Annotated in this window: 52 protein-coding genes and 2 pseudogenes (1 of these 54 running past the window's edge); 27 read left to right on the top strand and 27 right to left on the bottom strand. The window is 66.8% G+C overall.

Features of this window, described 5'->3' with window-relative positions:
• Window positions 1–178 (bottom strand): annotated as a pseudogene (locus tag DEU38_RS29335) (acyl-CoA synthetase); the annotation flags it as partial.
• 250 nt (window positions 179–428) lie between these two features.
• Between DEU38_RS29335 and DEU38_RS19970 the strand changes: the two are divergent.
• From DEU38_RS19970 to DEU38_RS19995, 6 genes are read left to right on the top strand one after another with little or no spacing between them, the layout of a single operon-like run.
• The gene (locus tag DEU38_RS19970; RefSeq protein ID WP_114723149.1) at window positions 429–2,096 is read left to right on the top strand and encodes a class I adenylate-forming enzyme family protein; all 1,668 of its coding nucleotides are present in this window, start codon (window positions 429–431) and stop codon (window positions 2,094–2,096) included.
• Entirely contained in the window at window positions 2,093–2,575 is a 483-nt protein-coding gene (locus DEU38_RS19975; protein ID WP_114723150.1) for a nuclear transport factor 2 family protein, read from the top strand. Before DEU38_RS19970 ends, DEU38_RS19975 begins: the two co-directional genes overlap by 4 nt.
• A 39-nt stretch (window positions 2,576–2,614) precedes the next feature.
• Window positions 2,615–2,956, top strand: a complete 342-nt coding sequence (locus DEU38_RS19980) for an EthD domain-containing protein (protein ID WP_114723151.1) — start codon at window positions 2,615–2,617, stop codon at window positions 2,954–2,956.
• 44 nt (window positions 2,957–3,000) lie between these two features.
• Entirely contained in the window at window positions 3,001–3,921 is a 921-nt protein-coding gene (locus DEU38_RS19985; RefSeq protein ID WP_114723152.1) for a TIGR03619 family F420-dependent LLM class oxidoreductase, read from the top strand.
• Window positions 3,918–4,436 (top strand): nuclear transport factor 2 family protein, encoded by a 519-nt coding sequence (locus DEU38_RS19990; protein ID WP_258558035.1) that lies wholly within the window; start codon window positions 3,918–3,920, stop codon window positions 4,434–4,436. The genes DEU38_RS19985 and DEU38_RS19990 overlap by 4 nt, the downstream gene beginning before the upstream one ends.
• Before the next feature lie 31 nt (window positions 4,437–4,467).
• Window positions 4,468–5,205 (top strand): AraC family transcriptional regulator, encoded by a 738-nt coding sequence (locus DEU38_RS19995; protein ID WP_114723153.1) that lies wholly within the window; start codon window positions 4,468–4,470, stop codon window positions 5,203–5,205.
• On the opposite strand, the gene DEU38_RS20000 is transcribed toward DEU38_RS19995, so the two are convergent.
• Together DEU38_RS20000 and DEU38_RS28130 are read right to left on the bottom strand one after the other, a co-directional pair.
• On the bottom strand, window positions 5,142–5,531 hold the full coding sequence (locus DEU38_RS20000) for a VOC family protein (RefSeq protein WP_114723154.1): 390 nt from the start codon (window positions 5,529–5,531) through the stop codon (window positions 5,142–5,144). The two genes, DEU38_RS19995 and DEU38_RS20000, sit on opposite strands and share 64 nt — an antisense overlap.
• 258 nt (window positions 5,532–5,789) lie before the next feature.
• The gene (locus DEU38_RS28130; protein ID WP_147283550.1) at window positions 5,790–6,860 is read right to left on the bottom strand and encodes a hypothetical protein; all 1,071 of its coding nucleotides are present in this window, start codon (window positions 6,858–6,860) and stop codon (window positions 5,790–5,792) included.
• A 311-nt stretch (window positions 6,861–7,171) separates the two neighbouring features.
• Here DEU38_RS28130 and DEU38_RS20005 point away from each other — a divergent pair, with 311 nt between their 5' ends.
• Both DEU38_RS20005 and DEU38_RS20010 read left to right on the top strand, forming a co-directional pair.
• On the top strand, window positions 7,172–7,432 hold the full coding sequence (locus DEU38_RS20005; protein WP_147283551.1) for a hypothetical protein: 261 nt from the start codon (window positions 7,172–7,174) through the stop codon (window positions 7,430–7,432).
• A 116-nt stretch (window positions 7,433–7,548) separates the two neighbouring features.
• On the top strand, window positions 7,549–7,947 hold the full coding sequence (locus tag DEU38_RS20010; RefSeq protein ID WP_114723156.1) for a hypothetical protein: 399 nt from the start codon (window positions 7,549–7,551) through the stop codon (window positions 7,945–7,947).
• 31 nt (window positions 7,948–7,978) lie between these two features.
• Here DEU38_RS20010 and DEU38_RS20015 read toward each other — a convergent pair whose 3' ends face one another.
• The 7 genes from DEU38_RS20015 to DEU38_RS20045 all read right to left on the bottom strand — a co-directional run bounded on the left by DEU38_RS20015 (window position 7,979) and on the right by DEU38_RS20045 (window position 15,948).
• Window positions 7,979–8,767: an SDR family NAD(P)-dependent oxidoreductase gene (locus tag DEU38_RS20015; RefSeq protein ID WP_114723157.1), complete on the bottom strand. Its 789-nt coding sequence runs from the start codon at window positions 8,765–8,767 to the stop codon at window positions 7,979–7,981.
• A 106-nt stretch (window positions 8,768–8,873) separates the two neighbouring features.
• Entirely contained in the window at window positions 8,874–9,524 is a 651-nt protein-coding gene (locus DEU38_RS20020) for a PaaI family thioesterase (RefSeq protein ID WP_114723158.1), read from the bottom strand.
• Window positions 9,521–10,393, bottom strand: coding sequence for a MaoC/PaaZ C-terminal domain-containing protein (locus DEU38_RS20025; RefSeq protein WP_114723159.1), 873 nt, complete (start codon window positions 10,391–10,393; stop codon window positions 9,521–9,523). The genes DEU38_RS20020 and DEU38_RS20025 overlap by 4 nt, the downstream gene beginning before the upstream one ends.
• Before the next feature lie 4 nt (window positions 10,394–10,397).
• On the bottom strand, window positions 10,398–11,603 hold the full coding sequence (locus DEU38_RS20030) for a lipid-transfer protein (protein WP_114723248.1): 1,206 nt from the start codon (window positions 11,601–11,603) through the stop codon (window positions 10,398–10,400).
• A gap of 10 nt (window positions 11,604–11,613) precedes the next feature.
• Window positions 11,614–13,800, bottom strand: coding sequence for an acyl-CoA dehydrogenase (locus tag DEU38_RS20035; RefSeq protein WP_114723160.1), 2,187 nt, complete (start codon window positions 13,798–13,800; stop codon window positions 11,614–11,616).
• A 41-nt stretch (window positions 13,801–13,841) separates the two neighbouring features.
• Window positions 13,842–15,005 (bottom strand): steroid 3-ketoacyl-CoA thiolase, encoded by a 1,164-nt coding sequence (locus DEU38_RS20040; RefSeq protein WP_114723161.1) that lies wholly within the window; start codon window positions 15,003–15,005, stop codon window positions 13,842–13,844.
• A 313-nt stretch (window positions 15,006–15,318) separates the two neighbouring features.
• Entirely contained in the window at window positions 15,319–15,948 is a 630-nt protein-coding gene (locus tag DEU38_RS20045) for a TetR family transcriptional regulator (RefSeq protein WP_181818868.1), read from the bottom strand.
• A gap of 172 nt (window positions 15,949–16,120) precedes the next feature.
• Here DEU38_RS20045 and DEU38_RS20050 point away from each other — a divergent pair, with 172 nt between their 5' ends.
• On the top strand, window positions 16,121–17,692 hold the full coding sequence (locus DEU38_RS20050) for an FAD-dependent oxidoreductase (protein WP_114723162.1): 1,572 nt from the start codon (window positions 16,121–16,123) through the stop codon (window positions 17,690–17,692).
• A gap of 30 nt (window positions 17,693–17,722) precedes the next feature.
• On the opposite strand, the gene hsaA is transcribed toward DEU38_RS20050, so the two are convergent.
• Entirely contained in the window at window positions 17,723–18,889 is a 1,167-nt protein-coding gene (gene hsaA, locus DEU38_RS20055; protein WP_114723163.1) for a 3-hydroxy-9,10-secoandrosta-1,3,5(10)-triene-9,17-dione monooxygenase oxygenase subunit, read from the bottom strand.
• Between the two features lie 301 nt (window positions 18,890–19,190).
• Between hsaA and DEU38_RS20060 the strand changes: the two genes are divergently transcribed.
• The 5 genes from DEU38_RS20060 (at window position 19,191) to DEU38_RS20080 (ending at window position 23,182) form a co-directional block, all read left to right on the top strand.
• Window positions 19,191–20,351: a Rieske 2Fe-2S domain-containing protein gene (locus DEU38_RS20060; protein WP_114723164.1), complete on the top strand. Its 1,161-nt coding sequence runs from the start codon at window positions 19,191–19,193 to the stop codon at window positions 20,349–20,351.
• Complete coding sequence (locus DEU38_RS20065; RefSeq protein WP_114723165.1) at window positions 20,332–20,595, top strand: hypothetical protein; 264 nt, start codon at window positions 20,332–20,334, stop codon at window positions 20,593–20,595. Before DEU38_RS20060 ends, DEU38_RS20065 begins: the two co-directional genes overlap by 20 nt.
• A gap of 44 nt (window positions 20,596–20,639) precedes the next feature.
• Complete coding sequence (locus DEU38_RS20070) at window positions 20,640–21,431, top strand: SDR family oxidoreductase (RefSeq protein ID WP_114723166.1); 792 nt, start codon at window positions 20,640–20,642, stop codon at window positions 21,429–21,431.
• 89 nt (window positions 21,432–21,520) lie between these two features.
• Window positions 21,521–22,414 carry a nuclear transport factor 2 family protein gene (locus DEU38_RS29700; protein ID WP_114723167.1) on the top strand — a complete coding sequence of 298 codons (894 nt, stop codon included), beginning with the start codon at window positions 21,521–21,523 and terminating at the stop codon, window positions 22,412–22,414.
• A 69-nt stretch (window positions 22,415–22,483) separates the two neighbouring features.
• A complete protein-coding gene (locus DEU38_RS20080) occupies window positions 22,484–23,182 on the top strand; it encodes a hypothetical protein (protein ID WP_114723168.1) in 699 nt (232 codons plus the stop codon).
• Window positions 23,183–23,395: 213 nt separating this feature from the next.
• On the opposite strand, the gene DEU38_RS20085 is transcribed toward DEU38_RS20080, so the two are convergent.
• From DEU38_RS20085 to DEU38_RS20100, 4 genes are all read right to left on the bottom strand, one after another.
• Window positions 23,396–24,712 (bottom strand): MFS transporter, encoded by a 1,317-nt coding sequence (locus tag DEU38_RS20085; protein WP_114723169.1) that lies wholly within the window; start codon window positions 24,710–24,712, stop codon window positions 23,396–23,398.
• A 13-nt stretch (window positions 24,713–24,725) separates the two neighbouring features.
• Window positions 24,726–25,616: an alpha/beta fold hydrolase gene (locus DEU38_RS20090; RefSeq protein WP_114723170.1), complete on the bottom strand. Its 891-nt coding sequence runs from the start codon at window positions 25,614–25,616 to the stop codon at window positions 24,726–24,728.
• Window positions 25,617–25,716: 100 nt separating this feature from the next.
• Complete coding sequence (locus DEU38_RS20095; protein WP_114723171.1) at window positions 25,717–27,270, bottom strand: long-chain fatty acid--CoA ligase; 1,554 nt, start codon at window positions 27,268–27,270, stop codon at window positions 25,717–25,719.
• Window positions 27,271–27,833: 563 nt separating this feature from the next.
• Complete coding sequence (locus DEU38_RS20100; RefSeq protein ID WP_114723172.1) at window positions 27,834–28,829, bottom strand: AraC family transcriptional regulator; 996 nt, start codon at window positions 28,827–28,829, stop codon at window positions 27,834–27,836.
• A 570-nt stretch (window positions 28,830–29,399) separates the two neighbouring features.
• Here DEU38_RS20100 and DEU38_RS20105 point away from each other — a divergent pair.
• Window positions 29,400–30,287, top strand: coding sequence for a TauD/TfdA family dioxygenase (locus tag DEU38_RS20105; RefSeq protein WP_114723173.1), 888 nt, complete (start codon window positions 29,400–29,402; stop codon window positions 30,285–30,287).
• 83 nt (window positions 30,288–30,370) lie between these two features.
• Window positions 30,371–30,961 carry a hypothetical protein gene (locus tag DEU38_RS20110; RefSeq protein WP_114723174.1) on the top strand — a complete coding sequence of 197 codons (591 nt, stop codon included), beginning with the start codon at window positions 30,371–30,373 and terminating at the stop codon, window positions 30,959–30,961.
• A 556-nt stretch (window positions 30,962–31,517) separates the two neighbouring features.
• Here the strand turns inward: DEU38_RS20110 and DEU38_RS29845 are convergent.
• Together DEU38_RS29845 and DEU38_RS20130 are read right to left on the bottom strand one after the other, a co-directional pair.
• Window positions 31,518–32,112, bottom strand: a pseudogene (locus tag DEU38_RS29845) (class I SAM-dependent methyltransferase).
• Between the two features lie 137 nt (window positions 32,113–32,249).
• Window positions 32,250–33,065: a DUF72 domain-containing protein gene (locus DEU38_RS20130; protein ID WP_114723176.1), complete on the bottom strand. Its 816-nt coding sequence runs from the start codon at window positions 33,063–33,065 to the stop codon at window positions 32,250–32,252.
• 123 nt (window positions 33,066–33,188) lie between these two features.
• Between DEU38_RS20130 and DEU38_RS20135 the strand changes: the two genes are divergently transcribed.
• Window positions 33,189–34,415 (top strand): alpha/beta hydrolase family protein, encoded by a 1,227-nt coding sequence (locus DEU38_RS20135; protein WP_114723177.1) that lies wholly within the window; start codon window positions 33,189–33,191, stop codon window positions 34,413–34,415.
• Between the two features lie 77 nt (window positions 34,416–34,492).
• Here DEU38_RS20135 and DEU38_RS20140 read toward each other — a convergent pair whose 3' ends face one another.
• From DEU38_RS20140 to DEU38_RS20160, 5 genes are all read right to left on the bottom strand, one after another.
• Window positions 34,493–35,713, bottom strand: a complete 1,221-nt coding sequence (locus DEU38_RS20140; protein WP_114723250.1) for an IS30 family transposase — start codon at window positions 35,711–35,713, stop codon at window positions 34,493–34,495.
• Window positions 35,714–36,115: 402 nt separating this feature from the next.
• Window positions 36,116–37,021 carry a biphenyl-2,3-diol 1,2-dioxygenase gene (gene bphC, locus DEU38_RS20145; RefSeq protein ID WP_114723178.1) on the bottom strand — a complete coding sequence of 302 codons (906 nt, stop codon included), beginning with the start codon at window positions 37,019–37,021 and terminating at the stop codon, window positions 36,116–36,118.
• Window positions 37,022–37,061: 40 nt separating this feature from the next.
• A complete protein-coding gene (locus DEU38_RS20150; protein WP_114723179.1) occupies window positions 37,062–38,234 on the bottom strand; it encodes a hydroxylase in 1,173 nt (390 codons plus the stop codon).
• A gap of 412 nt (window positions 38,235–38,646) precedes the next feature.
• Window positions 38,647–40,347, bottom strand: coding sequence for an FAD-binding protein (locus DEU38_RS20155; protein ID WP_114723180.1), 1,701 nt, complete (start codon window positions 40,345–40,347; stop codon window positions 38,647–38,649).
• 10 nt (window positions 40,348–40,357) lie between these two features.
• The gene (locus DEU38_RS20160) at window positions 40,358–41,224 is read right to left on the bottom strand and encodes an alpha/beta fold hydrolase (protein ID WP_114723181.1); all 867 of its coding nucleotides are present in this window, start codon (window positions 41,222–41,224) and stop codon (window positions 40,358–40,360) included.
• Window positions 41,225–41,472: 248 nt separating this feature from the next.
• Here DEU38_RS20160 and DEU38_RS20165 point away from each other — a divergent pair, with 248 nt between their 5' ends.
• Window positions 41,473–42,024 (top strand): flavin reductase family protein, encoded by a 552-nt coding sequence (locus DEU38_RS20165; protein ID WP_114723182.1) that lies wholly within the window; start codon window positions 41,473–41,475, stop codon window positions 42,022–42,024.
• A 6-nt stretch (window positions 42,025–42,030) separates the two neighbouring features.
• Here DEU38_RS20165 and DEU38_RS20170 read toward each other — a convergent pair whose 3' ends face one another.
• Window positions 42,031–42,924, bottom strand: coding sequence for an IclR family transcriptional regulator (locus DEU38_RS20170; protein WP_114723251.1), 894 nt, complete (start codon window positions 42,922–42,924; stop codon window positions 42,031–42,033).
• Between the two features lie 284 nt (window positions 42,925–43,208).
• On the opposite strand from DEU38_RS20170, the gene DEU38_RS20175 reads away from it, so the two are divergent.
• Entirely contained in the window at window positions 43,209–44,090 is an 882-nt protein-coding gene (locus DEU38_RS20175; RefSeq protein ID WP_114723183.1) for a TIGR03619 family F420-dependent LLM class oxidoreductase, read from the top strand.
• A gap of 62 nt (window positions 44,091–44,152) precedes the next feature.
• Window positions 44,153–44,638, top strand: coding sequence for a nuclear transport factor 2 family protein (locus tag DEU38_RS20180; RefSeq protein ID WP_114723184.1), 486 nt, complete (start codon window positions 44,153–44,155; stop codon window positions 44,636–44,638).
• 66 nt (window positions 44,639–44,704) lie between these two features.
• Here DEU38_RS20180 and DEU38_RS20185 read toward each other — a convergent pair whose 3' ends face one another.
• On the bottom strand, window positions 44,705–46,327 hold the full coding sequence (locus DEU38_RS20185; protein WP_114723185.1) for an acyl-CoA synthetase: 1,623 nt from the start codon (window positions 46,325–46,327) through the stop codon (window positions 44,705–44,707).
• 284 nt (window positions 46,328–46,611) lie between these two features.
• Here DEU38_RS20185 and DEU38_RS20190 point away from each other — a divergent pair, with 284 nt between their 5' ends.
• From DEU38_RS20190 to DEU38_RS20205, 4 genes are all read left to right on the top strand, one after another.
• Window positions 46,612–47,550 (top strand): 3-oxoacyl-ACP reductase, encoded by a 939-nt coding sequence (locus tag DEU38_RS20190; RefSeq protein ID WP_114723186.1) that lies wholly within the window; start codon window positions 46,612–46,614, stop codon window positions 47,548–47,550.
• A gap of 20 nt (window positions 47,551–47,570) precedes the next feature.
• On the top strand, window positions 47,571–48,323 hold the full coding sequence (locus tag DEU38_RS20195) for an SDR family NAD(P)-dependent oxidoreductase (protein ID WP_114723187.1): 753 nt from the start codon (window positions 47,571–47,573) through the stop codon (window positions 48,321–48,323).
• 144 nt (window positions 48,324–48,467) lie between these two features.
• A complete protein-coding gene (locus DEU38_RS20200) occupies window positions 48,468–50,123 on the top strand; it encodes a GMC family oxidoreductase N-terminal domain-containing protein (RefSeq protein WP_114723188.1) in 1,656 nt (551 codons plus the stop codon).
• Between the two features lie 203 nt (window positions 50,124–50,326).
• Entirely contained in the window at window positions 50,327–51,109 is a 783-nt protein-coding gene (locus DEU38_RS20205) for a VOC family protein (RefSeq protein WP_114723189.1), read from the top strand.
• A gap of 22 nt (window positions 51,110–51,131) precedes the next feature.
• Here DEU38_RS20205 and DEU38_RS20210 read toward each other — a convergent pair whose 3' ends face one another.
• Window positions 51,132–52,022, bottom strand: a complete 891-nt coding sequence (locus tag DEU38_RS20210) for an amidohydrolase family protein (RefSeq protein WP_397484738.1) — start codon at window positions 52,020–52,022, stop codon at window positions 51,132–51,134.
• Window positions 52,023–52,215: 193 nt separating this feature from the next.
• On the opposite strand from DEU38_RS20210, the gene DEU38_RS20215 reads away from it, so the two are divergent.
• Window positions 52,216–53,355, top strand: coding sequence for an NADH:flavin oxidoreductase (locus DEU38_RS20215; RefSeq protein ID WP_114723191.1), 1,140 nt, complete (start codon window positions 52,216–52,218; stop codon window positions 53,353–53,355).
• 627 nt (window positions 53,356–53,982) lie between these two features.
• Here DEU38_RS20215 and DEU38_RS20225 read toward each other — a convergent pair.
• Window positions 53,983–55,260, bottom strand: a complete 1,278-nt coding sequence (locus DEU38_RS20225) for an MFS transporter (protein ID WP_114723192.1) — start codon at window positions 55,258–55,260, stop codon at window positions 53,983–53,985.
• Between the two features lie 122 nt (window positions 55,261–55,382).
• On the opposite strand from DEU38_RS20225, the gene DEU38_RS20230 reads away from it, so the two are divergent.
• The gene (locus DEU38_RS20230; RefSeq protein ID WP_114723193.1) at window positions 55,383–56,315 is read left to right on the top strand and encodes a LysR family transcriptional regulator; all 933 of its coding nucleotides are present in this window, start codon (window positions 55,383–55,385) and stop codon (window positions 56,313–56,315) included.
• Between the two features lie 73 nt (window positions 56,316–56,388).
• Here DEU38_RS20230 and DEU38_RS20235 read toward each other — a convergent pair whose 3' ends face one another.
• On the bottom strand, window positions 56,389–57,129 hold the full coding sequence (locus tag DEU38_RS20235) for a hypothetical protein (RefSeq protein ID WP_258558042.1): 741 nt from the start codon (window positions 57,127–57,129) through the stop codon (window positions 56,389–56,391).
• 110 nt (window positions 57,130–57,239) lie between these two features.
• On the opposite strand from DEU38_RS20235, the gene DEU38_RS20240 reads away from it, so the two are divergent.
• A protein-coding gene (locus DEU38_RS20240; protein ID WP_258558044.1) for a hypothetical protein crosses the window boundary here: on the top strand, window positions 57,240–57,440 show its 5' portion. It continues 435 nt past the right edge of the window; 201 of the gene's 636 nt are visible here — the first part of the coding sequence; it begins with the start codon at window positions 57,240–57,242; its stop codon lies off the right edge, out of view.

A 57,440-nucleotide genomic window follows, 5' to 3' on the forward strand; every position in this document is an offset into this window, starting at 1 on the left:
CGCGGACCACCTCGTCCCACGTCCAGTCCTGCTCACGGGTACGGACACCGAGCTGCTGGTCACCGAGGCGATCGAGGAGCATCTCGGCAATCGTCTTGCGTTCCAACTCATTCTCTCCTGTCGCAGCGCCGGTAGGCGCGTTGCTTCTGACTGCGGGCTGTGTAGGCGGGTCAGCCATCCGTGGGCCGGCCGCGGACCGGACCTTCCGGTTCGATCCACCAGCCATGTTCCTTTCGCGAAAAGTAGCCTCGGGCTGTCGCGCAGATCACCGTTAGTCTCGCTGAGTGGTAACTCGTCCCGCCGGACCTTCCCGACATGAGAAATTGCCGTGAGAAACCCGTCACACCCCATGTCCCGAGCCTGGCACCTGGGCGTTCACGCGCAGACAGTGACAGGAACGACACTGTGACACGGACGAAAGGTCACTCATGACTGCCCCCGCAGATCCGCAACTGCACCTGGACCAGGTCATGTCTCGTCTGATCGGTCCCGGTGGACCGTTCGAGATCGTCGAGGAAGAGGTCCTCGGCACCCGGATGCCGGTCATGAAGAACCGCAGCAAGGCCGTGGGCGATCTGCTCGCCGACTCGGTCAAGTGGGGCGACCGCGATTACCTCGTCACCGAGGACCGCCGGGTCTCGTACACCCAGCACGCCGCCGACGCGTACGCGCTGGCCGCAGCCCTGAGCGAGCGCTACGGCGTCACCAAGGGCGACCGCGTCGGGATCCTCGCCGCCAACACCCCGGAGTGGGTGAGCACCTTCTGGGCAACGCAGGCGCTCGGCGCCATCACCGTCGGCCTCAACGGCTGGTGGGTGCCGCGCGAGATCGAGTACGGCCTGCAGCACAGCACCCCGAAGGTCGTGGTCGTCGACGCCAAGCGCGCGGATGCCCTCGCCGGGCTCGACACCTCCGGCGTCACCGTGCTGACCATGGAGGAGGACCTGCCGCGGCTCATCGCCGAGTTCGCCGGCGCGGCCCGCCCCGTCGTGGACATCGACGAGGACGATCCGTCGGTCATCCTCTACACGTCCGGCACCAGCGGACGCCCCAAGGGCGCGCTGCACTCGCACCGCAACCTGCTGGCGGTGGTCGACTACCACCGTTTCAGCGACTCGATCATGGCCGCGTTCACGGGCAAGCCCAGCGACCCGAACGCCCCCAGCGACCTGCGCTATCTGCTCACCTCGCCGCTGTTCCACATCGCGAGCCTGCACAACCTCGTGGTCCCGCGCCTCGCGACCGGCAGTGCCGTCGTCATGAACCAGGGCCCGTTCGACGTCGATCGGATCCTCGGTCTCATCGAGCGGGAGCGGGTGACGAACTGGGGCGCCGTCCCGACGATGGCTTCCCGACTCCTCGAGCACGGCAATCTGGACAAGTACGACCTGTCCTCGCTGACCTCGTTCTCGCTGGCCTCTGCGCCGTCGTCGATCGCGTTCAAGGACCGGCTCCGCGAGCAGGTTCCCTTCGCCCGCAACGCCCTCGTCGACAGCTACGGCCTCACCGAGTGCAGCACCGCGATCGCCGTCGCCAGCTCCGCCGAGCTCGAGGAGTACCCGGGCACGCTGGGCCGGCCGATCATCACGGTCAGCATGGAGATCCGCGACCCGTTCGGCGAGTGGCTGCCGGACGGCCTCGAGGGCGAGGTGTGCGTCCGCAGCCCGTTCGTGATGCTCGGCTACTGGAACGACCCCGACGCGACCGCGGCCTCGATCACCTCCGATCGCTGGCTGCGGACCGGCGACTACGGCGTCGTCGAGAACGGTCGCCTGCGGCTCACCGGGCGTCGCTCGGACCTGATCCTGCGGGGCGGCGAGAACGTGTACCCCACGGAGATCGAGCAGACCCTCGACGAGCACCCCGCCGTCCAGGAGTGCGCGGTGATCGGCACGCCGCATCCCGATCTGGGCCAGGAGGTCTCGGCCGTGGTCGTGGTCGCCGAGGGCCACACGGTCACCGAGGAGGAACTGCGCGAGTTCGCATCCGAGCGGCTGTCGTACTTCAAGGTGCCGACCAAGTGGCGCCTCACGACGGACCTGTTGCCGCGCAACGCGACCGGCAAGATGATCCGACGAGAGATCAGCGTGCAGTGACCCCCTACACGCTCGAGCGACTGGGCGCTGTCGAGGCGGTCCGCGATCTCGCTCACCGGTACACGCACCTCATCGACGAGGGACGGCTGGAGGAGGTCGCGGAGCTCTTCACGCGGGCGGTGTACGGACAATGCGACGGTGACGGGACCCCGGTGGGGTCGGTGCGTGACTCCGACCCCGCCGGCGTGCTGGCCGCGTGCCGGAGCTTCATCCAGATGCACGGCGCTCCCCCGAGGCCGCGCACCAAGCACGTCGTGACGAACCTGCGCGTGGAGGTGGCGGACGACTGCCGCACCGCGACGTCACTGTCGTACTTCACGGTGCTCCAGGCCACGGAAAGCCTTCCCCTGCAGCCGATCCTGTCGGGGCGCTACTTCGATGCGTTCGCCGAGATCGACGGGGAGTGGCAGTTCACGCAGCGACTCACCTGCATCGATCTGGTCGGCGATCTGACTTCGCACGCCCGACGCGACCTGTGAGATTCTCCAGCTTCCAGCTGATCTTGATGAGGAAGCCCTATGTTCAAAGCAGTTGCTCTGCTCGCCCGTAAGCCCGAGCTCACGCGCGAGCAGTTCATCGAGCACTACGAGACCGTCCACGCGCCGCTGATCCTGCGGTCGTTCCCCACGCTGAAGGCGTACCGACGCAACTTCGTCGACCTCACCGACATCATCCGGGCTCCGGGCGTGGCCGATCCGAGCTTCGACGTCATCACCGAGATGTGGTTCGAGGACCGCGCCGGCTACGACGCGATGCTCGCCGCGCACGCCGATCCCGCGATCGGCGGGCCGGTCGCCGAGGACGCGAACCTCTTCCTCGACATGTCGAGGACCCTTCAGTTCATCGTCGATGAACGCTAGCCGAGCGCGAGCTGCGCAGGAGTAGCCGCGAGAACAGGAGCACCATGCAGGTCGGTCTGAACATTCTCGGCGCCGAGAATCTCTACGGCGGGCAGATCCGCCCGGTGCTCCGGCTGGCGGCGGACGCGGACCGCGCGGGAGTCGACATGATCTCCACCGGTGATCACATCGGCTTCAACGCGGCCGCGCACGCGCAGCGCGTCGAGACCAACGGCTTTCCCTTCCCGCTGGAGCACGATTGGTACGAGCCGCTTTCGCTGCTCTCCTCCGTCGCCGCGGTCACCGATCGAGTGCTGCTCAATGTCTCGGTCCTGATCGCGACCGTCCGCCCACCGGTACTGCTCGCCAAGCAGATCGCCACGCTCGACGCCATCTCCGGCGGCCGTGCCGCGATCGGGATGGGCGTCGGCTGGCAGGAGGCCGAATACACCGCCACCAACATGCCGTTCGATGCCCGCTTCGGCCGCATGGAGGACACCGTCCGCGTGTGCCGTGAGCTGTGGACCAAGGCTCCGGCGAACTTCCAGGGCCGCGAGTTCTCGTTCGCGGACTTCCACTCGCTGCCGTTCCCGGTCCAGGAGCGGGTGCCGGTGATCTTCGGGTTCGGTCCCAGCAGGCGCAACTTCGACCGCATCGCCCGCGTCGCCGACGGGTGGACCGTCAATCCCGCAGACATGCAGACGTTCTCGCAGAGCGTCTCCCTGCTGCGCGACACGTTCGCCGAGCACGGCCGCGACCCCGACTCCGCCGTCGTCCAGGTCTCGGTCGCACCCGAACGCCGCGACGACGGAACCGTGGACCTCGACGCGACCGCGGACAAGACCCACGCCTGGCACGACGCGGGCGCCACCGTCGCGGTGTTCCGTCCCGCGACATTCTGCACAGCGGGAGAAGAAGTTCCGCAGCTGATCGACTGGGCGGTAGGACTGAAGTCCACGACCGACGACACCCGGGAGGGCCAGTGACTACGACGGACCAGGCTGTAGCCGAACTGCTCGACAAGCAGGCCATCTACGAGGTGGTCATGCGCTACTGCCGCGGCATCGACCGACTCGATTTCGACCTGGTCCGCGACGCCTACCACCCGGACGCGATCGACCACCACACCGGATTCGACGGCAGCGTCGAGGATTTCATCACCTGGGTGCAGCCGAAGCTGCGGGCTATCGGCGGCACGATGCACCACATCGGCAACCACCTCGTGGAACTGCACGGCGACTACGCGGTGAGCGAGGCGTACTCGACGGCGGCGCACTGGGGCGGTGGCGACGGGATCGGCATGGTCAACTTCACCAGCGGCTGCCGCTACGTGGACCTCATGGAACGCCGTGACGGCAGGTGGGCCATCGCCGAGCGTTGGGCGGTCCGCGAATGGACCCGCTCCGACGCCGGCCGCCTGACGCTGCCGGAGAGCGACGGCCCCCGCGGGCGTCGCGACGGTACCGATCCGCTCGACGCCCTGCGCAGCCGGCTGGGCTGAGCCTGTCACCCACCCGTGCTGTACTGGCGTCGTGTACAGCGAGCATGCATCACCGGCGGTTCCCGGGGCGGTCGTGTGGCGCACTGTGCGCACCGCCGACGGGTCCGTGCTGCCGGACGGCTGCATGGACCTGGTGTGGCGGGACGGCGACGTCGTGGTGGCGGGTCCCGACACGCACCCGTTCACGGTGACCGCGTCGGCGGTGCCCGGCGTCGGCCTGCGCTTTCCGCCCGGCATGCTCCCCCACCTGCTCGGCGTGCCGGCCGCGCATCTGCGCGACCGGCGGGTCCCGCTCGCCGACGTGATCGGCCGCGGCCGCTCGACGAGATTGCGCGGGCTCGATCCCGCCGAGGCGTCGGGCGCCTTCGAATCGTTCGGTCGGGCACGGCTGGCGGAGGTGGGGCCGCCGGATCCGGTGGTGACGACCACCGCACGACTGCTCGCGTCCGGCCGAACCGTCGCCGACGCCGCGGACACGGTCGGATTGTCCGCCCGCGCGCTGCACCGGCTCGGTACCCGTTCCTTCGGCTACGGGCCCAAGACGCTGGCCGGGATCCTGCGGCTGCAGCGGGCACGCGACCTCGCCGGGCTCGGGATCCCGTCCGCCGACGTCGCCGTGCGGTGCGGCTACGTGGACCAGGCGCACCTGATCCGGGAGTCGCGGCGGATCACCGGTCGTTCGTTCGGTGAGCTGACCGGCCGGGATCAGCCCGGCAGCGACGCGAACAGGTCGACGCCGTTGCCGTCGGGATCCTTGACCGTGGCGTAGCGCTGCCCCCACGGGGCGTCGAACGGTTCGACTCCGCCGTGCCCCGCCGCCGCGAGCCGCGCCCACACCTCGTCCACCTGGGCGGGGTCGTCGCACTCGAACGCGAGCGAGACGCGGGAGTCGCCCATGGGCGGCGTGTACGGTCCGCCGAACGACTCGACCACCTCGACGGTGTCCCACATCAGCCGGACACCTCCGGCGTTCGTCTCGACGTGCGGTTGGCTCTCGGCATCGGCCGGAATCTCGAGGCCGAGGAGCCGGTAGAAGCGCAGCGACGCCGTGAGGTCCGTCGTCACCAGGCCGATCGCGTTCAGCTGAGGTTTCATACCGATCAGGCTAGGCGCGCCTCACCCACCACGATTGGATCTTTCGGACAGCCCCGCCGATCGACGCCCGTCAGTCCGGCGTCCCACCTCGAACCGATGTCGCTGCCGTTCTCGGTGACGACCGTGACCGACCGGACAACCCGCGCCGCATACGGACACTTCCGGCGTTTCGCGCGAAAGAACCCTGATGCGAACGCCGTTGCTTGGCCGAGCCATGCGACGGTATGGGACGGGGCCTCTCGTGGTCCGAAACCGAGTTCAGCCAAACACCCACATTCGCGTGAGGATGCCCTGCAAGAGGGACTGCACCGCTCCCGCACCCACTCCGGTTGAGCGATCGCTGAATACCCAGATACCCGCGTTGAACGTGTACCCATGATCGCGACGTAGGGTGAACTCGAGTTCAGGGCCTGTGATCGGGTGGTTCTCCTGCCCACCTGACGATGATTCGTCTGGGTTGAACAAGCTTGAACCAACCCTGCTCCGCCATAGCTTCCGACTGGCACCCGTCAAGAACTTCCCGTCCTCGAATACCGTGAGCTCGAAACCGCCTTCGGACGTCGCGTTCGCCCCCACCCCGACTGCTCGGAGCTGAAACGTGAAGCGACCCGGATTGAGGACTGCGTGAGGAAATCTTTGCCCCGTGGTGTCCGATCTGAGGAAGACTCCAAATCCTGCATGCGCGTTCACAAACCCCGATGCTCCACCCGGTAGCGCGCCGGATCGGGCATCAAGTCCGAGGGTGCCGCTGGAACGATTTTGGAGAATGCTCTTCGGCGGATGACCGGCAGAATCGTGCCACGCCCATTGGAAATCGTATGGCGGTACAAATCCCACAGAGCCTGCGCGAACTGTTCCTAGATCTTCAGGCGAATACGGCATACCGGCCGCCACCGGTACGCCATGACCCATCGCGTCGATTACGTCGGGTTGCACGATCTGCTTGGTACGCAGCCCCGCAATTGCGTCGTCGGCGTGCAGATCTTCGCCAATCGCCTTGGCAATAGAACCACTGATCGATCTGGTCGCTTCAACTATCTCCGCCTCAGTGGAACGACGCTGCGCGACCGCCCCTGCAGAACGCTCCACCATTGCGGCGACCGATTGCTCTGCGATCTGCCGATCGGCGCTCGTCACACCATCACGAAACGAGAGTTGAAGCTCCGCTGAAGATGTCTTCGCCCTTGACCGTTCCGCTGTATCTGTCATGATCTCGTCCCCAATCACCCGGCTGGCGATATCTGGGTACCAGTCATCCGGTCCTGCGATTCCAAGCAGCCGGGACTCTCTGCCAGTATCCGTGATTGCATCGCAGTTGTCAGCGATCATGTGGCTACCAAACGACATGCGGCTCGGACCGACAGTCGACTGGGTTCACCCACAGTGGTGGCGCCGTTCAGGTGTGGGGAGGCAGGGGCGGGTGGCGCGACCGATGCAAAGTCCGCAGCCGACATAGGCTGCAACAGTAAAACTCTGGAATCGAAGAGCGTTCGCGGTGTCAGCTCTTCTGGCCCACTGCATCATCCAGTTGCGCATTCGGTACAGCAGCAGCGCGCCACTCCGCCGCCGACGGCTGCGGACTTCGTTCGAAGCCCGTCGGCGATTTATCCCTTCGTCAGGTGCCAAGATCCGCAGCGGCAGTGGCACGACTTGATGGCATCGTACGGGCGGGCGTCGCTGCGTGCTTTGATCTTTTGGCTCCATTCTCGGTCAGGCTCTGCCCCACGCATGAGTGCGGACTCAGCGGAATCGCGGTCGACTACGCGCCCACCTTCATCGGCCCGACACTGCAAGTCGGTACCGCCGGGATCCTGCCCGGCAGCACCGTCATCGAGACGAAAGGTGCCGTCGCGGCGATTCTCCAACTGCTCGGTACCGACACAGGAAGCCTGGGCAGCTGAGGCCCGCGAACGATTCCCGCACAACAAACAACCGGAACGAATCCGTCCGTTCTCACCACCGGCAGCCCTCTCATCGTGTTCTATACGTCCAAACATCGACAGAAGGAGCTCGGAACATGGTGGTGCAGGACCTGACGACACGGCAGTCCACGACGAACCGGTCGCGCGTGCGGACGGTACTCGGGTCCGTCGTGGTGGCAGCGGGAACGGCGGCGCTGATCGCTTTCGCCCCGGGCACTGCCGGCGCTACCCCGCTGCTGCCCGAGCCGACCCCGATCGGCTCGCTCGGGAGCGCCTTCATCGACCTGTCCGGCGGGATGCAAACGCTTCTCGGGCAGTTCGGCGGCGACACCGGGAGCCTGGGAAGCGTGCGCATCGGAGGCCAGCCCACCACCGGCAGCCTCGGCAGCTCCACCGGCAGCCTCGGCAGCACATCCACCGGCAGCCTGGGCAGCTCCGCGACCGGCAGCTTCGGCAGTTCCTTCGGCAGCGTGGTCGACTCCCCCTTCAACTGATCGGGGGGAGCCGTCGCGGGACGCCGCGCGGTCAGTCCACCTCCGGTGCCCACTGGACACCGTTGATGTGGCCACCGCCGTCGACGAACAGCGTGTTGCCGGTGACGTAGCGTGAGTCGTCACTCGCGAGGAAGGTGGCGACCGGCCCGATGTCGTCGAGGGGGTCGCCGATGCGGCCCATCGGGTTGGCCGACGCCATCGACGCCGCCATCTGCGGATTGGCCTCCGCGACCCGGCGGTACGCCTCGCTCTGTGCACCCGGACAGATCACGTTGCAGCACACCTGCTTCGGCGCCCATTCCCGGGCGGCGGTGCGGGTGAGGCTGCGCAGGCCCTCCTTGGCGGCGTTGTAGTGCACCGAGTACATGTGCGCGTTCACGCCGTTGAGGCTCGCCAGGTTGATGACTCGGCCGGTGCCGCGCTTCTCGAGCTCGGGCAGGGCGCGCTGCATCGCCCAGAACGCGGCCATCACGGCCATGTCGAACCCACCGCGCAACTGCTCGTCCGTCATGTTCTCGAACCGCGCGAAGCCCGTACTGCGCCAAGCATTGTTGACGAGGATGTCGAGTCGGCCGAACTGCGCGACGGCGCCGTCGACCATCGCGTGCACCTGATTCTTGTCGGTGATGTCGGTGCGCTGGAACTCGGCCTTGACGCCCCACTCCTCGCGGAGCCACTGCGCGGTCGATTCACCTGCGGCCTCGTCGATCTCGGCGACCAGCACGTTCGCGCCCTCGCGGGCGAACGCACCCGCGATGCCGCGGCCGATACCCATACCCGCGCCGGTGACGATCGCGGTCCTACCTTCGAGCTTTCCCATACCAGTTCTCCTCAAAGAAGCGCCCGCGACCGAACCGCATCCCGGCCGAATGTCACATACGTTCAGTCCAACTGAACGTATGTGACATTCGGCCAAGGAAGGGGAATCAACGCGGACGCGGGACCGATGCGTCGATGAACAGCCCCTGCACCGAGACGCACACGTCGCCGGCGGCGTTCTTGATGTCGCCGACCGTGTGGATCTTGCGGCCCTCCACCGACTCCTGCCTGCCGGTGATGGTCAACTCCTCGAACAGCGGCGTCGGACGGTGGTAGCGCACGTTGAGCTGCGCGGTCATGCCTGCCTGGCCACCCCACGCGTTCGCGACACCGAGCACGTGGTCGAGAAGCAGCGCCGAGACGCCGCCGTGCACGCACCCGGGTGGACCCTGGTACGGCAGGTTCAGCGTGACGACACCCTGGACCGAGCCGTCGTCGAGTCCCTCGAGCACGAGCGGCGGTGCGATCGCGTTCTCCGGACCGGTGATCGGGTCGTGCCGGGTGACGCCCTCACCGCTCCACATGTCGACCATCCGCTCGGCCACCTCGGGAGCGTGCTCCTCGAGATGATCGGCGATGCTGTTCAGTTCCTCCGCGACACGATCCAGATTCGCGTTGCCCCGATCGGTCCGCAGCATCGCGTCGATCACGCGACGGGCCGCGGCGGTCGCACGGTCCACCGGCGCATCCTGCGGCGCCGACGTCAGCACGGTGCCGTGCGGGTGGGTGTGGGTGGTGGGATGGTCCCCGGTCTTCACGAACGAACCTCCATGGTCGCGTGGGTCAGCACCGGCTGGCCCTCGCGCTCGGGACACGCGGCGAGCAGTGTCAGTGTGTCCCCGTCCTGCCAGACGGAGGTCTCGATCGTCTCACCCGGGTAGATCGAGCCGGCGAACCGGACCGAGAAGCTCTGCACCCGAGCCGGATCGCCACCGAGAACGCCGTCCACGACGGCCTTGCAGACGACGCCGTACGACGCGAGTCCGTGCAGGATGGGGCGGTCGAAGCCGGCCATCTGCGCGAACGCCGGGTCGGCGTGCAACGGGTTCATGTCGGCGCTGAGCCGGTACACGAGGGCCTGCTGCGTGCTGGTCGGCGAGACCAGCACCTTGTCGGCCTCGCGCTCGGGAACCGCGGTGGTGACCTCGGGTCCGGCATCGCCGCCGAATCCGCCCTCACCGCGGGCCCAGATCTGCATTCCCGTGGTCCACAACGGGTTTCCGTCGAGATCGGTGGCCGACTGCTCGAGCACGATGACCGCGGCCTTGCCCTTGTCCCACACGTCGGCGACGCGCGAGGAGATGCGCGCCGAGCCCGACGTGGGGATGGGAGCGTGCAGCGTCAGCGACTGGCCGCCGTGCAGGATCTTGCGCAGGTCGATGTCGATGCCGGGCATGTTCATCCCGGCCGGCTTCAGGGTGCCGGCCGAGACGCCCTGGCCCGCGACCATCGCGAACGTCGGCAGAACCCGCAGGCCCTTCTCGTACACCCAGCCGAGCTCGGCCGGATCGAGCGAGTTCACCCCGGCACCGAGGCCCAGGTGGTACAGCAGGACGTCACGCTCGGTCCAATTGGCCTCGCGCACCGTCGGTTCGGCCGACAGTGCGGCCTTGACGTCGATCGGCATAGTGTTACGACTCCTTCGAGATGGTCCCGGCCCGGTACAGCGTGACCACGCACGCACCACCGAGGCCGAGGTTGTGCTGCAGACCCACGCGGGCACCGTCGACCTGGCGGGCGTCGGCCTTGCCGCGCAGCTGCCAGGTCAGCTCGGCGCACTGCGCCAGGCCGGTCGCACCGAGCGGATGGCCCTTCGAGATGAGACCGCCGGACGGGTTGACGACCCACCGGCCGCCGTACGTGGTGGCACCGGACTCGACGAGCTTGCCGCCCTCGCCCGCACCGCACAGGCCGAGGCCCTCGTACGTGATGATCTCGTTGATCGCGAAGCAGTCGTGCAACTCGATGACGTCGACGTCCCCGATCGTGAGACCGGACTCGGCGAACACCTGCTCGGCCGCGGCCCGCGTCATCGGGGCACCGACGACGTCGATCATCGACTGGTCGGCGAACGCCTCGGCGGTGTCCGTGGTGAGGGCCTGCGCGACGATCTCGATCGCCTGGTCCTCGAGGCCGTGCTCGCGGACGAACCGCTCGCTGACGACGATCGCGGCGCCCGCGCCGTCCGAGGTGGGTGAGCACTGCGAACGGGTGAGCGGCGCGTGGATCATCTTGTCGTCCAACACCTGCTGCAGCGTGTACTCGTCACGGAACTGCGCGTAGGGGTTGTTCACCGAGTGCTTGTGGTTCTTGACCGCGACGGACGCGATCTGCTCGACCGTGGTGCCGTAGCGCTCCATGTGCTCGAGCGCGGCGTTGCCGAACAGCTGGGCCGTCATGGGGCCGCGACCCCACTCGTGCTTGGCCGTCATCACCTTCAGGTGGTCGTCGAGCGTGGAGACCTTGGGCATCTCACCGGTGCCGGTGAGCGCGGTCTTGGTCATCTTCTCGAAGCCCACCGCGAGTGCGACGTCGACGATGCCGCCCTGCACCCACTCGCGCGCCATCATCAGCGCCGACGAACCGGTGGCGCAGTTGTTGTTGACGTTGACGATCGGGATGCCGGTCAGACCCGTCTCGTAGAGCGCGCGCTGGCCGGCGGCCGACGGCTGGAAGACGTAGCCGACCGCGGCGCGCTGCACCTGGTCGTACGAGATCCCGGCGTCGGCGAGCGCGGTACCCACGGCCTCGGAGACCATGTCCGGGTACTCCCAGTCCCGAGACTCGATCTTCTCGAACTTGGTCATGCCGACGCCGACGACGAAGGTGCGATTCATGCTGTGCAACTCACTTTCCGGGCTCGGGGTCACGCGGGAGCCCGAGGATCCGCTCGCCGATGATGTTCAGCTGAACATTGGTGGTACCACCTGCGATCGACATGCACTGCGAATTGAGGAACATCTGCGTTGCCGAACGGCGATGCTGATCCCCGAGCAGCGAGCGCGGGCCGGCCCAGTCCATCGCGACCTCCCACACCTGCTGGATGTGTTCGACACCGAGGAGCTTGGCGATCGAGGACTCCGCGCCGGGCTGCGCGCCGGTGAGCGAGCGGAGCGTGGTCCGCAGACCCATCAGCCCACCCGACTGCGCGTCGCACAGCACCTTTCCGAGCACCGTCAGCTGCTCGTCGTCGAGCCCGCCGGGAAGTTCGGCCGCCAGGTCGAGCAGTGCCTCGCCACCCGAACCGAGGGACGAGTCGTGCGACAGCGAGACGCGTTCGTTGGCGAGGGTGGTGCGGGCCAGCTTCCAACCGTCTCCCGGCTCGCCGACCAGGCACTCGTCGGGCACGAACACGTCGTCGAGGAACACCTCGTTGAACAGCGCCTCGCCGGTGATCTCACGCAGTGGACGGATGTCGAGGCCGCTGTTCTTGATGTCGATCAGGAAGTACGACAGACCCTTGTGCTTGGCGACGTCACCGTCGGTGCGCGCCAGGCAGATTCCCCAGTCCGCTTCGCGGGCCATGGACGTCCACACCTTCTGGCCCTGCAACTTCCAACCACCGTCGACCTTGGTGGCCTTCGTGGACAGACCCGCCAGGTCGGAGCCGGCACCGGGCTCGGAGAACAGCTGGCACCACACGATGTCGCCGCGCAGCGACTGCGGCACGAAGCGCTCGATCTGCTCGGAGTTGCCGTGCGCGATCAGCGTGGGGATGACCCAGTTGCCGATGATCATGTCGTGCGGAACGAGCTCCGTGCTGCGCAGCTCTTCGGCAATGACCAACTGGGTCACGGCGTCGGCGCCCTTGCCCCACGGAGCGGGCAGGTGCGGCGAGGTGTAGCCGCGCTCGGCCAGGTACGCCTTCTGCTCGGCTCCCGCGAGCTCGAGGGCGGGATTCAGCTCGGCCCGGACGTCGGCGCGGATCTGCTCCGCCTCCGGCGGCAGGTCGATGCTCAGCACACGGCGGGCACCCTCGAGCGTGAGGTTCGCGACCCGGCGCTTCCAGGAAGCGGTGGAGCCCAGCAGGATCCGCAGCGACTGCGCGCGACGCATGTACAGGTGCGCGTCGTGCTCCCACGTGAACCCGATGCCGCCGAGGACCTGGATGCAGTCCTTGGTGACCTGGAACGCGGACTCGAGGGCGACCGATGCGGCCACCGCGACGGCCAGCGACGCCTCCGCCGACGGGACGTCCTCGCCCAGCGCGCGGGCGGCGTCCCACGCGGTGACGCGGGCCTGCTCGGTGAGGCTGAACATGCGGGCGGCCTTGTGCTTGACACCCTGGAACTGGCCGATGACGCGGCCGAACTGCTGCCGCACGCGGGCGTAGTCGGCTGCCGTCGTGGTGGCCCAGTCGGCGAGACCCGCGGCCTCGGCGGAGAACAGCGTCGCCGCGATGTCGAGCACGCGCTGCGAATCGAGTTCCAGCACATCGCCGTCGGCCAGCTCGAGACCGTCGACGACGACCTCGGCGTTGCGCCGCACGACGTCGTGGCTCGGCAGTTCGGTGACGTCGAGGCGACCGCGCTCGACCACCACGAACGCGAGCTCACCGGAAGCGTCCGCCGCCAGCAGGAACAGGTCGCCCACCTGGCCGCCGAGGATGTAGCTCGACGTGCCCGACAGCGTCGCCTTGCCAGCCTCGCGCACCAGCTTCAGCCCGCCGGGCTGCAGCGAAACGGCACCGAACAGGGTGCCGTCTGCCAGACCGGGCAGCTCGGCCGTGCGGCCGGCCTCGTTCAGCACCGTCGACACGACCGCGGTCGACAGGAACGGACCGGGCACCATCGAGCGTCCGAGTTCCTCGGTGACGATGGCGAGTTCGACCAGACCGTAGCCGGCGCCGCCGACCTCCTCCGGCAGGTGCAGGCCCAGCATGCCCAGCTCGGCCAGCGAGCCCCAGTACGCGGGACGCGTCTCTGCCTTGGCCTCGACGGCCTCCCGGATCACCGTCGGCGTCGCGTGGCGCGCGGCCCAGCCACGCACGGAATCGCGGAGTTCGCGGTCTTCGTCACTCAATCCAATGGTCATCGAATATTCCTCGGAAGTAGAAGCAGCTCTAGGGAAACGGGTCAGATGCGCTCGATGACGGTGGCGGTCGACAGCGCACCGCCCGCGCACATCGTGATCAGGGCCGTCGAACGGTCCGAGCGCTCGAGCTCGTGCAGCGCCGTGGTGATCAGGCGCGAGCCTGTGGACCCGACGGGGTGGCCGAGCGCGATCGCGCCGCCGTTGACGTTGACCTTGCTCATGTCGGCCTCGAGGACCTGCGCCCACGACAGCACGACGGCCGCGAAGGCCTCGTTGATCTCGACGATGTCGATGTCGCCCAACGACATTCCGGCCTTGGCCAGCACGTGGCGGGTGGCGTCGATCGGTCCGTCGAGGTGGTAGTACGGGTCGGAGCCGACCATGCCGGACGAGACGATCCGCGCACGCGGACGCAGCCCCAGCGCGGCGGCCTTCTCCTCGCTCATCAGCATCACGGCGGCGGCACCGTCGCTGATCTGCGACGACGAACCGGCGGTGTGGATGCCACCGTCCATGACCGGCTCGAGTGCGGCGAGGCCCTCGGCGTTGGTCTCCCGCAGGCCGCCGTCGCGGGAGACGGTCGCGATCTCGCCGGTGGGCTCGCCCTCCTTGGTCACGACCGGAGCCTCGACGGGCACGATCTCGCGATCGAACCGGCCCTCGGCCCACGCCTGCGCGGCGCGGCGCTGCGACTCGAGGCCGAAGGCGTCGGTGTCGCCACGCTTCAGGCCGCGGTTGGCGGCGATGCGCTCGGCGGAGGTGAACTGGTCGCCGAGGTCGACGGTCCAGTCGTCCGGGTACGGAATGCCGGTGCCGGGCGCGAGCGCCTGGCCGAGGAAGACGCGGCTCATGGACTCGACACCGCACGCGATGCCGGCGTCGATCTGACCGGATGCGATGAGGCCCGCCACCATGTGCACGGCCTGCTGCGACGACCCGCACGCGCAGTCGATCGTGGTGGCTGCGGTGGTGTACGGCAGTCCCGCGTGCAGCCAGGCGTTGCGGGCGACGTTGTTGGACTGCTCGCCGGCCTGCGTCACGACGCCACCGACGATCTGGCCGATCTCCTCGGGCGCGACCCCGGTCCTGTCCAGCACCGCGCGCTGCGCGGCGCCGAGCAGCGTCGTGGGATGCAGGCCGGCCAGCGCGCCACGGCGGCGGCCGATCGGAGTACGGGCGGCCTCGACGATGACGACGTTGGTCATGGACAACTCCTCGACAGATCTGTGCAGTAAGGACGGGTCACCGAACCCTCCATCGGGAACTGCAACTCGTTCATTTTTGGAATGTATTCTACTTTCGTTCCGAGGGCAATGGATCCGACGAATCGGATCGAGCGGACGCCGAGGTTCGCGGCCGGCGCCGCATACAGTGCAAAGAGTGAACTATTGAGAATCGCCGAACGAGTCGTCGGCGAGGGTGCCCGCGGCACGCGTCATCGACACGGCGATCGACCGGGACCGATCGAACTAGAATTCATTTCAGTTCTTGCCTGCCGCCCAGGTGGCGGGCGGCCGGTCAGCCGCCCGCAGGCACCTGCGCGTTGGACAGGTCGGCCAGCAACAGGCGGCACGCGATTCGCAGGTCGGCTTCGGCGTCCGGGACGGAGACCCGCCCGTTGAGGCACGACTGGATGATGCCGAACCACGCCGACACCAGCACGCGGACGAGGACCGAATCGCTCTCCGTCACCTGCTCGAGCCCGGCGGCGTCGAACAGCACGTCGCGGAACAGCCGGTCCACCCGAGCGACGTCGGGAATCGCCGTCACCTTGGCGGTACTCGTCGACTGGATCATCGCGTTCGCGAGCAACGGCCGGCGCAGTAGCGCGCGGGTGGCCCGCAGAAGGGTCTCGAAGATCTCGTCCTGCGGGGTGGCGGCCGGATGCGCCCGGCGCGCGAAGCCCTCGCTCATCTGGTCGATCTGGTCGACCATCACCGCGACGAACAGGTGCGTCTTCGACGGGAAGTAGCGGTACAGGGTGCCGATGGCGACGCCGGCGAGCTTGGCGACCTCGTGCATCTGGACGCGCTCGAGATCCTTCTCGGTGCCCAGCTGCGCCGCCGCGTCGAGCATGCGCGCGAACCGTGCCCGCTGCTCGGCCGAACTCGGTTCGGCTGCGTCCCGCGCCTCGGCGACTCTCGGCACAGTCGACCCCCTACTTGCTCGTCCGTGCATCGCAGGGTGCGACACACACTGGAATGCTCCCACCCGGCATCGGAACAGTCGATGCTTCCGCTGAGTGGGAGTCACGCTGTCCCCCGGTGGGCACCTGCGATTGCGTTCAACATCGAACCCGAAATCGATGGAGGATACAACCATGCAGGATTGGACAACCGAGTGCGACGTGGTCGTGATCGGCTCCGGTGGCGGCGCCCTGACCGGCGCGTACACCGCTGCATCGCAGGGGCTGAGCACGATCGTTCTGGAGAAGACCGACCTCTTCGGCGGCACCTCCTCGTACTCCGGAGCCTCCATCTGGCTGCCCGGAACGCAGGTCCAGGAGCGCGCCGGCCTGCAGGACTCGACCGAGAACGCCCGCACCTACCTGCGGAACCTGCTCGGCGACACCGAGAGCGTGCGGCAGGACGCGTACGTCGACACCGCACCCGTCGTCGTGGCACTGCTCGAGAAGGACCCGAACATCGAGTTCGAGTACCGCGCCTTCCCGGACTACTACAAGGCCGAGGGTCGGATGGACTCCGGCCGCTCGATCAACCCGCTCGACCTGGACCCCGCCGACATCGGTGACCTCGCCGGCAAGATCCGCCCCGAGCTGGACCAGGACCGTACCGGCCAGGGTCACGCGCCCGGCAAGCTCATCGGCGGTCGCGCGCTGATCGGTCGCCTGCTCGCCGCCGTGCAGGGCACCGGCAACGCCGAGCTGCGCACCGGCACCGCCCTCACCGAACTGGTGGTCGAGGACGGCCGCGTCGTCGGCGTCGTCGCCGAGGCGAACGGCGAGCAGATCCGCATCAAGGCCAACCGCGGCGTGCTGCTGGCGGCCGGTGGCATCGAGGGCAACGCCGAGATGCGCGAGCAGGCCGGTACCCCCGGCAAGGCGGACTGGAGCATGGGCCCGTTCGGCGCCAACACCGGCACCGCGATCGCCGCGGGTGTCGCGGTCGGCGGCGCCACCGCGCTGCTGGATCAGGCGTGGTTCTGCCCCGGCGTCGCGCAGCCCGACCGCTCGGCGGCATTCATGGTCGGCGTGCGCGGCGGCCTCCTCGTCGACGCACAGGGCCGGCGCTACCTGAACGAGTCGCTGCCCTACGACCAGTTCGGTCGCGGGATGGACGCGCACGACAAGGCGACCACCGCGGCGAGCCGCGAAGATGGCGGGGCCGGCAGTTGCGCCATCCCGTCGTACCTGATCTTCGACTCCCGCGAGGGCGGCGGGCTGCCCGCGATCTGCATCCCGAACACCGCGCCCGCGAAGCACCTCGAGGCCGGCACCTGGGCGTCGTCGGACACGCTCGAGGGCCTGGCCGAGAAGACCGGCATCCCCGCGGACGCCCTGCGCGCCACCGTCGAGCAGTTCAACGACTACGCCAAGCACGGCGTCGACGAGCAGTTCCACCGCGGCGAGGACCCCTACGATGCGTTCTTCTGCCCGCCCAACGGTGGCCCCAACAACGCTCTGACGGCGATCGAGAGCGGCCCGTTCTACGCGGCGAAGATCGTGCTGAGCGACCTCGGCACCAAGGGCGGTCTGGTCACCGATGCCGACGCCCGCGTCCTCACCGCCGACGGCACCCCCGTCGAGGGCCTGTACGCGGCCGGCAACACCGGCGCCTCGGTCAGTGGCGCGTTCTACCCGGGTCCGGGCGTGCCGCTCGGTACCGCGATGGTGTTCTCGTACCGTGCCGTCCAGAACATGCTGGGCAACTGAACAATTCGGCCCTGAGGTGACCTGGTCCGGCTAGACCAGGTTGTCCTCGACCGGCAATCCGAACGCGCCCCTGCCGTACATGGCGAGGGCGCGTTCGGCGTCGTTGGCCACGTGCACGCTGCCGGCGTGGGCGTCGCGCCACGCGCGCTCGATCGGATTGCCCCGGGTCAGCGAGTTGCCGCCGGCGGTCTTGAACAGCAGGTCGATCGCCTCGAGGGCCCGCTCGGTGCCGCGGACCTGATCGCGCCGGACCCGCAGCCGCATGCTCATCGGCAGCGGCTCCCCCGCCTCCGCGAGCTCGAGCAGTTCGCGGATGTTGCGGTCCATCTGCAGGATCGCCGCGTCGATCTCCGACGATGCCCGGGCGACCGCGACCTGAGCGAACTGGTCCTCGGCGAACCGTCCGCCGCCGAGGCTCAGGCGGACCCGGTCGCGCATCGCCGACAGGTAGGTCTCGTAGCACCCCGCGACGGTGCCGATCACCGGCGCGGCGACCGTGCTGGTGAAGATCGCCGCGAACGGGAGCTTGAACAGCGGCGCCGCGTTGACCTTGTGGCCGGGGGCACGCAGCTGCGCGGCCTCGTAGTTGCGCAGCGTCCGGTGCTCGGGCACGAACGCCCTCTCCACCGTGATCTCGTTACTCGCGGTTCCGCGCAGGCCGACGACGTCCCACACGTCCTTGATCCGGTAGTCGGTCCGCGGCACCACGACGGTCATGAAGTCGACGGGCCGCCCCTCGGCACCGACGACCAACGCGCCCAGCAGCGCCCACGACGCGTGGTCGCAGCCCGACGAGAACCGCCAGCTCCCCGACAGCTCGTAGCCGCCTTCCACCGGAATCAGTTCCCCGACCGGCGCATACGCCGACGACACGAGCGTGGTGCTGTCCTGACCCCACACCTCGTCCTGGACGCGGACGTCGAACAGGCCCAGATGCCACGGGTGCACCCCCAGCACCGACGTCACCCACCCGGTGGACCCGCACACCCCGGAGATGGCCCGCACCACTTCGTAGAACTCGACCGGGCTGCACTCGGTTCCGCCGTAGCGGGCCGGCTGCAGCATCCGGAAGACGCCGGCGGCCGTCAGGTCGCGGATCGACTGGTCGGACACGCGGCGCGATTCGTCGACAGTCTGTGCGCGCTCGGCGATGGCGGGCAGCAACTCGCGAACCGACCGCAGAACCTCGTGGGCCATGGGGTGCTCCTCGACGACCCCGGGCGGGGTCGGATGTCGGGACAGGGGGTACCCGCATGGTAGGGCGAGATTCCTCTTGTCCGTTTCGCGGGAGTCTCCATTGGGGTTCCGGCGGCCTCGAGACTTCCGGTCCGGACGGTCCCGCCCAGTGGGACTCCCGGATGCCGGGTGATCCGTCTCACCTAGCGTGACCCTCAATGCCACAGGTGCATCCTCCGCCAGGAACCGATGCCCCGCGGCCAGCGCTCGATTTTCGAACGCGTCTGAACTCGAATTGCATTTCCCTGAAAGGACGGACGAAGTGACCCTCAATCAGTCCGAAGAAGCCGAAGTCCGCGAGATCGTCGCCGGTGCCGCCCCCACGCGCTTCGCCCGTGGTTGGCACTGCCTGGGCCTGTCCGAGTCGTTCAAGGACGGAAAGCCGCACTCGGTCCACGCGTTCGGCACCAAGCTGGTTGTGTTCGCCGACAGCAAGGGCGAGCTGAACATTCTCGACGCGTACTGCCGTCACATGGGTGGCGACCTGAGCCAGGGCGAGATCAAGGGCGACTCCGTGGCGTGCCCGTTCCACGACTGGCGCTGGAACGGCAAGGGCCGTTGCACCGACATTCCTTACGCTCGCCGTGTCCCCCCGGTCGCCAAGACCCGCGCGTGGCACACCCTCGACCAGGACGGCATGCTGTTCGTCTGGCACGACCCCGAGGGCAAGGCGCCGTCCGAGACGGACATGTACATCCCGCGTATCGAGGGTGCGCTCAGCGACGAGTGGTCCGACTGGGTCTGGTACACCACCGAGGTCGACACCAACTGCCGCGAGATCGTCGACAACATCGTCGACATGGCGCACTTCTTCTACGTGCACTACTCGTTCCCGACGTTCTTCAAGAACGTTTTCGAGGGACAGGTCGCCAGCCAGTTCATGCGTGGCCAGGCCCGCGAGGACATGCGTCCGCACGCGAGCGGTCAGCCGAAGATGCTGGGCAGCCGCTCCGACGCGTCGTACTTCGGTCCGTCGTTCATGATCGACGACCTGACCTACCAGTACGAGGGCTACGACGTCGACTCCGTCCTCATCAACTGCCACTACCCGGTCAGCCCCGACAAGTTCGTGCTGATGTACGGCATCATCGTCAAGAAGTCGGACCGCTTCCAGGGCGACGCCGCCGACGAGATGGCCAAGGGCTTCGGCACGTTCATCGCCAAGGGCTTCGAGCAGGACATCGAGATCTGGAAGAACAAGACCCGCATCGAGAACCCGCTCCTGTGCGAGGAGGACGGCCCGGTCTACCAGCTGCGCCGCTGGTACGACCAGTTCTACGTGGACCGCGCGGACATTCAGCCCGAGATGGTCGAGCGCTTCGAGCACGAGATGGACACCACCAAGGCCGTCGCCGCCTGGCGCAAGGAAGTCGAAGCGAACATCGAGGAGAAGGCACGCGAGAATGCAGCCGCTGGAGTGTGACCGCTGCGGGGCCTGCGTACAGGTCCAGAAGCACAGCTGGGAGCACACCGCGGTGCAGTGGAACGAGGCCGCCCAGGAGGCGTGCCAGGAGATCCACACCGGGGTGGGCCGTGAGGGCCGCCCGGGCGCACCGGTCATGCGTTGCGAGGCGCTGAGCGCGGCGATCCAGGTCGCCGCGCTCGACGGCCGCCTCGCCATCACCGACGAGTCTCCCGTCCCCACCCCACAGGTCGCCGACCACTGAGCCACTTCACTCGCCGTCATCTCTCTCGACGAAAAGGATCGTTCATGATCGACAAGAACCAGTACGGCCCGTGGGCCGTCATCGCCGGCGGCTCCGAGGGTGTCGGCGCAGGTTTCGCCGACGAGCTCGCGCAGGCCGGCCTGAACCTCGTGCTCATCGCCCGCAAGCCGGGCCCGCTCGAGGAGACCGCGGAGAAGGTCCGCTCGCACGGTGTCGAGGTTCGTACCCTCGCACTGGATCTGCTCGCCGACGACGCGATGGACCAGATCCGCAAGGTCACCGACGACGTCGAGGTGGGCCTGCTGATCTTCAACGCCGGCGCCAACAGCTACGGCCACGAGTTCGTCACCGGCGACCTCGACGGGTTCAACCGGGTGATCAACCTCAACATCACCAAGCAGCTGGAGCTGTCGCACCACTTCGGCGCGAAGATGAAGGACCGCGGTCGCGGCGGCATCATGCTGCTCGGCTCGCTGGCCGGCTACATGGGCTCCGAGCACCAGAGCATCTACGCGTCGTCGAAGGCGTTCAGTCGCGTGTTCGCCGAGAGCCTGTGGCTCGAGCTGGCGCCGTTCAACGTCCACGTCGTGGAGTTCATCCTGGGCGTCACCCGCACTCCCGCGATGATCCGCGCCGGACTCAACTTCGACATCCCCGGCATGCTCGTCCAGGAGCCCGAGGACGCGGCCCGCGAGGGCCTCGAGCACCTCACCGACGGCCCGGTGTGGGTCGCGGGCGGCAACTACGAGGCAGCGCAGAAGCGCAGCGGCTTCCCCCGCGACAAGATGGTCAAGGGTGCGGCCGAGGCGATGCGCAAGCTGCTCAACCGCAAGTAGAAGTTCATCTCGACCGGCTGTGGCTGCGACCGAAAGGTCGCAGCCACAGCTGTATTCGCACCTGCCACCCGAGCCTGGAGGGAACGTCGATGGACCTGGAGTTGCTACTGGCCGAGCGGGAGATCGCCCGCGCCGTCATCCGTTTCGCTCGCGCGATGGACGACCGCGACTGGCCGGTCCTGCACGAGATCATGCTGCCCGACGCGACCGCGGAACTCGGCACCGGAACTCTCCACGGCCCCGGCGGAGTGGAGGCCTCGATCCGCTCGTTCCTCGACGACTGCGGCCCCACCCAGCACCTGCTCGGCAACATGCTCATCGACGTGGACCTCGCAGCCGGCACGGCCACCAGCCGGACCTACGTGACCGACCTGCACCTCGGTGTCGGCGACAAGCAGGGCCTGAGCTTCTCCACCCTCGGCGACTACCACGACGAGTGGCGGCTGACCGACGGCGTGTGGCGAATGAGCCACCGCACCAAGCACATGCGCGGCACCCAGGGCGACATCAGCGTCCTCGGTGCCGGGCCCGGTCACTGGGACGGCGGGCGGTCGCCCGTGGACCCGCGTACCGCGGCCGCGGACATCGAGGCGATCAAGCAGCTCAAGGCCGGCTACTTCCGGCTCATGGACACGAAGGACTGGGACGGTCTGGCCGCGGTCTTCACCCCCGACGCCGAGATCGACATGACCGAAACCGGCGGTGGGATCACCCATTCCGTCGAGGATTACATGCCGTTCCTGCGGGCCAGCATCGAGAACGTCGCGACCGTCCACCACGGCCACACCCCCGAGATCACCCTCACCTCCCCCACCACCGCGACCGGGACGTGGGCGATGGAGGACAGGCTGTGGTGGCCCGACGGCGCCCCGGTGCGCAGCCTCCACGGCTACGGGCACTACGTCGAGGAGTACCGGAAGACGGAGGCGGGCTGGAAGATCGCTGCGATGCGCCTGAGTCGGTTGCGGACCGACACGGCGTAACGCTCGACCGATTTGCCCGATACCGTCTGCACAGGCGACCGGAACTCCGGTGCGCAACGGGGAGGGAACATGTCGAGGCATCGGGTCGCCGTGCTGGGGATCGTCACACTGCTGGGCATCGCCGGATGCGGAACCACGGACGCGACTCCCCCTGCGAGCGGGGCCGATCTGCGGGCAAGTCTGCTGCCCGACGCGTCGGAACTTCCCGCGGGGGCGGTAACCCAACCGCTGCCCGGCGAGGAGGAGATGGTGCTCAACCTCGAGCTCGACGCCCCGAGCACCGGCACCGGGCTGGAAACGACGCCGACGTTCGATCCGCCCGGGTGCGAGGCCGAGAACATCTACTCGGACGGGGCTCGGATCGGGTTGATCGAGAACGGCTCCGCCACCGGCGCGCTTCTCGGGGATGAACGCGCCTACATCATGCTGGTCAGTGAGACCGACCTGGATGTGCAGCGAATAGCGAACTCCCACACTGGAGCCTGCTCGACCTACACGGTCACCTACGACGACCCCCGCGCATCGGCCCGTACAGTGCGTACCGAACGCCTCGACCTCCCGCCGGCTCTCGCGGCGGAGGACGCCGTCGTCCTGTCCGAGGTCACCGACCCCGACAACCCGAACTGGACCGACGACGAAATTCTCCTGGGATACGCGGCCGTCGACGGATACACCGTGATGGTCCTCGGATACCAGGGCAAAGACTCTCGCGCCGAGTTCGACGAAGTGTTCACGCGGGTCGTCGAGAAGGTTCGCCGGCGGTCCTGAGTCCCTTACGTGGAACGCCCACAGCAAGATTCGCGGCTCCATGTATTCCGACATCACCCTTCCAACCGGGGCCTGGCGAGGCGGGGTCGTCCGGCGCCGTGACGCACTGTGCGATCGGCGTGATCAACGCGGACGACCTCGACAGTATCGAACTCTCGCGGCGTCACACTGCGACAGTGCTTGCTATACCAGCAGCTTCGGTGGGCCAGGTGTTCAAGGGATTGACGTGTTCGCCGTCAGTGCAGTGAGCTTGCGCAAGCCTGCCGGGTAGAGACGCTTGCCGGCGACCAGTGCGACGATCGCGCCGAGGTAGACCAGCGGGGAGAGTTGCAGAGCCCCGAGCAGCCCGAGACGATCGGCAAGGACACCGACGACGAATGGCCCCAGTGCCATGCCCAGCAGGTTGTAGGCAACGGCGAGAGTACCCATTGCAGAGGCTCGGACAGAAGAGTGCGTGAGGTTCGCTACCATCGCCGCGGACGGTCCGGACGCCCCGCCGGAGAAGAAGGCGCCGATTCCGATCAGGACCATCTGCGCGGCCCCGGTACCGACGCGAAATCCTATCGTCAAGAATACGAGCGACATTACGCAGAAGGCGATGGCGGCGGTCCACTTGCGGCTCGTGTCGGTACGACCGACCCGGTCAGTGATGATGCCGCAGATCACCATGCCACTGCCCACGAGCAACACGAAGAGTGACGCCATCAGCCCGGCTTCGGCCGGAGCAAGGCCGTAGTAGCGGTTGAAGAAGCTCGGGAGCCAAGACAGCAACACTCCGGCGGTGAACAGATGAAGTCCGCCACCGATGTAGGCGCACAAGACGGCCGGATTGGTAAACAGACTCGACACCGGGGCGCGGTAACCCACCGGCGGCGCAGCAGCGACCGCGGACACGTCATCGGCGGCGTGCTGGGCCAGCTTGTGGTCGGTGATCAGGGCACGGTAGAGCGCGACCAAGATCAGACCGAAGACAGCCATACCAGCGAACGACCAGCGCCAACTCAAGTGGACGGCGATGACACCACCGAATGCGACACCGATCACCGACCCGAACGATCCGCCGGCCAGAAAGGCCCCGCTGAGAGTGGCGTGCAGTCGGGGCGCGAAGACGCTGAGCACGACGGCGATACCGACGCTCGAATAGGCGGCCTCACCGACTCCGACGAGGAAGCGGGCGCCGAGCATCTGTTCGTAACTGGTGGCCAGCGCGCACAACAGGGTGGCGACGCTCCACAGAACAGCCATGAGGATCAGGCTCTTGACTCGACCCCACCGGTCTGCCAGCAAGGACAACGGCAGGGTGAGCAGGCCGACCATTAGCGCCACGACGCTGGAGAGCGAGGCAAGCTGGGAATCAGACAGCGCCCATTCGGTTTTCAAGAACGGGAAGACTGCACTGAGAACCTGTCGGGACATATAGTCCGAGAGCAGCAGTCCGAAGGTCAGGGCGAACACTATCCACGGATACCTGCTCGACCGGGCAACTGGTGTGTCAGCCGGGTCTTCACTGGAAGTGGTGGGTAGCACCATGTGTGCTCCTAATCTAATGACCGGATGCAGTCGAGGGCATGTCCTGGCAAGAATCACCGGCCGCGTCGGACAACGAACTGCCGAGCTGCGCGCGAAGGAACGGCAGCACAATTTCGTTGACCTTCTCGGGCTCATCCAGCCAGGGCCAGTGCCCGGTCCCCGGCACGATTTCGACCCGCGCGCCTGGGAAACTCTGCAACTGCTGGCGGGCGAGATCGGAGGGAACGAACGGATCGTCCTCGCCCCAGACGACTAGGGCGGGAGTAGTCAGGTCGCGCAGCGGGCCTGTCAGCGCCCTCTCGAGCGCAGCAAGATCGAGGGAACGGTACATCTGCAGCACTGCTCGCTTGGTCCCGCTGGGAGCCATGTGGCCCACAATTTGCTCCAGCCACTGATCGGGCAACGCGGGATTCTTGCGGCGAATAATTGATCGGTTGATCCGGGGCCTCAGCATCAGCTGCACCAGTTCGCCCGCAATCGCTGTACGCCACAGGCGCGCAAGACCATGCCAATGCGACTCCCGGTTGATGCCGGTATCGATGAGGGTGATACTCGCGACCTGCTCCGGATGGTTGATTGCCCAGGTCAGGCCCCATGGACCTCCGAAATCGTGTAGGACGAGATGTGCACGCTCGACGCCCAACTGATCGATGATTCCACCAAGATGCGCTGCCTGGGAGGGCACGGTGTAGTCCTGGTCCGCACGCTGCTCTGCATCGCCGAAGCCCGGCATATCGGGCGCAATCACTCGTGCAAAGTCGGCGACCTTCGTCAGTAGTGGGGCCCAGTCGTTGCTTGCCCCTGGATTACCGTGCACGAAGACCACAGCCTCATCGGAGTCGGATCTGTTAGTTACGACCGGTGAGCGAACGTCTCGGACAACGATTTGCAATTCGTCAAGCATGGCTTGCTCCTAAATGGTTTGCTGACCGAACCGGTAGCGATCGGAATGGCGCTGCGACTAGGCGCCCACCGCAGGCCGGCCGGCACGCATTTGTTCGGCTTCAGGCGAGGCTGCGCTTGAGGATCTTTCCGGTGGCGGTCATCGGCAATGACGCGACAAACTCGACCAGACGCGGGTACTTGTAGGCGGCCATCTGCGTCTTGGTCCAGTCGATCAACTGCCCTTCGGAGATTTCGGCATCCTTGTCGAGGATGACGAACGCCTTGACCTCCTCGCCGTGACTTTCGTGCGGTACGCCGACCACTGCCGCCAGGGAGACGGCCTCGTGCGCCATGAGCACTTCCTCGATCTCTCGCGGGTACACGTTGAACCCACCGCGGAGGATCATGTCCTTTGCCCGGTCGACAATGTAGTAGAAGCCGTCCTCGTCGCGGCGGGCGAGATCCCCGCTGCGGAACCAGCCGTCGCACATCACCTCTTCGGTTGCCGCGGGCCGGTTGTAGTATCCCTTCATCACGTTGTGTCCACGAATTGCAATCTCTCCCACTGAATTTGATTCGGCCACAGTGTTCCATTGCTCATCCACCAGGCGGACCTGCACGCCCCATACCGGCGTGCCGATGGAACCGGGTCGCGGATCCCGCTCGGAGTCGCTGAACACCGCCAGCGGTGACGTCTCCGAGAGCCCGTAACCTTCGAGGATCTGAACTCCGAATCGTTCGTTGAACTGCTTGAGAATCTCGACCGGCATCGACGCCCCGCCCGAGATCGCCCTGCGAAGATTCTTGGCGATCCGTTCGACATCGATCCCGTCGTCGAGCGTATCGATGGCCTCGAGCAAACCCCAGTACATGGTCGGTACGCCCGCAAAGACGGTCACGTCCTGTTCGTTCATGATCCGCAGTGCGGACTGAGCGTCGAACCGCGGCAACAAGATCAACGTCGCGGCCATCGAGAACGCCGAATTCATGTTCACGGTCTGACCGAAGGTGTGGAAGAGCGGTAGGGCCGTCAGGTGCTTGTCGTGCCGGCTGGGCCGCGAGTCGAACAGTCGGTTAGCCGTCAGCGCATTCAGCACCATGTTCGAGTGTGTCAGCTCGGCGCCTTTGGGCTGGCCGGTGGTGCCGCTGGTGTACAGGACCACCGCGGTGTCGGTGGCCTCGCACAGCAGACTCTCGAACTCGCTGGGCTGATCCACGAGCGCTTGCGCCAGCTGGGCAATGCCCTCGGCGGTAGGCGCTTGGTCTGCGCCAACGACGAACAGGTGCTCGCAGGTCGGGGCGTCTTCGTAGCCCTCCCGGGCAAACTCGGCAATCGGCAGGTCCGATGTACCCTCGAAGCAAAAGTACGCTTTGGCGTCCGAATCGGCTAAGTGATAGGCGATCTCACGGCCCTTGAGCAGAATATTCAGTGGCACCACGACCGCGCCGGCCTTGAGGATTCCGTAGTAGAGAATCGGAAACCATGGCACGTTCGGGAGAGAAAGTGCCACCTTGTCGCCTGGCCGGATCCCGCTCGAGACGAGAAGGTTGGCTACCTGGTTCGAGACGGCATCCACCTGGGCATAGGTGAACCGCTGTTCGCCCTGGACGAGCGCGTCACGGTCCGGATACCGACGAGCGGAATCCTCCAGGAGCATGGACAGATTGAGCATGTGGCTTCTCTCTCAGTTTCGTGGTGCGGTCGTAGCGAACGCAGTGCTGGATCGGAACATGTTGTGGCGTCCATAATTCGGCAGAATCAGCAGGCCGCAGAGCCAGCTCATGTATCGCGGCCAGCGGCGGATCTGCGGGTTCACCGTTTCCCCGGGGGCATAACCGCGCCGGTCGACCGAACTAGTCGACCGAGCCTTCACAAGCCCCCACCCGAATTGACCCGACATCGGAAAGCGGAGTCCCGTGAACCCACCGGATCACCGCAGACACCATGTGTTCGACGGCACTTAATGCCGCAGTTATGTTGCACATCACGCTATAGGGACTGCGCCACATTCGATTGACGCTGCGTTACGGCTGGATTGACATACTGTTGCACTGCGTCTGCCGCCAAGCGCTCTCCGCTGATCGGACGCTCCGGGCACCGGCCTAAGCCCCCATCACCCGAGGACCGCCGACCATTCGGACCCCTCGACCGTGAATGTGCAGTGCCCGCCGCGACCGGTGATGCACTCAGTGGTCCCGCGCCGACAGTGCACAGGCCCGACGACCAACACCTGCTCTAAAGTGCAGCCCTCCAGGCCGTTGGACTGGACCCGAACTCGGTTCGAAACCAGCGCGAGAACGCAGATAGTTCGGAAAACCCAAGCAGACCAGCAACATCCGTTAGGGAACGCGTCCGCTGTGTGACATATATCCGAGCCAAATCCACCCGGGTGGTATTGAGGATCTCCGAGAATGATGTGTTCGATCTGGCAAGAAGCCGATGGACCGTGACGCGGTTGACTCCCAGCGTCTTCGCGACATGCTGCAGCGAGCACCGCCCCGTCGGCAGCGTGGTTTCGATCAGTTCACGAATGCGGTCGAGATCGTCGACGGGTCGCGGGCTGGCGATCGTGTCGATATACTCCTTCGCGAACGGCTGAAATGAAGGGTCGAACAGGCTATTGGGGATATCAAGATCGCCAGCGTAGAACCCGAAGCCATTGAAATTCTCGCCAAATCGGATCGAATTTCCCAAGGTACGGCGGTGAAGCGTCAGGGCGTCCGGTGCGTCGTGCGTAAAACAAACGGTTGCCGGTGTCCAACGGCCTCCGGAAACGATCTTGATCAGCCGAAGAAGTGCCCCTACGATCATCTCGGAGAACTGCCGCGAGGCGCTGGCAGGGACTATGTCGAAGTCAAGCCTAACCTTTACGAGGTCATCAGTTTCAGCTATCCGAACGTTGATAGCCTCGCTGCGTAGGTGCTGATAGCGACTGAGCATCATCAGCACACTGCGCATATCCGGTTCGCCCTGCGCGGCTACACTGATCGGGCCCAGATTGGAGAACTTTCGGTTCTCGGCCAGGCGCAATCCGAAACCTTCGAGACCGGTTGCGACCGCAGAGATCTCGAGGAGTCGGGCGGCGGCGTCGATGGCGATCCACTGATTCGGCATGGCCAGGTCGGCTACCTGGAGCCCGACAGACCTGAGCAACGGAAGTGGGTCGACTTCCCGAGAACGAATGAGCTCCAGGTATCCCGTCAGCGTTGCGTTACGGACAAGCCGGGTCATCGAAGCCTCCTTTCGATTGCCTTCGAGCGTCCGTCAGCTTGGCCGGCATCACCCGGCAGATGCCTTTGGCGGTCGGCTCGAGGGCGAGATCCCATTCCAATACTGCTCGGTCGGGATCCACAGCAGCTTCACCATCCTCGACACCGGACCACGCTCGTGCCCCGCTCCTACCCTACATTCGACCGGGCGTATAGCGGCTCCGGCCAACAGGATTGGAAACCCAGATACCCGCCTCCCCGCGGAAGTTGCAGGACAGGCGGGTAGCAATCGTCGCCGCCGCAACGGGTGCGGGAGCGCACGGAAACCGAATCCGATATCCGATGCGCCGGTAGGGCGTTCACGTAGCCCCTCCCCCATCGGTAACCCTGCGGGCGGAGCAATAGCGCGTCAAGCAAGGTGCAACGTGAGGTCAATTTCCTGCCGGGACTGGGCGCTAGAGTTTCGACATCTGACGGTGCGGATCCATGCTTCACCGGACCGCAAATGAAGAGCACCCAACGAGCGAACCTGTCGCCCTCCGGCCGAGCTGGCCGAGTACCCCTCTCCCCCGAAATCAAAGGAGTGACACCCATGCACGCCGTTCAAATCGAGGAGCCATCGCAAGCCGGGAATTCCTTGATCAAGGTGAAGCAACTGACCCGACATATCGGGGCCGAACTGCTCGACATACAGATTCCTGACATCACCCGCGATGATGCCCTCTTCGCCGAGGTGAAGTCGCTTCTCCTGAAGCACAAAGTGCTATTTCTCCGAAACCAGGAAATGACACGCATCCAACACGTGGCCTTCGCCAAGAAGTTCGGACCGCTGGAAGATGGCCACCCAAACACCGACGATGATTCCGGTGTTGTTCTCCTGTATAAGGATACGTCGAGCGAGGGCCACTACGAGAATTCCTACCACAGCGATACGAGTTGGCGGGAGAGCCCCTCAATGGCGTCCGTACTGCGTTGTGTGGAACCGGCTGAAATTGGTGGCGACACCATTTGGGTCAACATGGTCGAGGCATACCGCGAACTTCCGGATCACGTCAAGGATCAGGTCAAATCCTTGCGTGCCCGGCACAGCTTCGAGGCAGTCTTCGGCGCCTCGAAGCCGATAGAAGTACGGCACGAACTGAAAGAGAGCTTCCCCGATGCCGAGCATCCGGTGGTTCGCACGCATCCTGAGACGGGGGAAGAGATCCTCTATGTGAATGTTTTCACGACGCACATTACCAACTTCCACACCCCGGACCGAGTGCGTTACGGCGCCGATTACTCGCCCGGCGCGAGCGATTTGCTCAACCATCTGAAGAGTCGGGCAGCGATCCCCGAGTACCAGGTCCGCTGGACCTGGACGAAGGATTGCGTCGCGATTTGGGACAACCGATCTACGCAGCATTACGCGGTTCAGGACTACTGGCCGGCCGTCCGGAAAATGGAGCGCGCGACGATCGCGGGCGACAGGCCATTCTGAAATATCCCCTACCGACATATGCGCTTCGGGGCTTGCCCTCGAAAAGCCCACGCCCCAATTTCAGATCCTGAAAGGAAACAGTGATGAGTAGATTCGACGTCACCGAGACGAATATCGCGGTCGCGCAGCTGATCGAGCGGACCGTCAACCCGCGGCACCTTTACCTGCTGCATGCTTACAACCGGCACCGCAACCTGGAGGTCGCCGGTCGCTGGGAGGAAATCTTCGCGCCCGACATGATGGTCGAGGAACCCGTCTACAATTTCAACACTTTCGGTCGCACGATCAGGCTCGAGGGCGCCGACGCGATCAAGAGTGTCTACAGCGAATGGGCTGGCACCGGGGAGTGCATCTTTTACGTCGAAGACGAGAAGATCGCTGTCGGCGACAATCTGATCTGTACCGACTTTGTTCTCTACCAGCAGACTCCAGGAGCCGCGCTCGTGGCGGAGGGCATCGATGTCGACCCGCAGGCCACGTACCTGATGAAGAATCGGCAGTACATGAACTGGCCCTACGACGACCAGGGTCGACTCATCGGTGAGGATGTGTGGGAGGTCGACCCATCCACACGCGAGTACATCCGACTCGACCCGTCCGAGGTGCTCACCTGTGCACAGTCGGCACCCCTACTCGAACACTTGATCAAGCCACTTCCGGCGCGCCCCTTCTAGGAAGTTCCTCAGCGGCAAAGGGTTGGTCCAGGAGTTCGCGGTGATTCACCGACAGCCCTGTCCGACCTCGACCGCCACCGCGGCCCGGCGGCGATCTCCTGGTCACCGCTGGGCCGCTCCAGCACAGCCTTATGTACCGCGGAGGTCTGGGTCTAGGCATTCGGTCTCGCCGCCGAGATCGTCGCATCGCAGTCCGCATTCGACATCGGCGGGTTCGGACCCTCTGACTGCGGACTCATACGCCAGCAATCCTCCGTGTTCGCCGACGCTCACGAATCCCTGAACCTGATGCAGCCATCTCAGCTCACCCGAGACGGTTCAACAGTGCAATCGCGTCGAACGTCCAGTCACGACTTGACTTTCGCACACTACGCGTGGCGCTTCTCGGAGTCGATTATCTTTGGCGGTTCCGGCACTAGGTTGCCGCGCTGATGGCGTGCGGCTGACGTTCGGTTGCTGTGTCACGAGGGGGAATGGACATGCGCGAGGTGGAACTATCGGCGGGACCTATCGAGTACGAAGACACCGGTGGCGATGGTCCGGTCCTGATGTTCATTCACGGATTGATCATGGACGGTTCGGTGTGGCGGAACGTTGTCGCCGAACTACGCGACCGGTACCGATGCATCGTTCCCACCTGGCCGTTGGGCGGGCACCGGAAGCAGATGCACCCTGAAGAAGCTGACCGCGGCGATCTCGGATTTCCTGGAAGCAACGCGTACCTGACGCCGCCACAGGACGGTTGGAAGGCCAGGTAGTGGATATCCGAACATGTGTCCCGCACGCGGAACTTTTCTGCCAATACCCGGTAAACGTCGTCGACATTTCGAAGCAGATACCCGGACGTGACGCTATCGAACGCCTCGTCCGGGAACGGCAGGTCGTTGGCGTCGGCAACTTGCCACGAGATGGCATCGCCGATTGCTCTGGTAGCCGCGGCGGCAAGCATGCGCTCCGAGAAGTCTGCAGCGGTGATCGCGGCGTGCGGATACAAAGACCGCGCGGCGAGAGCGATCTCACCAGTGCCGGTGTCGCCCCAAGGTCATCACGCGATTCATCCGGTCGTAGTACTCCGCGACGGAATCGAAAGTTTCCTTGACACCGGACTTATCCATCGGACCCCATCTCGTGGGAAGGCTGCGTCCGTACATCCGGATCGCTCGGTTGATTCCACTTCACTGGATTTACTTCGACTCCTGTCAACTTACGACAAGCCGGACACGACGCGCCGATCGCCTGTATCTCGTTCACCGCGCGACAGTGCCCGGATCGGACGTAGCCGTCCCGGTTACCCGAGACGGTCCAACAGTGCCATCGCATCGAACGGCGCGTAGCCCTTCATGTCGTTGTCGAAGTACACGAACGCGTCCCTGCCGTCCTGCTGCCACCCGCGCACCTTCTCGGCCCATCCGTCGAGGGCCTCGTCGGTGTAACCGCTCGCGTACAGCTCGGCGTCGCCGTGCAACCGCGCGTAGGCGAAATCGGCGGTCGTCTCGTCGATCCGCGGGTACTTCCCGGCCGTGTCGGCGAGGACCAGTGCGACGCCGTGCTCTCGGGCGATCGTCACCACCTGGGGCACGGCGAAACTCGCGTGCCGCACCTCGAGCGCGTGCCGGATGGGACGCTCGGCGTCGGTGACGACCAGGACCCGGTCGTCGGACAGCTTGTCGTCGCGGCGCTCCGCGAGGGCGCAGGCGGCGGTGGTGGTCCGCGGCAGCAGCGCGAGGAACGCGTCGAGCCGGTCGGCGTCGAACTGCATGTTCGGAGGCAGCTGCCAGAGGATCGGACCGAGCTTGTCGCGCAGTGCCAGGACCCCCGCCGCGAAGAAGTTGGCCAGCGGGATCTCGACGTCGAGCAGCCTGCGTACGTGCGTGATGTAGCGGCCACCCTTGACCGCGAACACGAAGCCGTCAGGCGTCTCGTCCCGCCACTTCGCGAAGCTGGACGGCTTCTGCAACGCGTAGAACGACCCGTTGATCTCGATCGACGTCAGGTGCGCGGAGGCGTACGCCAACTCCTCGCGATGTACGAGCCCCTCGGGATAGAAGCCACCGCGCCACCCCGGGTACACCCACCCGGAGATGCCCACGCGGACGTCCGCCATGCCGCCGGAGTGTAGACCGGTCGAGCGAGGTCCGACGCCCGGTTCTGCGTAACTCGGGGACGCGTGTCGGTGCGGCGGAGTACCGTCAGATCGCTCTATCCATGACTTTTGGGGGTTTTCTCGATGTGGGGTTCCGATCCGACGTGCGCACCGGCGCGCAGGCTTCGACGCGGGTTGCTCGGCCTGTCGCTCGCCGCACTGGTGGCGCTGCCGCTGGCGGGTGAGGCCGCGGCGGCGCCCGGGAGCAGCGGAAGCTCCGGAAGCACCGGAAGCACTGGAAGCTCCGAGGACTCGGGCAGCGCCGGTAGCCTGGGCAGCGCCAGCAACGCGGGGAGCGCGGCGACCGCCGGCAGCTCGACCGGCAGCGGCGAAAACGGGGGCAGCGTCAGCGCCGGATCGGTCATCCCCGGTCCACTCCAGAACGAACGGCCGCCGCTACCGCCGCTGCGCGACGACATCACCGTCGCCGCCATCGTGGGCGAGGAGCAGAAGACCGAGCAGATGGTCCGCTTCACGGTGGCCTCGCCCGCGCTGCGCCGCGAGGTCGGTGTGGAAGTGCTTCTTCCCAAGGACAACTCGGTGCCGCGACCGTCGATCTACGCGCTCGAGGGTGTCGACGCGGGCGAGGACACCAGCGGGTGGGCCACCATCGGCGGGGCCCCGGCCTTCTTCGCGGACAAGAACGTCAACGTCGTGATGATCAACGGCGGCGTGTCCGGCCTGTACACCGACTGGGACCGGGTCGATTCGGGTGTCGGCCTGCACAAGTGGGAAACGTTCATCACCGAGGAGTTGCCGCCGCTGCTGGACACGCGCCTGCACACCAACGGCGACAAGTCGCTGCTCGGCATCTCGATGGGCTCGCAGGGCGCGATGATGCTCGCGCACCGGAATCCCGGGATGTACCGCGGCATCGCGGTGTTCAGCGGGTGCTACTCGACGACGGACGACCTGGGCCGGGCCAGCGTGCAGGCGACGGTGTCGTCGCGCGGCGGAGACCCGGGCAACCTGTGGGGCGAGGTCGGCGGTCCCGAGTGGGCCGCCCACGACACGGTCCGCAACGCGGAGCAGCTGCGCGGCATGGACATCTACGTCTCGGTGTCGACCGGCATCCCGGGTAAGTACGAGGAACTGGGCTCCCCGGACTTCGTCGACCGGGTGTTCATCGGCGGCCCCATGGAGGCCGTCGCGAACGCCTGCACCCACCGGCTCGACGCCCAGCTCGACAAGCTGAAGATCCCCGCCACCTTCGACTACGAGGCCGTCGGCATCCACGGATGGTCGTACTGGCGGGACCGGCTGCCCAAGGCGTGGCCGACGCTGGCGCGCTCACTCGACCTGCCCGCCTGACACCGCACCGTCCAACGACGAAAGGGCCCCGCACGGAGGAAGGCGGTTTCAAGGGGTCGTCGCAACACTGCCTGGTTTTAGGCGGTAAGTAGATCACGCAGACGCTCGGCTGGGGTATCCCAGTCGAGCGTTTTGCGTGGACGGCCGTTGAGTTCCTGGGCGACGTGTTCGAGGTCCTCGGGTCCGAACACGCTCAGGTCGGTGCCCTTGGGGAAGTACTGCCGCAGCAGTCCGTTGGTGTTCTCGTTGGTGCCGCGCTGCCAGGGACTGGCGGGGTCGCAGAAGTAGACCGCCATGTCGGTGGCCATCGAGAACTGTTTGTGGCGGGCCATCTCGCTGCCCTGATCCCAGGTGAGCGATCCCCGCAGGTGTGCCGGCAGGGTCGAGATCGTCGCGACCAGCCCGTCCCTGACGGTTTCGGCGTCATGGCGGCCGGGAAGGTGCACCAGCATGGTGTAGCGGGTGGAGCGTTCGACGAGCGTGGCGATCGCGGACTTGTTGCCTTCACCCATGATCAGGTCGCCCTCCCAGTGGCCCGGCACGGCACGGTCGTCGGCCTCGGCTGGCCGGTCACTGATCATGATCATCGGGTCGAGGAACCGGTGGGTGCGCCGATCCGGGGCGCGGCGCGGTATCCGCCTCGCTCGCCCAGACCGAAGCGTCTGCTGCACTTCACGTTTGAGGCCGCCACGGGCCTGGAAATACAGTGCCTGGTAGATCGTTTCGTGGCTCACTCGCATGCTCTCGTCGTCCGGAAAGTCCTTCACCAGGCGGTGCGAGATCTGTTCGGGAGACAACCGCTGCGACAGCCCGTCGGTCACCGCCTCACGCAACACCTGGCTGGTGACCAGTTTGGACTGTTTCGGCCGGGCACGAGCGGCCGCCGCGGCCCGGTCGGCCTGATAGGGCAGATACGTTCCCGCGATACTGCGGGCGCGGACCTCCCGCGAGACCGTCGAAACGTCCTTGCCGATCCCGGCCGCGATCGCCCGCAACGACCGACCGGTCAACAACCCGTCCGCGATCGCCAACCTGTCCGGCAAGGACAGATACCGGCCGCTGATCGTGGCGGGGCCGGCCCCGCGAGGCGTGGTCACAGGCACCGAGTATCGAGCACCACGGCCGTAGTCCACGACCGTCCCGTCGCGGTGGATACGTTTGTTGCCGACCTTGCGGGTGCCGTCACGCCAGTCCCGTCCGGTGCGTTCGTGGACCCCGACCTCCCGGGCGGCACGCCTGACCGACCAACCCGACCCGACGAGTTCGAGGAACCGGCGTCTGGCCTCCGCCTTGCCCACCGGCGCCTTCGCCTCGTCGACCAGGCCTTCGGCCACCAGGATCCGCCGGGCGACCGAATGCGACACCCCGCACGACTTCGCCGCCTGGTTGATCGACCCGGTCACGGTGAACACCGCCGCGACCTGCCGCCGATCGACCGCACGGCGGGGGCCACGCGACCGACCTGCGGGGCGTCCGGTCGCCCGCAGAATCGAGTAACACCGTTGCCGCGCAATCCCCAACGCCGCCGCGGCATCCTTCACCGACACACCGGAATCAACCAAACCCACCAACCGATCACCGAACCGAGCACAGTCCTCCGAAAACGACACGGTCGCCGCAACCCCTCACATCGAGAGTGTTGCGACGACCGTGTGAACCCGCCGAATCCGTGCGGGGCCCGTCCCGTCTCTACCGGACGATCATGCCTTGGGGATGAACGCCTTCAGCGGCTCCGAGGCCGACCAGTCGTGGCCCCAGTAGCTGTCCGCCGTGATTTCCTCGGCGGTGTAGAAGGTCTCGTCGACCGCCATGCCCTCGGTACCGAACTCGAGGTCCCAGCCGCCGGGTGCGCGCACGTAGAACGACACCATCTTGTCGTTCGTGTGGCGACCCAGGGTCGAGGAGATCGTAAAGCCGTTCTTCGCGACACGGTCCAGCGCCTGGCCGACGGCGTCGAGGGTGTCGACCTCCGTCATCAGGTGCACCAGGCCGGGCTCGTCGGTCGGCGGTGCCGGGCACAGCGCCAGGCTGTGGTGGCGCTCGTTGACACCGAGGAAGCGGACGCGCGAGACGCCGTCCGCGAGCCGGATGGCACCGCGCGGGAGGAAGCCGAGCACCTCGGTGTAGAAGGCGTACGACTCCGCGAACTTCGCGGTCGGCAGCACGACGTGGCCGAGGCCCTGCGTGCCGGTGACCCACTTGCCGCCGTGCGGCGTGACGACCGGGCTGTGGTCGAGAACCGGACCGAAGAAGACCTCGATGCGGGTGCCGGCCGGGTCGTCGAACGCGATGACCTTCTCGGCGTCGCGGTAGATGGATTCCTCGTGCGAGAGAACCTCGACCTCGATGCCGGACTTCTCGACAGCTTCCTGGACGCGCTGCAGAGCGAACTCGTCACGCACCTCCCAGCCGACCGCGAGAGCCTTGTCGGATTCGCCCGGCAGGACGGCCAAGCGCGCACGGCGCTCGTCGACCCGCAGGTACAGGCCATCCTCTTCGGGTCCCGTGCCGATTGCCATGCCGAGGCCGTCGACGAGCAGTTCCCGCCAACGAGCGATGTCCTGAGTCTGGATCCTGAGGTAGCCGAGACCCCGAATTTCCGTCATATCAATCCGTCCCTGAGTAAGGAATGCAGGTGGGTTCGAACTAGATCATCGAGCGGTGAACGCCCTGCGGCTCACCACCGAGCTGGGTCAGTGCCGAGGCATGGTTGATCGAGCCGGGCACGTGGATCGCGTGGGTCAGGCCGACGTGCGCGTCACGCCAGAAGCGCTGCAGCGGAAGCGTCACCTTCATCGCACCGCCGCCGGCGCGCGCGAAGATCTCGTCGAGGGCGCTCACGGCACGCCACGCGGCGTTGGTCTGGGTGCGGCGGCCGATCGCACGCTCCTCGAAGGTGACCTCCTGGCCCTTCTCCGTCTTGTCCCAGAAGCGGTCGACGGTCTCGAGGATCGACACGCGCGCAGCGTTGATCTCGTCGGCGGCCTGACCGATGGCGTAGAGGACGTACGGGTCCTCCTTGATCGGGACACCGGTGACCGCGACACGCTCCTTCTGCGCGTTGATGTACAGCGCGAGACCGCCCTGGCACATGCCGATCAGCGACGAGGAGATGCCGAGCGGGAAGATGCACGAGAACGGGAACTTGTACAGCGTCTCGTCACGGCCGGCGTGCTTGGCACCGTTGCCGCTGAGGACGATCTCGGAGTCGATCGTGCGGTACTCGGGGATGAAGGCGTCCTTGACGGTGAAGTCCTTCGAACCGGTGCCACGGAGGCCGACGACGTTCCAGCTGTCGTGGTCGACGGTGTAGTCCGCCTTCGGAACCAGCACATGCAGGATCTTGCCGGTGGGAACACCCTTCTGGTCACCGACGAGAGCACCGATCATGACCCACTCGCAGTGGTCGTTGCCGGTGGAGAACGACCAGCGGCCGTTCAGGATGTAGCCGCCGTCGACCGGCACCGCGACACCCATGGGTGCGTACGGCGACGCGATCCAAGTGTCGACGTCCTCGCCCCAGACCTCGTGCTGCGCCTTGGGATCGAAGAAAGCCATCTCCCACGGGTGGACACCGACGATGCCGGAGACCCAGCCGGTCGAGCCGTCGACGGCGCCCAGGGCCATCGCCGTCTCGGCGAACTCACGCGGGTGCGCCTCGAGGCCGCCGAACTCCTTCGGCTGCAGCATCCGGATGACGCCGGCGTCGCGCACACGCTTCGCGTTGCCGTCCGACAGGCGCATCAGCTTCTCGCCCTCGATGCCACCCTCGCGGATCTCGTCCGCGAACTGCATGATGTTGTCCAAAACCTGACCCATAGCTATCAGCTCTCTCTCTGCGATCCCACGGCGACGCGGGTCAATTCTTAGCGGCAGACCTACTGCGGTCTAGAGCAATTGGTCTACCTGTCCTCCGGCAAGCTCGGGCGACCGGCCTCGACGAAAATCGCGGTTCGGATGCGCCGTGGCGCTTGGCATGCTCGTCGGCATGCTCGAGGAAGCTGGGGTGAGCACCGGCGCGGCCCATCGTCGGCGACAGACGATCGAGCATCGCGCCCTCCTGGTGCGAGTGGGGACCAACGCTCTTCGACCGCGCTGATCGTGTAGGTGGAACGGTCCCAGGAACGGCGCCTGGGGAACAAAACATCTCCCGCTCAGCGGGACTGGAATTCGGCCACGTCAGAGCCTGTTTCCCAGTCCCGCTGAGTGATCACTCGGGACCCTGTGCGTGCTACTTCGTGTCGGACGCGGCGGTGCGGTCCGAGGCGGTATCGGCGACGTGGTTTGCGGCCACGTAACCGAACACCATCGAGGGGCCGATCGTCGCGCCGGCACCGGCGTACTCGTTGCCCATGACGGACGCGGACGTGTTGCCCGTCGCGTACAGGCCGTCGATGACCGAGCCGTCCTCGCGCAGCACGCGAGCCTCGGCGTCGGTGACCAGACCACCCTTGGTGCCGAGGTCGCCGGCCTCGATGCGGACCGCGTAGAAGGGGCCCTTGACGATCTCGTCCATCGCCGGGTTCTTCATCGTCGGATCGCCGTAGTACTGGTCGTACGCGCTGTCGCCGCGACCGAACTCCTCGTCCTTGCCGGTGCGGGCGTAGCCGTTGAACCGGTCGACGGTCTCGAGCAGGTTCTGCGCCGGGACGCCGATCTTGCCGGCCAGCTCGCTCAGCGAGTTCGCCTTGTGCACGATGCCCTTGTCGTAGAAGCCCTGCGGGAACGGAGCACCGGGCAGCACCTGCGCGAACGGGTACCGCGAACGAGCCTTGCTGTCCATGATGAAGTACGCCGGGACGTGTCCCCCGTCGAGCTGGTCGTGCACGAAGTTCACGTACGGCGACGACTCGTTGGTGAAGCGCTTGCCGTCCTGGTTGACGATGACGGCCGGCGGGATGGACCGCTCGGACACCAGCGGGATCACCGCACCCATCGGGTGCATGACCGACGGCATCCACCATGCATCGTCCATGAGATCGACGGCGGCACCGAGCTTCTGGCCCGCGAGGATGCCGTCACCGAGGTTCTCGCGTGCACCGGCGCTGATGTTCGGGGCGCCGTGCTCGGGCAGGTACTGCGCGCGCATCTCGTTGTTGTGGTCGAAACCGCCGGTGGCGAGCAGGACACCCTTGCGGGCGCCGATCCGCACCAGCTTGCCCTCGCGCTCCGCGGTGATGCCGACGACGGCACCCTTCGAGTCGACGATGAGTTCCTTCATCGACGTCTGCAGCCACAGCGGGACGCCGGCGTCCTTGAGCGCCATGCGCATACGGGCGACGAGCGCGCGGCCACCGGTCGCCATGTGGCGGCGACGGATGACGTTCGACGACACACGCCACGCCGCGATGAGCGATGCCCGGCGTCCACGCCACGTGCGCTTGACCATCGCCAGGTCGCGGTAGTCCTTCGACGTGATCCACAGGCCGAGCGGGCCCTTGAGACTGTTGGGACGCTGGTACTTCTCGTCCTCGCCGAGCTTGCGGGTGTCGAACGGCGTGCACTCGGTGGTGCGGCCGAGGGGGCGTCCGCCCTCCTCCTCGGGGTGGTAGTCCGAGTAGCCCTTCACCCAGTAGAACTCGATGTGCGGGCTGCGCTCGAGCAGTTCCATCATCGGCGGGCCGTTGTCGACGTAGGCGTCGAGACGCTCGTCGGACACCTTGCCGTCGGTGACGACGTCGAGGTAGCGACGGACCGACTCACGGGAGTCGCCGGCGCCCTTGCGCACCAGCACGGGCGCGTTGGGGATCCAGATGCCGCCACCGGAGATCGCGGTGGAGCCGCCGTAGGTCTTGCCCTTGTCGATGATCAGGGCCGACATACCGCGATCCGCCGCGGTGATGCCGGCAGCCATGCCACCGCCGCCACTGCCGACGATCAGGAAATCGACGACAGTGTCGAAGCTCTCGGTGCCGGCTTTCTTGTCTGCCATTGGGTTTCGCCTACTTCTCGTCACGCAGAAGGAAGGCCAGGACCGTCGAGACCCAAGCGTCGCGCGCCTCGATCATGGTCCAGTGGCCACAGTTGGGGAACACGTGGAATTCCGCGTTCGGGATGTCGCGCATCGGCAGCAGGCCCATGTCGACCGGGCTCACGCGGTCGTCACGACCCCAGGTGAGCAGGGTGGGGGCCTTGATCTTGCCGAACTGCGCCCAGTAGGGGGTGCCGTCGGCCTGCGCGTTCGCCGCAGCCATCGCCGCGAATGCCTTGGAGCTGTACATGCGGCGGGCGATCTCGAGGGTCTTGGGCTCGGTCGCGAGCGCCCAGCGCTCCTCGATGAGCTGCTCGGTCACGATCGCGGGGTCGTAGACCATGGACTGCAGCCAGCGGATGAGGCTCTCGCGGGTCGGGTTGTCCGTGAACTCCATGAGCAGCTTGATGCCCTCGCCCGGGTTGGACGAGAGGACGTTCTTGCCCATGCCGCCGATCGAGACCAGCTTGTTGACACGCTCGGGCTGGGCGATCGCGATCCGGGTGGCGACGACACCACCCATCGAGTTGCCGATCATGTCGACGGCGCCCAGGCCGAGACCGTCGAGGAAGGTCGGCACTGCGTTGATCGCCTCGACCATCGGGTGGCCGTCGCACGGATCGGACACGCCGAATCCGGGGAACTCGAGCACGTAGCAGTGGAAGTGCTCCGCGAAGTCGGCGAGGACGCCGCGGTAGTTGCGCCAGCCCGTGACTCCCGGACCCGAACCGTGCAGCAGGAGCAGCGGCGGACCGTCGCCGGCCTCGTGGTATCGGAGCACACCCCCATCGGTGTGCAGCTCCCTCAGAGTTCCCTCGTAACTCAACTCAGCAGTCATCGTTGCCTCTGTCCCTCATGTGTCATCCGGGTCACAGCCCATTCGGGTGGCAGGCTGCCAGTCCGCGCCGAGGTGGGCCATATCTCATCCCGATGAGCGAGACCATAAGTTCCCTGTCTGCGCCTGTCAGGGGTGGTTCCGCTGACCGAGACAGCAGTTCAGAGCCACGAACGTGCCGCCATACGCTCGCCAACATCAACTTCGGCGCGCTGGGCGCCGATCGATCACACCGAATCGGAGGTGGCCCCATGCCCACAGAGGTGATTGCACACGAGAGCTCGGTGGGAGCGCCGACTCCGGCCGACATGCGCCGGGTCATGGGCCAGTTCGCGACCGGCGTGACGATCGTGACGGGTCTCGACGACGACGGGCCGGTCGGGTTCGCCTGCCAGTCGTTCGCGTCGGTGTCGCTCGAGCCGCCGCTGATCCTGATCTGCGCGGACCATCGCGGCCGGGCGTGGCCGCGGATCCGTGAGACCGGCCGCTTCTGCGTCAACGTCCTGCACGAGGAGCAGTCCGACCTGTGCTCGCGCTTCGGTTCCAGCCGGGGCCGCAAGTACGAGGATCTCGACTGGGAGCTGTCGCGGTGGAACACGCCGTCGCTACCGGACGTCCTGATGCGCGTCCACGCCGAGGTCGAGAACGTCCACGTCGCCGGCGACCACGACGTCATCGTCGCCCGCGTCCTCGAACTGGACACCGTCTGCGAGGAGCGCCCGATGGTGTTCTTCCGCGGCCAGTTCGGCATCGAGGGCCCCGCCCCGATCGCGATTCCCGATCCCGCGCAGGCGGCGCGCTAGATCCCGCTAGATCCACTGCCCGCTCTGGATGGACAGCAGGCGGTCCATCGCGTCGGCGGACCAGGTGTTCGCGGGCGTCTCGGGTGCACGACGGCCACGCCGGGGCGCGCCGAGTTCGGGGTAGAGCGTGCGCGACACCTCGCGGGCCGCGTCCACCACGAGCGGCGCGACGCGCTCGAGTTGCGCGGTGCGTGCGTCGCCGCACAACGAGATGCCGGCGACGGGGCCGTCGTGACCGCGGATCGCGACCCCGACACACGCCACGCCGCGAACGGATTCGCCGCGCTCGAAGGCCAGCCCGCGACGCTGCCGGATCCGGTTGAGCTCCTGGTGCAGCGTCGGGATGTCGGTGATCGTGCGGTCGGTGCAGCGGCTCAGGCGCGCCTCGTACAGGCTGTCGACCCGCTCGGGGTCGAGCCACGCGAGCATCGACTTGCCACCGGCGGTCGAGTAGGCGGGACCGCGTCCGCCGACGCGCGACGGCAGCGACGCCGCGAAGCGCCCACCGACCTTGTCGAGGTAGACGCTCTCGCTCCCGTCGAGGACCGCGAGGTGCACGACCATCCCGGTCTGCATGTGCAGTTCGTGCAGCAACGGCGCTGCCGCGGCACGGATCTCGCTGTGGCCGCCGTCGCCGCCGCCGAGTCCGAGTGCCCGCCGACCCAGGCAGTAGCCGAACGAGGCGTGCTCCACCCAGTTCAGCCGAACGAGTTGGTCGAGGATGCGGTGGACCGTCGAGCGCGGCAGCTGCGTACGGCAGGCCACTTCCTCGAGGGTCAAGCGCGATGCGCGGCCGTCGAACGCGTCGAGGATCAGCGTCATCCGTTCGACCATGGACGGCGGCAGATCGCGCCGCGGCGCGGGAGCATCGACCGACTCATGTGAATCGACGACAGTCATCGACACCTCCAAACAACATCCGCGCCCCTGATCAGCGGGGCGAACCGGTGCAAAACTGAAATCAATTCTGTCAGGCTAGCAGGTGCATCCCGCTGGGCGGGACCGATATCGATTGATTATTTGCCCGAAATCGGACATCGACATCATGCCGCCAGACGCCCTGGCAAGCGCGCGGACGCACCGGGCGCCGACAAACTCCCGGTCACCGGAAAACCTGCGGCGCCCGTCATGGTGCTCGGGTAGAACGAATCGACAATGGCCGATCCAGCAACGGAGCTGTAGGGATGCATATCGGAATCGTCTCCCCCGTCGTGGTGCTGCACCCCGGCGCCCACTCGGAGTGGGAGCGTGGCGGCGGAATCTCCGACCTCGCCCGGGTGGCCGAATGCGCGGATCGTCTCGGCTTCCACCACCTGACCTGCAGTGAACACGTCGCAGTCCCGGTCGAGGTGGCTGAGGCCCGCGGCGGAACGTACTGGGATCCGCTCGCGACGTTCGGCTACCTCGCCGCCCGCACCACCCGGATCCGCCTCGCGACCCAGGTCCTCGTGCTCGGCTACCACCACCCGCTCGAGATCGCCAAGCGCTACGGCACCCTCGACGTCGTGAGCGGTGGACGACTGGTCCTCGGGCTCGGCGTCGGAACGCTGAAGGAAGAGTTCGACCTGTTGGGTGCGGCGTTCGAGGATCGCGGCGCCCGCGCCGACGATGCGCTCGCCGCGCTGCGCGCCGCGCTGTCCCGGAGCGTGCCCGAGTACCGCGGAACCTACTACGAATTCCAGGACCTCCTCGTCGAACCGCACGCCGTCCAGGACCGGGTGCCGCTGTGGATCGGCGGGCGCACGATGCGGTCGCTGCGCCGGGCCACCGAACACGGCGACGGATGGGTCCCGTTCGGGCTGAGCGTCGACGAGCTCGCGACCATGCTCGGCAAGGTCGATGTCCCCGACCAGTTCGACGTCGTCCTGAGCGCCGGCGCGCCCCTCGATCCCTTGGGGGCGCGCGAGCGCACCGTCCGCGCCCTCGAACGTCGACGCGACGCGGGCGCCACGATCACCAGCGCGTCCATCGCCGCGACGGGCAGCGCGCACTACTGCGAACAGCTCGAGGCGCTGCGCGAGCTCGGCGTCGGCCTCGGCCTCGAGTTCGATCCCGCGCGCAGCTGACGCGGCGCCGAAGAACAGCCGTTACACCCGATTTGCTGGACAAACATTTTGAAGGAGATCTGATGACCGATACCGCCGCGCTCGTCCAGTCCCTCGTCGAGCGGGTTCAGCTGCTCGAAGACAAGATCGCCATCCAGGAGATCATGACGGCCTACGGTCCGGCGGTCGACTCCGGCGACGCCGACCGGGTGGGCGCACTGTTCGCCGAGGACGGCGTGTACGACGTCGACATGCGCATCATGCGCGGCCGCGCCGAGATCATGGAGATGGTCCGCACCCGCCCGCACCAGGACTACATCGGCGGCGGCTGCGGTCACCTGCTCGACCCGATGAACATCCGCGTCGAGGGCGACACCGCGGTCGCGACCTGCCATTCGCAGCTCATCATGAACGACGACAACTCGGACGGGTTCCGCGTCTGGCGTGTGACCGCGAACCGCTGGGAGTTCGCCCGGATCGACGGCCGCTGGCAGATCACGTACCGCACGGGTCGGGTGCTCGACGGCCGCCCCGAGGCACGCGACCTGCTGGCCCGCGCCGGTAGCTGACCTCCCGAACGACGAAACGGCCCGCTCCCCGAAAGGGAGCGGGCCGTTGCCGTCAGGACCGGAACGTCAGTCGGCGGCTTCGAGAGTCGCCTTCGCCCAACGGTAGTCGGCCTTGCCCGCGGGCGACCGGACGACCTCGGGGACCACGACGAGGGTGCGCGGCACCTTGTAGCCCGCGATCCGGGTCCGGCAGTGCGCGGTCACGTCGTTCTCGTCGAGATCGTCGACGCCGGCGCGGGCCGAGATGACGGCCGAGACCCGCTGCCCGTACGTGGGATCCGGGATCCCGGCGACGAGCGCGTCCAGCACGTCGGGGTGACTCTTGAGCGCCTCCTCGACCTCCTCGGCGTACACCTTCTCGCCGCCGGTGTTGATGCACGACGATCCACGGCCGAGCACGATGATGGTTCCGTCCGCCTCGACGCGCGCGAGGTCGCCGAGAACCGACAGCCGCACACCGTCGACGACGGGGAACGTCGCGGCCGTCTTCTCGGGGTCGCCGAAGTAGCCGAGCGGCACGTGTCCGGCGCGGGCGAGGTAACCGACGGTGTCCGAGCCGGGTTCGATCGTGGAGAAGTCGGTGTCGACCACGCGCGCCTTGGGCGACGGCGCCATCCGCAACAGGCCGTCCTCATCCTTCTTCAGTTCGCCGTCGTTGCCGGACTCCGACGAGCCGAACGCGTCCCGGAGGTAGACGTTCGGCAGCAGCTTGCCCAGCTTCTCGCGGACACTGGCGGACCACAACGCGCCGCCGGAACCGATGATCCACAGCGAGCTGAGGTCGAACCGTTCACCGTGCTCCTCGATCGCGTCGGAGAGCGGACGGGCGATCGCATCGCCGACCACCATCACGGTGTTGATCTTGTGCTGGTCGACCAGTTCGAGGGCATCGACCGGGTCGTACTTGGACATGAGGACCTGCTTGGAACCCATGAACATGCAGGTGAACAGCGAGTACGACGCGGCTCCGTGCATCAGGGGTGCAGTGATCAGGTACGACATCGCGAACTGGTTCGCGGCCGCAGCGGCACCGAGCTCGGCGGGCGAGAGGATCGGATCGCCGCCCATGATGGCGCCGCCTGCGAGTGCGGCGTGGTAGAAGTCCTCGTGCCGCCACATCACGCCCTTGGGCATGCCGGTGGTGCCGCCGGTGTAGATGATGTACAGGTCGTCGTTGCTGCGCTCGGGGAAGTCGCGCTCGGGCGACTGGTCCGCGACGGCCTTGTGGAAGTCGGCGACCGAGATGGTGGTCTCCGCGGCGGCAGCGGCCTCCGAGAGCGCGGGTCCGGCGGCCTCACCGATGAGCACGATGTGGCGCACCGTGGGGCACTTGGGAAGCACGTCGGCGATGACATCGCTGAACTCGCCGTCCGCGATCACCGCCGCGAGCTGAGCGTCGTTGTATAGGTACGTCAGCTCGGCGTCGACGTAGCGGAAGTTGACGTTCACCGGGACGGCACGGATCTTGAGGCAGCCGAGCAGCGACTCGACGAACTCGATGCTGTTGCGGGCGTGGAGACCGACGTGGTCGCCGGGCCGGACGCCCTGAGCAGCGAGGTGGTGCGCGACACGGTTCGCGCCGGCGTCGAACTCGGCGAATGTCCGCGACTCGTCGCCGCACACGAGCGCGACCTTCTCGGGGATGGCGTCGATGACAGCTTCGGTCAGGTCCGCAAGGTTGAGTGACATGGGTGGCCCTTCATGGAGAATCGCACAACGAGCAAGAGTGCGTTCTACCACATAACACGCCCCCGTGTGCCTGAAATCACAACATACCGAGTAGAACATATTTCGATATGCCGATCAATAGCCCCGCGAAGAGTTCCCGGGCCCGCCCCGGCGTCTACCGGATCCCGCGCTGATCAGCGGAAGCAGGGTGTCGCACGCGCGCGATCAAAATCCGCCAGACCCTTGTGAAAAAACTAGAATGAATACTAGTTTGGGGACATCGCATAGAAGGTAAGGAGCCTGACATGGTGGAATCCCTCAGCTTGGCCGGCCGCACGGCCATCGTCACGGGAGCGGGAGCGGGACTCGGTCGCGCCGAGGCGCTCGCACTCGCCGAGGCCGGCGCAGCGGTGATCGTGAACGACATGGGCTCGGCCGCCCACGACGTCGTGGACGAGATCAAGGCCGCGGGCGGACAGGCCCTCGCGATCACCGGCGATGTCTCCGACTGGTCGCTCGGCGCACGCATGGTCGAGGAGGCCGTCACGAACTTCGGTTCGATGGACATTCTGGTCAACAACGCGGGCATCCTGCGCGACAAGATGATCTTCAACCTGTCCGAGTCCGACTGGGACGACGTCATCCGCGTGCACCTCAAGGGGCACGCCGCGACGTCGCGCGCGGCGGCCGTGCACTGGCGCCAGGCCAGCAAGGACGCCGGCGGCCCGATCTTCGGTCGCGTCGTCAACACCTCGTCCGAGGCATTCCTGTTCGGTTCCGCCGGGCAGCCCAACTACTCCGCGGCGAAGGCCGGCATCACCGCGCTGACGCTGTCGACCGCGGCGGGCCTGTCCCGCTACGGCGTGCGCGCCAACGCGATCTGCCCCCGCGCACGGACGGCGATGACGGCCGAGGCGTTCGGTGACGACAACACCGCGACGCAGGGTCTGGATCCGCTGGCTCCCGAGCGCGTCGCGACCCTGGTCCGCTACCTCGCCTCCCCCGAGTCCGACGAGATCAACGGCCAGGTGTTCGTGGTCTACGGCAAGATGGTCGCCCTCATGGCCGCGCCGCAGGTCGAGAACCGTTTCGACGCCGCCGGTTCCGAGTTCTCGGTCGAGGAGCTCGCCGGGCAGCTCACCCCGTACTTCTCGGGCCGCGGGCCGTACGAGACCTACGCCGCCTACAGCGTCGCGGGCCTCGAGAAGATCGCCCTGGCCACCGACGCGCCCGCCGGCGTCTGATCCGGCAGCGGGGGTTCGTCATGAGACTGCAGGGCAAGGTCGCGATCGTCACCGGTGGCGCGGGCGGCATCGGCCGCGCGATCACCCGCGTTTTCTCCCGTGAGGGCGCGAAGGTGCTGTTCGTCGACATCAGCGATGAGAACGGCTTCGCGCTCGAGAAGGAGATCGCGGACGCCGGGGGCGAGGCGAAGTTTCTGGGCGTCGATATCTCGCAGCCGGATTCGGCGACGGCGATCCGTGACGCGGCGGTCGCCGCGTTCGGCGGCATCGACGTGCTGGTGAACAACGCGCACGCGTCGCGGCAGGCCCCACTGCTGGAGCAGACCCAGGAGATGTTCGACATCTCGTTCAACACGGGCTTCTATCCGACGGTGCACCTGATGCAGGCCTGCTACGAGGAGCTGAAGAAGTCGCAGGGCTCGATCATCAACTTCGGGTCCAGCTCCGGCCTCGAGGGCATGCCGACGCAGACGTCGTACGCGGCCGCCAAGGAGGCCATCCGCGGCGTCAGCCGGGTGGCCGCCAACGAGTGGGCCGCGGACCAGATCCGCGTCAACGTGCTCTGCCCGTTCGCGGCGACCGAGGGAGTCGTGGCCTGGCAGAAGGCATTTCCCGAGCGCGCGGCCGCGTCCGTCGCGAAGGTCCCGCTGCAGCGGATCGGCGATCCCGAGACCGACATCGCGCCCGTCGCGCTGTTCCTCGCGAGCGACGATTCGAAGTACATGACAGGCCAGACCCTCATGGCGGACGGCGGCAGCCTGAAGCTGCGCTGATCACTTTCTCGACAGCGGAGCTGAGAATGTCCCGGCTGTACCAATTTTCCGGTACCGCCTCGTAGCCTCCTCTGTCGGCGGTATAACCCTGGCAGCTTGCTGTGTGATGCAAGCCACCCAACAAACCGTCGACAGAGGAGTTCCATGACCGATAGCCGGGCGAACAGAGCCGCTGCAACTCGGGGGGTTGCAAATGTCTCACGCCGCCGATTCCTTGCCGGTACGGGCCTGACCGCGGGAGCGCTGCTGCTCTCGTCGATGTCGACGTCCGCTTCCGCGTCCCCCCGCCGAGCCATCGCCGACGGCGACCGGATCCCGGCACTCGTCATCGGCAGTGGGTACGGCGGCGCGGTCGCCGCGCTGAGGCTGACGCAGGCCGGCATCCCCACCCAGATCGTCGAGATGGGCCGCAGCTGGGACACTCCCGGCCCCGACGGCAAGATCTTCTGCGGCATGCTCAACGCCGACAAGCGCTCGATGTGGCTGTCCGACACCACCGATCAGCCCGTCAGCAACTTCATGGGCTTCGGCATCAACAAGAGCATCGACAAGTACGTCGGCGTGCTCGACTCCGAGCGGTTCTCCGGCGTCAAGGTCTATCAGGGTCGCGGCGTCGGCGGCGGCTCGCTCGTCAACGGCGGCATGGCCGTCACCCCGAAGCGCAACTACTTCGAGGAGATCCTGCCCTCGGTGAACTCCACCGAGATGTACGACAAGTTCTTTCCGCGTGCGAACGCCGGTCTGGGCGTAAACAACATCGACCAGGCCTGGTTCGAGTCGACGCCGTGGTACCAGTTCGCGCGCACGGGCCGCAAGACCGCTCAACGGTCCGGCTTCTCAACGACTTTCGTGCCGAACGTGTACGACTTCGAGTACATGAAGCAGGAGGCCGCGGGCCAGGTCACCAAGTCGGGTCTCGGCGGCGAGGTCATCTACGGCAACAACGCCGGCAAGAAGTCGCTCGACAAGACCTATCTGGCGCAGGCCGCGGCCACCGGCAAGCTGACGATCACGACACTGCACCAGGTCACCAAGGTCGCCCCGGCGTCCGGCGGCGGCTACAGCGTCACGATGGATCAGATCGACGAGCAGGGCAACAAGATCGCGACCAAGGTCGTCACCGCCGACCGGGTGTTCTTCGCCGCCGGCAGCGTCGGCACCAGCAAGCTGCTGGTCTCGATGAAGGCGCAGGGGCATCTGCCGAACCTCTCCTCGCAGGTCGGCGAGGGCTGGGGCAACAACGGCAACGTCATGGTCGGCCGCGCCAACCACATGTGGGACGCCACCGGCTCCCAGCAGGCGACCATCCCGACGATGGGCATCGACAACTGGTCGGATCCGACCGCGCCGATCTTCGCCGAGATCGCACCGCTCCCCGCAGGCCTCGAGACGTACGCGAGCCTGTACCTGGCGATCACGAAGAACCCCGAACGCGCTCGCTTCCAGTTCAATTCGAGCACGGGCAAGGTCGATCTCTCCTGGTCGGTGTCGCAGAACCAGCAGAGCATCGACATGGCCAAGAAGGTCTTCGACAAGATCAACAAGAAGGAAGGCACGATCTACCGGACCGACCTGTTCGGGGTCTACAAGACCTGGGGCGACGACTTCACGTACCACCCGCTGGGCGGCTGCCTGCTGAACAAGGCCACCGACAACTACGGGCGCCTGCCCGAGTACCCCGGCCTGTACGTGGTCGACGGCTCGCTCGTCCCCGGCAATGTCGGCGTCAACCCGTTCGTCACGATCACCGCGCTGGCCGAGCGGAACATGGAGAAGATCATCTCGACCGATCTCGTCTAGGCGCCCTGCTCGCGTCCCCTCGAATGCCTCACGGGGACGCGAGCAGGCCCTTTCTGCGATAGCCTTTCAGCATGCTCGACCGCGTGTCGCAGCGGTCTCCGGACGGACCATGTCCGTTCTCTCCCTACATCTCATCGGCGGCAGGCGGCCCGAGTCGACCGTGACCGGTCGACGGTGAATGAGGTGAATGAGAGGACATCGCGATGTCGACACGTTCGAGTTACGTCGAGGGCACACCCGCTTGGGTTGATCTGCAGACCTCCGATCAGCCGGCGGCGAAGGACTTCTATGCCGCACTGTTCGGCTGGTCGTACGACGACCGTCCGATGCTGGACGACGCCGTCTACTCCATCGCCACCCTGCGGGGCGAACGGGTCGCGGCGATCGCCCCACTCCCCGCCGGATCGTCACCCTCCGAGACCCCTTCCCGATGGAACACCTTCCTCGCGGTGGCCGACGCTGACGCGTCGGCCGCGAAGGTGGAACCCGCCGGAGGTCGGCTCCTGCTCCCGGCCTTCGACGTCGGGGAGGCGGGGCGGATGGCGCTGGTCGCCGACCCCACCGGCGCCGAGGTGGGGCTGTGGCAGGCCCGCGAACATGTCGGCGCGACCCTGGTCAACGAGACGGGCACCCTGATCTGGGACGAGCTGATCACGGACCAGCCGTCGACCGCCCTCCCCTTCTACGCCGCCGTGGTGGGGCTGGGCAGTGCCACGATGCCGATGCCCGACGGCGACTACACCGTCCTCCAGGTGCAGGGCGACGGCGTCGGCGGCTGTGCGCCGCCGCCGCGTCCCGACGTCCCCAACCACTGGCACGTCTACTTCTGCACCGACGACACCGACGCCACCGTCGCGAAGGCCGCCGCGGAGGGTGGCGCGCTCATGGCCGAACCGTTCGACATGAAGACCGTCGGACGGATGGCGGTGCTCACGGACCCGCAGGGGGCGGTGTTCAGCGTGATGCAGCCGGAACCGGCGTCCTGATCCGGTCCCGGCCGCGGCCTCGTCAGGAGAGGTCGAACAGCTTCGTCGCGTTGTGGTGGACCACCGCGCGCACCCAGTCGTCGCCGAGGTCGAAGCGTTCCAGCGCGTCGAGCGCGTCGCGGTACGAGTACGGGATGTTGGGGTAGTCGCTGCCGAAGAGGATGCGTTCGCCCAGGTCCCGCAGCCGCGACACCTCTCCGCGCGGGAATGCGACCTGCGCCTCGGTGAAGTCGGTGAATGCCATCGTCGTGTCGAGATACACGCTCGGATAGCGGTCCGCCAGGTCGAGGAACTCCGAGTACTCCGGCATCCCCATGTGCGCGATCACCAGCGCCAGCCGGGGGTGCCGGGCGAGCAGCCTCGCGATGCGGTCGGGCCCGGTGAACCGGCCCGGCGCCGGCCCCGATCCGCAGTGGATGACGATCGGGGTGCCGCTGTCCTCGAGCAGTCCCCACACGGGATCGAGCAGCGGGTCGCCCGGGTCGTATTCGCCCACCTGGATGTGCGACTTGAACACCCGGGTCCCGGCGTCGAGCGCCGCGGTGACGTACTCCGGCGCCGATTCCTCCGGGTAGAAGGTGGCGGTGTGCAGGCAGTCGGGTGTGCGGGCCGCGAAGTCCGCGGCCCACTGGTTGAGCCAGGCCGCCATGTCCGGCTTGTGCGGGTACAGCATGGACGTGAAGTGGCTGACGCCGAACGCGCGCAGATGCTCGACGCGAGAGTCCTCCTCCATCCGGTACCGGATCGGCCACTCCCGGCCGATGAGCGGGCCGGCGGAGTCGAAGTAGGCCCACACCTTGTCCATCACCCGCTTCGGCATGAAATGGGTGTGGACGTCGATCAGCGACGGCAATCCCAGGCGCTCCCGGAACGCGATCACGTCCGCGGCGTCGGACTCCCAGTCCTGTTCCACCCGATCAGCGGATTCACACACGCACTGCCCCTCTCGCCGGCCTGCTGTCCGGGGTGACGCCGGACACTCCAGACGACCCTAGTCCCGAGCGTTTGCGCTGAGTGAGACCTGGGTTTGACGCGGGCCGAAAGGGCCTGAAAATCTACCTAACACTTGCTTGGTTTCCCACGGCTCTCGAGAAGGCATTGACGACATGACCAGTTCATCTCCCCTGTTCCAGCCGCTGAAGGTTCGGTCGCTCGAGCTCGCGAACCGCATCGTGATGTCGCCCATGACACGCTCCTACTCGACCGACGGGGTCCCCGGCGACGACGTCGCCGGCTACTACCGCCGCCGCGCCGAGGGCGGCACCGGGCTGATCGTCACCGAGGGCGTCGCGATCGACCACGAGACCTCGGTAGACAACTCGCGCGTGCCCCGCCTGTTCGGAGATGACGCCCTCGCGGGCTGGCGCAAGGTCGTCGACGGCGTCCACGAGGCCGGCGGCAAGATCATCCCGCAGCTGTGGCACGTGGGACCGTTGTGGGGCGCGATGAGCAAGGTCGACCCGGCCCTCAAGCCGATGCGCCCGTCCGGCGAGTGGGGCCCGCTCGGCACCACGTCGTACCCGGATTCGTACGTCGAGTGGGCGCAGCAGACCACCGAGGCGATGACCGAGCAGGACATCCAGGACGTCATCTCCGCGTTCGCCCGCGCCGCCCGTAACGCGATCGACGTCGGCTTCGACGGCATCGCCCTGCACGGCGGCCACGGCTACCTGCTGGACTCGTTCCTGTGGGCCGGCACCAACAAGCGTGACGACGAGTGGGGCGGCGACCTCGAGCGCCGCACCCGCTTCCCCGTCGCCGTCGTCGAGGCGATCCGTGCCGAGATCGGCGAGGACTACCCGATCTTCTACCGCTTCTCGCAGCACAAGCAGCAGAACTACACCGCGCGCATCGCCGAGACCCCCGACGAGCTGAAGGTCGTCCTCGGCGCGCTGGCCGACGCCGGCGTCGACGTGTTCGACGCCAGCATCCGCCGCTTCGACTTCCCCGCCTTCGAGGGCAGCGACCTGTCGCTGGCCGGCTGGGCCAAGGAAGTCACCGGCGCGATCACCATGGCCGTCGGCAGCGTCGGCATCGGTAAGTCGCTCCGCGACAGCCGCATCGAAGGCTCGGCGCCGGCCGTCGACAACATCCCCGAGCTCGAGAAGCGCATCGGCGGCGGCGAGTTCGACCTCATCGCGATCGGTCGCCTGCACCTCGCCGATCCGGCACTGGCCTCGCGCCTGCGCGCCGGCGACCCGCTGCCCGAGTTCGTCCGCGACGTGCACGAGGCCTCGCTGACGTAAGCCCCCCGCTCGACGTCGCCCACAGGGTCGTCGCGCCTCCTCTCGCCGAGGAGTTGCGACGACCCTGTCGTCTTTCGGTGGCGCCGACCGCCGGCGCACGAATAGACTCGGCGCGGTGCTCGTATGGATCAATGGCGCGTTCGGTGCAGGAAGGACGCAGACTGCCTTCGAGTTGAATCGACGTGTCCCCCGCTCCCACATCACCGCCTGGCCGCCGAAGACGTTGATGTCAGGCACTTCTCGCTGACCGCCTCGCCCGAGACCCTCCAACGTAGGCTGCGGACGCGCAGTGGCTACTGACTGGGCCGGGCCGTCGGGCGAGACGAAACCTGGGCGATGCAACAGATCGACCGCTGCGTCGCAGCACTGGCCGAGCCAGATTCACCGAACACATCGCCACCGACGATCGCACCATCGACGACGTCGTCGAAGACATCGCAGCGCGCACAGGGCTGCAGCTCGCCCGGGGCCGCCTGACCCCCGCCCGCTATCAGCTTCGACGAGCCGCGGTCGGCATCCGCCACATCAGGACCTGAACGGGGACGCGCGGCTGCTCGTGCAGAGAGATGTCACGTTCGCCGGGAACGCGACGCCCGGCCCGACATAGTGTCCCAGCAATCAGGAGCGCTACGGAACCTTTCGATGTCGTTGCAGTGGAACAGATATCGCTCCTCCCTCAGACGGAAGTGGTAGCGCGGGCTCGGATGTGTCCTTTCGCGACAGAAGGAACGGGGTCGCAAGGAGGAGGACACCGGCGATTCCGATGGCGATGCGGGCGTCAGTGATGACAGCGAGCATGCCCCACAGAGCGGTCAGTACGGCGATAGCACCGGTACCGGTCACGTTCCAGGCCACCATCACCCGGCCGATCCTCTCGGCGGGAACGCGCTGCAGCCGCTCGGTGGCAAACAGAGGGTTGAACACTCCCATGCAGGTGATGAGCGCCAGTTCGACGACGATGACGAGGACGACGCCGGCCGGGCCGGGCATCACGAGGATCAGCCCCACCGGCCACACTGCGCGGAGCGCACCGGAGACGCCGAGGACGCGGCGGCGCCCGTACTGGGCCTCCAGCCGGGGAGCTATCCGAGCGCCGACGAACCCACCGATACAGGGGAGCCCGAACGCGAGTCCGTACTGCCAGGCCTCCCAGCCCAAGTCCCTGAGCAGCAGGACGGCGAGCAGGGGTTCGGTGGCCATGATCAGCGCGTTGACGGCCACCGTGTTCCAGAACAGCGGGCGCAGCCGCCGGTCGGCGTTGATGAACCTCCAGCCCTCGACCACGTCCGTGGTTCGGAACGCCGAGGCCTTCTCGCGGATCGGCTCGGGTTCTCGCTCGCGGATCATCCCGATACTCAGCGCCGACAGGAGGAACCCGGTGGCGTTGGCGATCACCGTGACCACGGGACCGAGAACGCTGATGGCTCCGCCGCCCACGGTGGGGCCGACCGCGGTGGCGGTCCAGGTGGTCGACTCGAACCGGCCGTTGGCCACCAACAGCTGATCCGGTCGCACGATCTGCTTCAGGTAGGCGCCGCTGGCGGCAGCGAACGCGATGTTCGACGCGGTGCTCACGACCGAGACCACCAGTAGCTGCGTATAGGTCAGCATTCCCAGCATGTAGGTGACCGGGATGGTCAGCAGGGCTGCGAAACGGACGACGTCGGCGACGATCATGACCGGCTTCTTGCGGTGGGCCTCGACCCACGGCCCCAGCGGAACGGCCAGCACCGCCCCCACCAGCAGGCCGGCCGCCGCCAGGACGGAGACCGCCGCGGCGCCGACATCGAGGACCAGGATCGCGATCAGGGGGAACGCGCCGAACCCCAACCAGGTGCCGGCCGTCGAGGCGGCGAACGCCGACCAGAGCCATCCGAACGAACGCCCCAGATTCTCCCGAGCCATGAAAACCCCTCCCCCACAACCGATCATCGACAGCGAGGATTCGACCAACCAGGCGGACGCGAAGCAAACAACGAGCGGACCCGCGAGTCACAACCGGGGGTTGTATCCGTAGGGTCTGGGCGGTGGACATCGAAGCCGTGCGCACCTTCGTCGCCGTCGCGGACGCCGGACAGTTCCAGGAAGCCGCCGTCGACCTGCGAATTACCCAGCAGGCCGTCTCCAAGCGGATCGCAAACCTCGAACGCGTGCTCGGGGTGAGATTGTTCGCCCGCACCGCGCGCGGGGCACGGCTGTCGCTGGACGGGCAGGCATTTCTTCCGCACGCTCGCGACGTTCTGCGGGCGGTGGACCGTGCGGCAGCGTCGGTACGTCCGGGCGAACGCACGTTGCGGGTCGATGTCCTCAACCGGCGCATCGCCCCAGCCCTCGCCCTGCAGAGTTTTTACCAGGCTCATCCGGGGATCGATCTGGACGTCGTCACGCTGCCGGATGCCAACGCGCCCAACGCGATCGAGGCCGTGCTCGCCGGCTCGATCGACGCGACATTCCGCTCGGTTCCAGTGTCCCCACGCGACCTGCCCGACCGCATCGTGGCCGAGCGAGTCCTGGACGATCCGTTGCAGCTGTTGGTAGGACCGGAGCACCCGCTCGCCTCGGCGCCATCTCTTAGTCCGGAAGACCTGACCGGGCACCGCATCTGGATCCCGGGGATCAAGCAGGGCACCGAGTGGGCCGCGTTCTACGACGAGCTCACCGAAGCTTTCGACCTGCGCATCGATGCCGTCGGGCCCGACTTCGGGGCAGAGGCGCTGATGGACGCCATCGCGGGTTCGTCCGCCCTGTCGACCCTGGTCGGTTCCGGTGACCGATACGTGTGGCCCGCGAATCACGGCCTGCGGCGAATCCCGATCATGGATCCGACGCCGGTCTATCCGCACTCGTTCGTGTACCGGAGCGGAAACCCGCATCCAGCCCTGGCCGCGCTGCGTCGGCACCTGCTCGAATCGCGACCCACCCCACCTGACAACCTCTGGACACCGAGCTGGGCCAGCTGAAGGGATGACACGGCATGCCGACCGGACGACGACTGCAACCCTGGCCGAATGCAGACGCCGCTCGGTAGGTTCGTCAGGGAGCTTCGGGACCCGGCGCGTCCGGGCACGGCGGGTTCAGGAACGGCAGACTCGGGAACGGCACGTTCAGGAACGGCACATTCGGAGGCGGCTCGTTCGAGCATCGTGTGCCCGCGCCCGGCTGGTACGGAGTGCTCAGCGCCCAGGCACCCAATGCCCCCAACGCGCCCAACGACCCCAACGACCCCAGCCCCAAGGATCCCAGCGATCCCACGGCCAGCGGTCCCAGACCCAACGATCCCAGTGCCGGTGGCAGGATTCCGCTGCCGGCGAAGTCGCTCCGACAGGCTGTGAGGACCCTTGTCGACGCCGGCGCCGATGTGACCGCCTTCTGCTGTGGATCGACGCCGGTCGCCCTGGCCGTGTTGTCGATGAAGCAGACGCCCTGATCGGCGTCGGTCACGTCGTACGTGGCGGTACAGGTCACCGACTCCCCCTGCTGGAGCGTCCCCGACGGGCACGTGGCATCGGGCGCCGGATCGGAACCCGTGAAGGCGACTTCATCCACGCCGATCTCGGAGACCGGAGTTCCACCGGTGTTGGTCACCACGAACGTGTAGGTGACCGTGTCGCCCGATTGGAGGCCGACCGCCGGAGAGCCCGACTTCGCGAGCGAGAGGCCGCCTGCAGTCGGCTGGGCGATGCCGGTCGGCCCGATGGCCAGTGTCGTCAGCGCAACCAGGCCTGTGAGCACTGCGATAACCAGAATCCGGAAAGTTGCACCGAAATTACGCACGCTGGATACTCCTTTTCGCCACATACAGGACAAATCGGGTTTTCGAACTCAGGTGCCGCGCAATACAAGCGTTTCGGAAGTTACTGGATACTCGCGATGAATACGTGCGAATGAGCGGTAAGCCCGCGTCGCACCATCGACCTGTCGCCGAGCGGGCCCAGGAAGCCACCGGCGCGATCACGCCGGCCGTCGGCAGCGTCGGTATCGGAAAGCCACTGCGCGACAGTCTCATCGAAGGTTCTGCGACCGGGTCGCCTGTGGGACAATGCACCGCGAACCTACTCGAAGAAGGCAGATCCTTGACGAAGTAC

This window comes from Rhodococcus sp. AG1013 (genome assembly GCF_003350365.1).
Classification (GTDB): Bacteria; Actinomycetota; Actinomycetes; order Mycobacteriales; family Mycobacteriaceae; genus Prescottella.

Bases quoted from the DNA above. Each gene is read 5' to 3' on its own strand.
- bphC (WP_114723178.1), bottom strand. From the start codon at position 37,021: ATGACGGAAATTCGGGGTCTCGGCTACCTCAGGATCCAGACTCAGGAC.
- DEU38_RS19985 (WP_114723152.1), top strand. From the start codon at position 3,001: ATGCAGGTCGGTCTGAACATTCTCGGCGCCGAGAATCTCTACGGCGGG.
- DEU38_RS20135 (WP_114723177.1), top strand. From the start codon at position 33,189: ATGTGGGGTTCCGATCCGACGTGCGCACCGGCGCGCAGGCTTCGACGC.
- DEU38_RS20015 (WP_114723157.1), bottom strand. From the start codon at position 8,767: ATGGGAAAGCTCGAAGGTAGGACCGCGATCGTCACCGGCGCGGGTATG.
- DEU38_RS20065 (WP_114723165.1), top strand. From the start codon at position 20,332: ATGCAGCCGCTGGAGTGTGACCGCTGCGGGGCCTGCGTACAGGTCCAG.
- DEU38_RS20035 (WP_114723160.1), bottom strand. From the start codon at position 13,800: ATGACCATTGGATTGAGTGACGAAGACCGCGAACTCCGCGATTCCGTG.
- DEU38_RS20040 (WP_114723161.1), bottom strand. From the start codon at position 15,005: ATGACCAACGTCGTCATCGTCGAGGCCGCCCGTACTCCGATCGGCCGC.
- DEU38_RS20025 (WP_114723159.1), bottom strand. From the start codon at position 10,393: ATGCCGATCGACGTCAAGGCCGCACTGTCGGCCGAACCGACGGTGCGC.
- DEU38_RS20100 (WP_114723172.1), bottom strand. From the start codon at position 28,829: ATGACCCGGCTTGTCCGTAACGCAACGCTGACGGGATACCTGGAGCTC.
- DEU38_RS20000 (WP_114723154.1), bottom strand. From the start codon at position 5,531: ATGAAACCTCAGCTGAACGCGATCGGCCTGGTGACGACGGACCTCACG.
- DEU38_RS20050 (WP_114723162.1), top strand. From the start codon at position 16,121: ATGCAGGATTGGACAACCGAGTGCGACGTGGTCGTGATCGGCTCCGGT.
- DEU38_RS20150 (WP_114723179.1), bottom strand. From the start codon at position 38,234: ATGGGTCAGGTTTTGGACAACATCATGCAGTTCGCGGACGAGATCCGC.
- DEU38_RS20205 (WP_114723189.1), top strand. From the start codon at position 50,327: ATGTCGACACGTTCGAGTTACGTCGAGGGCACACCCGCTTGGGTTGAT.
- DEU38_RS28130 (WP_147283550.1), bottom strand. From the start codon at position 6,860: ATGATCGCTGACAACTGCGATGCAATCACGGATACTGGCAGAGAGTCC.
- DEU38_RS20070 (WP_114723166.1), top strand. From the start codon at position 20,640: ATGATCGACAAGAACCAGTACGGCCCGTGGGCCGTCATCGCCGGCGGC.
- DEU38_RS20170 (WP_114723251.1), bottom strand. From the start codon at position 42,924: ATGACTGTCGTCGATTCACATGAGTCGGTCGATGCTCCCGCGCCGCGG.
- DEU38_RS20225 (WP_114723192.1), bottom strand. From the start codon at position 55,260: ATGGCTCGGGAGAATCTGGGGCGTTCGTTCGGATGGCTCTGGTCGGCG.
- DEU38_RS20090 (WP_114723170.1), bottom strand. From the start codon at position 25,616: ATGCTTGACGAATTGCAAATCGTTGTCCGAGACGTTCGCTCACCGGTC.
- DEU38_RS20030 (WP_114723248.1), bottom strand. From the start codon at position 11,603: ATGAATCGCACCTTCGTCGTCGGCGTCGGCATGACCAAGTTCGAGAAG.
- hsaA (WP_114723163.1), bottom strand. From the start codon at position 18,889: ATGGCCCACGAGGTTCTGCGGTCGGTTCGCGAGTTGCTGCCCGCCATC.
- DEU38_RS20180 (WP_114723184.1), top strand. From the start codon at position 44,153: ATGACCGATACCGCCGCGCTCGTCCAGTCCCTCGTCGAGCGGGTTCAG.
- DEU38_RS20105 (WP_114723173.1), top strand. From the start codon at position 29,400: ATGCACGCCGTTCAAATCGAGGAGCCATCGCAAGCCGGGAATTCCTTG.
- DEU38_RS20185 (WP_114723185.1), bottom strand. From the start codon at position 46,327: ATGTCACTCAACCTTGCGGACCTGACCGAAGCTGTCATCGACGCCATC.
- DEU38_RS20195 (WP_114723187.1), top strand. From the start codon at position 47,571: ATGAGACTGCAGGGCAAGGTCGCGATCGTCACCGGTGGCGCGGGCGGC.
- DEU38_RS20160 (WP_114723181.1), bottom strand. From the start codon at position 41,224: ATGACTGCTGAGTTGAGTTACGAGGGAACTCTGAGGGAGCTGCACACC.
- DEU38_RS20175 (WP_114723183.1), top strand. From the start codon at position 43,209: ATGCATATCGGAATCGTCTCCCCCGTCGTGGTGCTGCACCCCGGCGCC.
- DEU38_RS20110 (WP_114723174.1), top strand. From the start codon at position 30,371: ATGAGTAGATTCGACGTCACCGAGACGAATATCGCGGTCGCGCAGCTG.
- DEU38_RS29700 (WP_114723167.1), top strand. From the start codon at position 21,521: ATGGACCTGGAGTTGCTACTGGCCGAGCGGGAGATCGCCCGCGCCGTC.
- DEU38_RS19970 (WP_114723149.1), top strand. From the start codon at position 429: ATGACTGCCCCCGCAGATCCGCAACTGCACCTGGACCAGGTCATGTCT.
- DEU38_RS20085 (WP_114723169.1), bottom strand. From the start codon at position 24,712: ATGGTGCTACCCACCACTTCCAGTGAAGACCCGGCTGACACACCAGTT.
- DEU38_RS20130 (WP_114723176.1), bottom strand. From the start codon at position 33,065: ATGGCGGACGTCCGCGTGGGCATCTCCGGGTGGGTGTACCCGGGGTGG.
- DEU38_RS20215 (WP_114723191.1), top strand. From the start codon at position 52,216: ATGACCAGTTCATCTCCCCTGTTCCAGCCGCTGAAGGTTCGGTCGCTC.
- DEU38_RS20165 (WP_114723182.1), top strand. From the start codon at position 41,473: ATGCCCACAGAGGTGATTGCACACGAGAGCTCGGTGGGAGCGCCGACT.
- DEU38_RS20010 (WP_114723156.1), top strand. From the start codon at position 7,549: ATGGTGGTGCAGGACCTGACGACACGGCAGTCCACGACGAACCGGTCG.
- DEU38_RS20095 (WP_114723171.1), bottom strand. From the start codon at position 27,270: ATGCTCAATCTGTCCATGCTCCTGGAGGATTCCGCTCGTCGGTATCCG.
- DEU38_RS20200 (WP_114723188.1), top strand. From the start codon at position 48,468: ATGACCGATAGCCGGGCGAACAGAGCCGCTGCAACTCGGGGGGTTGCA.
- DEU38_RS20155 (WP_114723180.1), bottom strand. From the start codon at position 40,347: ATGGCAGACAAGAAAGCCGGCACCGAGAGCTTCGACACTGTCGTCGAT.
- DEU38_RS20190 (WP_114723186.1), top strand. From the start codon at position 46,612: ATGGTGGAATCCCTCAGCTTGGCCGGCCGCACGGCCATCGTCACGGGA.
- DEU38_RS20080 (WP_114723168.1), top strand. From the start codon at position 22,484: ATGTCGAGGCATCGGGTCGCCGTGCTGGGGATCGTCACACTGCTGGGC.
- DEU38_RS19980 (WP_114723151.1), top strand. From the start codon at position 2,615: ATGTTCAAAGCAGTTGCTCTGCTCGCCCGTAAGCCCGAGCTCACGCGC.